Raw genomic sequence first — 46315 nt, 5'->3', positions numbered from 1 at the left:
GACGGCGAGACTGCGGGTATTTGCCCGCAGTCTCGACCTGCGGGTGCAGTCTCGCGGCCGAGGGCGCCGGCAGCGCGGCGCGCGCTTGGGGTCAGGCGGCGGCCTCGCGGGCCAGCAGGCTCTGCTTCACGGGCAGGCCCCACGCGAACCCGCCCAGCGAACCATCCGAGCGCAGCACGCGGTGGCAGGGCACGAAGAGCGCGGGCGCGTTGCGCGCGCAGATGGATGCCGCGGCGCGCACCGCACTCGGCTGCCCGAGTGCGGTCGCGAACTCCGCGTACGACAGCGGGTGGCCGGGCTCGATCCCGCGCAGTGCGGCCCAGCCGGCCGCCTGCATCGCGGTCCCCTCCTGCGCGACGGACACCTCGTCGATCGCCGTGAGGTCGCCCCGGTAATAGTCCAGAGCCGCGGCCGCGGCATCCGTCTCGGTCTCACGCACGGTCCCCGGGCGCAGTCGAGGGTGGATGCGGGCCAGCGCGGCGTCGGGGTCGGCGGTCCAGCCCGAGGCCAGCACGCGGCCGCGGTCGTCGGCGACGATCGTGAACGCGCCGTCGGGGGTGTCGATGGTCTGAATGCTCGCGCTCATCGCGAGGCCTCCTTCGTGGTGGGTCGCAGGACCGGTGATCCGGGTGTCGTCTTGGGGGATTCGCGGGGCGCTCCGGCGGCCGCCGCAACCGCGCCGGGCCAGCCCGCAGGCGGAGCGCTCGCGGCGGACGGCGCGGAGGCGCGCCACAGGTGGGCGGTCAGATAGCTGCGCCAGGGCGCGGTCCGGGCGGCCCACGCATCCAGCGGCCGGGCCTCCGCGGGCAGGCCGGCGCGAGCAGCGCCGGTGCGCACGGCGACGTCACCGGGCAGGAACACGTCGGTGTCGCCGAGCACACGCATGCGCACGTAGTCGGCCGTCCAGGGCCCGACGCCCGGCATCGCGAGCAGCGCGGCGCGCTGGTCTGCCGCCTCATCGCCGGGTCCGAGCTGCAACGAGCCGTCCGCGAGCGCCGCGGCCGCGCCGATCAGAGCGCGCGTGCGGGCTGCCGGACCGCGCAGCACCTCGGAGCCGCGCTCGGCGATGGCCGCCATCGTCGGGAACAGGCGGGCCTGGCCGTGTTCCGCACCGATCTCCACGGGCTCACCCAGCGCGTCGGCGAGCGCAGTCAGCGCCGTGCGCGCCGCCGCGACGGTGATCTGCTGCCCGACCATCGCACGAACGAGCATCTCGTGCGGGTCCGCTGCGCCCGGAACACGGATGCCGGGGACCCGCGCGACGAGAGGCGCGAGTTCGGGGTGGCGAGCGAGGGCTCCGTCCACGGCGAGAGGGTCGGCGTCCAGGTCGAACAGGCGGCGAGCGCGCGTCACGAGGGTGGACAGGTCGCCCAGGTGCGTGAGCCGAGCGCGCAGACGCACGCGCCCGACCTCGTCCAGGCGGAGCTCGAACCACGCCGGTCCACCCGACAGCCGCAGCGTGCGTGCGAACGAGGTCTCCGAAGCCGATTCGACGCCGCCGATCGCGCGTGCGCCCATCCACGCGAACAGTCCCGGGGCATCGAGGGGCCCGCGGTGAGGCAGGACGAGGTCGATCGCGCCCGGCGCGTGCACGGCGTCGCCGCTCAGACCGCCGCGCCGGCGGGCACGGAGTTCCAGCGGAGGCATCCCGAACACCTCGCGCACGGTCTCGTTGAACTGACGGATGCTGGAGAATCCCGCCGAGAATGCGACATCCGCTGCGGGGAGGTCCGTGCCCACGAGCAGCATCCGCGCGGTGTGGGCGCGGTGGGCGCGGCTGAGCGCGAGCGGGCCGGCTCCCAGCTCGGCGGTCAGCAGTCGCGTGAGATGCCGAGGCGAGTAGCCGAGGCGGCGGGCGAGGCCCGGAACGCCCTCGCGTTCGACGACGCCGTCGGCGATCAGCCGCATCGCGCGCGCGGTCGTGTCGCCGCGCAGGTCCCACTCCGGAGATCCTGGCGCGGCCTCGGGAAGGCAGCGCTTGCAGGCCCGGTACCCGGCTTCGTGCGCGGCGGCGCTCGTGGCGTAGAACGAGACGTTCGCGGGTTTCGGAGTGCGGGCGGGGCAGCTCGGCCGGCAGTAGATGCCGGTGGAGCGCACCGCCGTCACGAACTGCCCGTCGAAGCGCGGATCGCGCGACTGGATCACGCCGTACCGCTCGTCGAAGGTCATGCTCGGGATGCTCACGTATCCCAGCCTGCCACGGTCGGCGACATCCGACTGGCGGAAATCGGACACGGCCGTCGGACTCGCCGTCCGCACCGTCAGCAGGGCGGGCGGTCAGCCGATCACCCGATCAGGATCGCGAAACCTCCGCTCGGCACCGGAACCGAACGCGCACCGCGCAGCTCGTACGTGCGGACTTCGGCACCCGATGCGTCGTACACGACGACGGCTGCGCTCTCACCGTCGCGGCCGATGCGGATCGGCTGGGGCGCGGCGCTGCTGGAGTGCACGAGCTCGGTGACCCCGCCATCGCCGGTGAGCACCAGGCGCGAGGCCACCGGCCGAACGAGCAGGGCGTCCAGCTGCAGCGAGCCGCTCAGGACATCGACACGGACCTGCTGACGATTGGCGAAGACCGGCAGCTGGAGCGAGTGCGGCAGAAGAACGCCGGGCGTCGGCGAGATCCCCTGGGCCGGAGCGGACTCCGAGAGGACTCCGAGCGGTACGCGCTCGGACGACCACCAGGAGCGACTGCCGTCCTGGCTCGGACTCGACCAGACCACCGGCTCGACCCACCGACGGACGTCTGCCGCACCGATGTCGAAGACCGCGTGCTGCCCGGGAGCGAGGGTGAGGGCGTTCTCGGACCAGCTCGATTCGCCCGTCCACGACTCCGGCGTGCTGATCGCACCGTCGGTCTCCACCGCGGACTCCGCCTCGACCAGTTCCAGTCCTGCCCGCTCCGCGATCGTCGTCACCGAGGATGCGCGCGCGGCGAGTCCGGGTCGAGCGTCGAGCGCGATCATCGACAGCAGACCGTGGATCGTGCTCTCAGCGCCGCTGTTGCGGTTGATCCCGCCGTCCTCCTCGAGGCCGTCGAAGGTGATTCCGGTGGCAGGGTCGTACATCGGCTCGCCGGCGCGATTCGCGCCGAAGAACCATGCGGCCTGCATCCCTGCGAGCGCCTCGAATCCGCCGGAGCCCGTCGCGTCGGCGACGGCCAGCAGCGATTGCAGCCGCGAGTCGGCGCCGTAGGCGATCTGCACGCGATCGGTCGGACTCGGGAACCAGCCGTTGTCGGGGCCGCCGGCAGTCAGCAGGGTGGGCGTGAAGCTCGCGGCATCGGCGATCGCCGGCTGCGCAAGCCCGTCGTCGCCGAGGACGACGGATGCCTCCGCCAGCGCGGCGGGCATCAGCGACCCCCAGGCGTGCCACATGCTGCGGGACTGGGCCCACGGCAGGATCGCGCCGTACGGCCACGAGCGCACCGAGCCCGCCGACATCGCGGCGATCCCTTCGGCGAGCTTGCGCATGGCGTCGGCGGCGGCGGTGTCGGCCGGCTGCGCTTCGACCCGGGCGGCCAGCCCGAGCACCGCTTCGGCGGACGCATCCGCACCGTCCACGATGAGCCAGGCCGGCACGCGCATTCCGTCCGATTCCGCCCACTCTCCGTACCTCGTCAGCACCTGGCGATCCAGCGCCGCGACCGACAGCGCCAGTCGCTCCTCGAGGAACGCCGCGAACTCCGGATCGGCATCCTGGAAGGCGGCATAGCCCTCTCCCAGTGCCCAGATCGTGCGGGCGAGCCAGTAGCTCGGCCCCGAATCGGACGGGTCGGGCAGCTCGACGGGGTCGGCAGAGGGGTTGAGCGTGCCGTCGGGCTGCATCCACAGCACCACGTTGCCCGCGTTCGGACCGTCGTCGGTCTGCAGATAGGTGATGGAGCGGAGCATCTCGTAGGCGCTGTCGCGGCTGGTCTCGGCTCCCGTCAGTGCCCAGTGCCGCAGGTAGACGACGGCCGCGCGCGCGACGTCGTCGGCGTTGTAGGCTCCCTGCCCCCACAGGCCGGTCGCCTCGTCGAGCTTGCCGCCGCCCACCCGCTGGAAGGTACCGCCCGGGCGCGAATCCGCGTACGTCCACGGCAGGATGAGCGTCGGTTCCTCGGCGAGCCGGTAGGTCGTGTGACCGGGCACCTCCGTCGGCGGCGTCGCCTCGTCGAGCAGGAAGTCCAGGTGAGCGAGATTGGTGAGCGGCGCGGCTGCTGCCGTGACGGATGCCGCCGCCGGCGCGCTCCGCGTCGCCACCGTCGCCGAGGCCGGTGCGGCGAACACGCCGACCGATACCGCGAACGCCAGCACCAGTGCCATCGCCGCCCGAAGGACGGACGCCGCCTTCGGGGCTTCGGGCTGTGGCACGCGATAGGGGGTTCTCCCCCGGTGCGCGATGCGGGCGATGCTCGGGCGGCGGACGTGTGCCATCGGAACTCCTCCTGGCCTGACCCCTGTGTCAGGATCCGAACCGGTTCAGGTTCCAGTGAGCCTTAGCGCCGGCTGGACCGCCAGTCCCTTGTCGGACAACCCGATGCGGTGTACAGCCTGCGCGTACGCACCGGCACTCACCCTGTCGGTGCCGCAGCGGATACCGTGAACAGATGAGCGAACGCGAATACGACGTCATCGTGGTCGGGGGCGGCGCCGTGGGCGAGAACATCGCCGACCGCACCGTGCAGGGCGGGATGACCACCGTCCTCGTCGAGGCCGAGCTGGTCGGCGGCGAGTGCTCGTACTGGGCGTGCATGCCGTCCAAGGGCCTTCTGCGCAGCGCCGCTGCGCTGCGCGCGGCGCGCGGCGTGGACGGCGCGAAGCAGGCGGTCACCGGCGACGTCGACGTCGCCGGTGTGCTCCGACGGCGCGACCGCATCACCCACGACTGGGACGACGGCTCGCAGGTGAAGTGGCTCGACGAGACCGGCATCGACCTGGCGCGCGGGCACGCCGAGTTCACGGGCGTCAAGCGCGTGCGGGTGCGGGGCGAGGACGGAACCGTGACCGATCTCGTCGCCCGCCACGCCGTGGCGGTCGCGACGGGCTCGGCGTCGCTGATGCCCGACATCCCGGGCCTGCGCGAGATCGAGCCGTGGAACAGCCGCGACGCCACCAGTGCGAAGGAGATCCCCTCCTCGCTCGCCGTCATCGGCGGCGGCGTCGTGGCGGCGGAGCTCGCCACCGCGTACGCCGGCTTCGGCACGAAGGTGACCCTGCTCGTGCGTTCCACCCTCCTGCAGAAGATGGAGCCGTTCGCCCGCGAGATGGTCGAGGAATCGCTCAGGAAGCTCGGCGTGACCATCCGCACCGGAGTCGAAGTGACCGAGGCGCACCGCACCGAGCGCAACGCCGTGCTCGCCCTCTCGGATGGCAGTCGCGTCGTCGCCGAGCAGGTGCTCGTCGCGATCGGTCGCACCGCCCGCACGACCGACCTGGGCCTCGAGACCATCGGCTTCCAGCCCGGGTCATGGCTCGGAGTCGACGACACGCTCCTGGTGCGAGGCACCGACTGGCTCTACGCGGTCGGCGACGTCAACCATCGCGTGCTGCTGACGCACCAGGGCAAGTACCAGGCGCGGGCCGCCGGAGACGTGATCGCCGCTCGGGCGAAAGGCCTGCCCGTGGACGACGCGCCCTGGGGCGCTCACGTCGCCACCGCCGATCACGAGCACGTGCCGGAGGTGACCTTCACCGACCCCGAGGTCGCCTCGGTCGGCCTCACCGAGGCCGAGGCCCGGGCCGACGGGCGCAACATCCGGGTGCTCGACTACGACCTGTCGTGGCTCGGCGGAGCGAGCACGTACGCCGACGCCTACGAAGGACGAGCGCGCGCGATCGTCGACGAGAACCGCGGCGTGCTGATCGGCGCCACGTTCGTCGGGCCCGAAGTGGCGGAGCTGCTGCACTCCGCGACCGTCGCGATCGTCGGAGAGGTGCCGCTCGAGCGCCTGTGGCACGCGGTGCCGTCCTATCCGACGGTCAGCGAGGTCTGGCTCCGCTGGCTCGAGGAGTACGGCCGCCCCACTCCCTGAGCCCGCCCCCGGGCCCCTGGCCTTGGCCGCGAGACTGCAACCCCACGGCGAGACTGCGGGGTTCACCCGCTGTCTCGACGTCCCGGTGCAGTCTCGCGGCCAAGTCGAGCCGGGCGCGATGCGGCGTCAGTGGAAGAAGTGCCGCTCGCCCGTGAAGAACATGGTCACGCCGGCAGCCTGTGCCGCGGCGATGACCTCCTCGTCCCGCACCGAGCCGCCCGGCTGCACGATCGCCGCGATGCCCGCGTCCAGGAGCAGCTGAGGTCCGTCGGCGAACGGGAAGAACGCATCGGATGCCGCGACCGACCCCGCGGCCCGGTCTCCGGCCCTCTCCACCGCCAGACGGCACGAATCGACCCGGTTGACCTGGCCCATGCCGATGCCGACCGTCGCGGAGTTGCGGGCGAGGACGATCGCGTTGGACTTGACGGCGCGGCACGCCTTCCACGCGAAGATCAGGTTCGTCATCTCGGCGTCGTCCGGACGCCCGCCCGAGACGAGCTGCCAGTCCTTCGCGACCGAGTCGATGTCATCCGGGAAGCGGTCGGCGTCCTGCAGGAGGAGGCCGCCGGACACCAGGCGCACGTCCATGCGCTCCTGCTGCCAGTCGACCGGCAGCTGCAGCACGCGCAGGTTCTTCTTGAGCGCGAACACCTCGAGGGCGGCGGGCTCGAAGTCGGGCGCCACGATGACCTCGGTGAAGATGTCGCGCAGGTTCTCCGCCAGCTTGAGGGTGACCGTGCGGTTCGCCGCGATGACCCCGCCGAACGCCGAGACCGGGTCGCACTCGTGCGCGCGCAGGTGGGCGCTGGCGATCGGGTCGAGCGCATTCGGCGCCGCCACGGCGATGCCGCACGGGTTGGCGTGCTTGATGATCGCCACCGCCGGCTTGACCATGTCGAACGCGGCGCGCAGCGCGGCATCCGCGTCGACGTAGTTGTTGTACGACATCTCCTTGCCCTGCAGCTGGGTCGCCTGGGCGATCCCGTGGCCCCCCACCCGCGAGTAGATCGCCGCGCGCTGGTGCGAGTTCTCGCCGTAGCGCAGCGTGGTGAGCCGCTCCGCCTTGATCGTCAGGTGCAGGGGCAGGTCGACGTCGCCGGAGAGCGTCTCCTCCGCGAACCACTGCGCGACGGCGCGGTCGTAGGCGGCCGTGTGCGCGAACGCCCGGGCGGCCAGCGCGCGGCGCTGGGCGAGACGGGTGCCGCCGGCGCGGATCGCGTCGATGACGGCCGGATACGATTCGGGCGAGACGACGATCGCGACGTTGGCGTGGTTCTTGGCCGATGCGCGCACCATCGCGGGTCCGCCGATGTCGATCTGCTCGACGACGGCGTCGCCCTGCGCGCCGGACGCGACGGTCTCGACGAACGGGTAGAGGTTCACCACGACGAGCTCGAACGGTGCGATGCCCAGCTCGTCGAGCTGGCGCTCATGGTCGTCGAGGCGGAGGTCGGCCAGCAGCCCCGCGTGCACGCCCGGATGGAGCGTCTTCACACGTCCGTCGAGGGACTCGGGAAAGCCGGTGACGGCGGCGACGTCGGTGACGGCGAAGCCCGCTTCCCTGATGGTGGCGGCGGTCGAGCCCGTCGAGACGATCTCGACGTCGGCTTGGGCGAGCGCCTCGGCCAGCTTCAGCAGGTCGGTCTTGTCGCTGACCGAGACGAGCGCCCGTCGGATGGGCACGACGTCGCGTTCGCGGTAGAGGGTCGGGTCGTGGCTGGGGCCGGCCATGGGGGCTCCTCGGTGGGGATCGGGGGATGGACGCGTCGTGCGTGCTCAGCGCAGCTGCGCGGCGAGGTCGAGCTCTCCGGTGGCGATGCGCCGGACGACGTCGATCAGGAGGCGGCGCTCGACGGGCTTGATGCGCTCATGCAGCGCATGCTCGTCGTCGCCCGGAATCACGGGGACGCGCTCCTGGGCGAGGATCGGACCGCTGTCGATGCCGTTGTCGACGATGATGACGCTCGCTCCGGTCTGGGCGACACCGGCCTCCAGAGCGTCCCGGACGCCGTGCGCGCCCGGAAACTCGGGGAGGTAGGCGGGATGCGTGTTGATGATCCGCGGCGACCACGCGTCGACGAGCGCGGGGGGCAGGAGGCGCATGAGGCCGCTCAGGACGACGAGGTCGGGCTTCCACACATCCAGCTGCGCACCCAGCTCGTCGCCCCACTCATCGCGCGTGTCGAACTCCCGCCACGGCACGAGGATGGTGGGGATGCCGTACTCCTCGGCATGCGTGAAGCCCGGGGCCTCGCGGTCGGCGCCGACGACCACGACGCGCGCGGGGTAGTCGGGATCGGCCGCCGCATCGAGCAGGGCCCGAAGATTGGACCCCGCGCCCGAGATGAGGACGGCGACCGTGAGCACCGACCTAGTCTACCGGGGGCAGCGGCTTGGGCCTGCGGGGCCCCAGGTCGACGGTGGGCATGCTGTCCGGATCGGGACTGCGCGGCCACGGTGCCGGCGCAGGCGCCTCGACGGGCACCGAGGGGGCGGGAGCGTCGGCGGGCACCGACGGCGCCCGCCGTTCTGCCGCGTCCGAAGCGGGCAGCGCGATGGGGGCGGTATCGGTCGCGTCTGCGTCGATCGGAGGAGCCGCGGCATCCGGTTGGCGGTCTGCGGCCGGACGGACCTTCGCTCGGCGACGCGGCGACAGCAGCAGGATGACGGCTCCCACCAGCACCTCGAGCCCGACGGCGAGGGCGACCGGTCCGGGCTGCGGACCGACCTCGGCGAGTCGTCCCGGCCCGATCGACCCGGACGCGAGAACCGAGAGCAGGGCGGCACCCGCGGCGGAGAGCACGGCGATGCCTCCGGCGAGGACGAGCCGGGCGCCGAAAGGATCGTCGCGATCCGACACGTTCCGCCGCTCCGCCTCGAGTCGAGCGTCTTCGGCCTCGTCGGTTGAGCCCGCGGGCGGCGCGGCGTCGACGGCGGCAAGCAGTGCGGTCAGCGCGGAGCTGCGGGCGGCCTCCGGCGCGGCATCCCACTCCGTCGGCACGGATGAGGGCTGCGGCGCAATCGGGGCGGACCCCGGGCCGGCGAGGTGGGACCGGGCGATCCAGCCCGCGAGCGCGCCGAGACCGATCGGCAGCAGCACGAGCAGCAGCAGCCACGGCGTGGTCGACTCGGGCAGCGCGCCCAGCACCGGGATGCCGGGGATCACGCCGAGCTGGGTTCCGGCGGGCGACACGGCGGTGCCGGTTCCGACGGCGAACCCGGGCCCGGCGACGAAGGCCAGTCCCCACACGGCGAGCGTCGGCAGGTAGGCAAGCTGCGCGAGGGTCACGACCGTCGCGCCGAGGGCGTCGACGGACGCCGCCTCGAACAGCGCGATCACCTGACCGCCGCGCAGCACGAGCGCGACCGCGAGGACCAGCGCTCCGAGCCCGACAAGGCCGGCCAGCACCACCGCCCCGCCGCGGACGATGAGCCCGGGCGTCTCGCCCCACCCCCGCGGGGCGGCCTCGATCCGGTCCCGCGCGCGGGCGATGCGACCCGAGCCCGCTTCGCGCCACTCGGTCACCACCGCGCCGGCGAGCAGCGGAACGGCGAACACGAGGGCGGGGAGGAGGAACGCCTGCCACAGCTCGACTTCGGCGAGCGAGTTGGCAGATGTCAGCGCGACCGCCGCCGCCAGGGCGGCGAAGACCACAGCGCCGGTGGCCACGCCCGTCAACCACGCGTCGGCCCTCGACGCCCGCACACCGGATCGCACGGCGAAGATCGCGGTGAACGCCGTGAACGCGAGCGGGGCGAGGGAGAGTACGAAGGATGCCGCTGCCGGATCGATGCCGGCGACCGCGAGGTAGTCCCCCGGGAGCGTGACGTGCAGTGGCACCAGATTGCCCAGCTGCCACACCGCCGTGGCTGCGGGCCAGAGGGTGCTCCAGTCGGCCGTGCCACCCATGCCGAGCACCCACAGCACGGTCAGCGGGGCAAGGGTCGCCGCGATGCCGACGGCCGCCGCGATGGCGGCGTCGACGGCGGCGAGGATGACGACGATGAGGCGATGCATGCCTCATCGACCCTACCTACGCGAAGGCTGCGTCCCGCTTCCCGGCACGCTTCGCCGCGGCATCCGCAGGTCTCGCGTCCGGGCTGTCAGTCCTCGACGGGCTCGACCACGAAGACCGCGATCAGGCGGTCGGTCTTCTTCTGGTAGGCGTCGTAGTCGGGCCACACGTCGGTGGCGCGCTGCCACCACTCGGCGCGCTCATCGCCCGAGAGCTCCCGGGCGACGTAGTCGCGCTTGTCGGCGCCGTCCTGCAGCTGGACCTGCGGGTGCCGGCGCATGTTGTGGGCCCACTTGGGTTCGTCGTGGGCTCCGCCTTTCGACGCGACCACCGCGTAGCTTCCGCCGTGCTCCACGCGCATGAGCGCGGTCTTGCGCAGCCCACCCGACTTCGCGCCGACCGTGGTCAGCACGATGATCGGCACGCCGCGCAGAAGGTTCGCCTCGGTGCCGTTCGACGCCTCATATCGCTCCGCCTGCTTGCGCGCCCAGTCGGACGTCGACGGCAAGTACTCTCTCGTAGGTCCCATCTATCCACCGTAAGGCCGGCTCGCTATGGTGTGGGCAGGCGCCGGTGCGGCGACACAGACGTCGAACGGGGGACGTCATGACCAACCTTCCCGCTCCGCAGGGTCCGATCGAGACCGACGACGAGACCGCCGACAAGCCGGTCCCGGCGCCCGCGGCTGCGCCGGCGCCCGTGCCTGACCAAGCGCCGCGAACGCTGGAGCTGCGCGTGCACGGGGTGAACAACACCACCCCCGCCGCCCTGCTCGACCTCGCGCCCGAAGGCGTATCGCTCGTCGCGGGCGACTCGCTGGGGTCTTTCTGGGTGCCGACCGAGCAGGCGCGCCGGGCCGCGGTGCCCGGCCGCCGCGGGCACGTGCCGCCCGGCATCCGCCGCGAGGCGTACTCGTGGGGCGGCATGGTGCGCACCATCCCGATCGCGTCGGGTGGGAGCCTGGGCGGAGCGGTCGCGGGCGTCGCGACTCGAGTCGTCTATGCGCTGATCCTGCCGTTCTCGCTGGGCAACGCCGCCCAGTGGACGCGCCGGCTGACCCAGGCGGTCGACAGCCCCGGCCGTCAGGTGTGGACCGCGATCACGTCCGGCCTCACCCGTCTGTTCGGGTTCGTGCTGACGCTGCTGTTCACCACGACCGCGGCGACTCTCGCGCTGGACATCGGCGCCGCGCAGTGCGCCGCGCAGCCGACGCTGTGCGGCCCCCTGGCGTGGCTGTTCGAGCCGATGCAGCAGTGGAGCCCCGGTCAGCGTCTCGCGCTCTGGGCCCTGCTGCCGGCCGCCGCCGCGCTGGCTCTGTGGGTGCTCTCGTCGATGTCGCGGCTGCGCTACGACCAGCTGCCCGGGATGCTGCGCGACGACTCCGACACGACCGGCGACGCCCCCGCACCCCCTCCCCGAGAGCGCCGCCGGCAGCCGACCGAGCTGCGCCGCGACCCGGCCGTGCTCTCCCGGACCGGCTTCTGGTCGAACCGGATCACACGTCACCTCGCGCGGGCGCACCTCGCCGGCGCTCTCCTGCTGACCGCGGCGTTCGTCGCGACTCAGGCCTCGATGGCCTGGCGCACCGACTGCAGCGGGCTGCTCATCGACGCGGAGTGCCTGGGAACCGCGACCGGCGACGGGTGGTTCGTGTTCTTCGCCGCGGCGGCCGTCCTCGCGCTGGTCGGGCTCCTCGGCGCGGCGATACTCACATCGATTCTGCCCACCATGCGCGTGGACCCCGAGGAGGAGCACGCCAGCAGCTGGCCGGACTCCGCCACCCGCATCCTCCTCTGGTTCGCGGTCGTCGTGTTCGGCGGTGTGTGCGGGTTCGTGGTCTTCGCCCCCGCCCCCGCCGTGGTCGTGGACCGGCTGTACGGCGGGGGGATGACGCCCGTCGTCGTCGTCGCGTCGGGCGCCGTCATCGCCCTGGCGGGCGTGTTCTTCCGCCCGTGGGCCCAGCGCCGTCGCACCGCCTGGTTCGGCTGCGGACCAGCGGTGTTCATGACGATCTCACTGGGTGTCGCGGTGGGGACGAGCTCGATCGTCCTGGTCGCGATCGGCGACTTCCTCAACGACGCGCAGGGTCCGGCGGCGCTCATCGGCTGGAACGCCTCGGCCGGCGGCGGGTCGGGGCTGCGGATCTCCTCCAGTTATGTCGCGCTCGGTTCGCTCATCGTGGCGTGCGTCCTCGTCGCGCTCGCCCTCGTGCTGGTGCTGGCCCTGCTGCGCCCGCGCACGATGACGCCGCGAGCGGAAGCGTGGCGCACCGGCCCGGAGACGGTCCCCGTGACGCCCCCCGACATCCCGATCCCCGAGGGAGGTGTGCTGCCCCCGTCCCCCACGGTCCTGCTGTCACGCATAGAGGCCAAGCGGCGTGTGGCATCGCGCTTGCATCTGGTCGAACCCGCGGTCGCGTGGCTCTCAGGGGCGCTGGCGCTGGCGATCGTCCTCGGCATCGTCTGGACGGTGTGGGCGTACAGCGCGGACGCGACGCTGTGGGGCATCGCGCCGCCGGACGGACAGCAGCTCGTCGTGGATGCCATCAGCGTGGGGATGCTGCTGCTGGCGGCCCTGGCGACGGCGGTCGTCGCGCTCCTGGCCGTCGGAGCCACTGCCGGCACCGGCACCCGTCCCCTCGGCATCGTGTGGGACATCGCGTGCTTCCTGCCGCAGACCGGGCACCCGTTCGGGCCGCCCTGCTACGCGGAGCGGGCCGTGCCCGAGATCGCCGGTCGGATCAACCACTGGCTGCGCACGGAGGACCGGCGGGTGGTGCTCGCCGCGCACAGCATGGGCGCGGTTCTGGCCATGTCGACGATCGGGCTGCTGGCAAGCTCCGACGCCACCCGTCGACTGCTGCCGAGGGTCGCCGTGCTGACGTTCGGCGTGCAGCTTCGCCCCTTCTTCGGCCGGATGCTGCCAGAGCTGCTCGGCCCCGAGGTGCTGGGCACCGACCCGCTCGAATCGCCGCCCGGGCTGCTGTCCTCGGATCCATGGAGGGCCGACTTCACCGCCGCATCGCGCGGTTCGACCAGACCGCCGGAAGCGGCGCCCGAAAAGCTCGGGGTCGGTCGCATCAGCGGTTCGCTCGCGCCCGCGTGGGAGGCCGGCAGGGCCGACCCCGTGCGATGGGTCAGCCTCTGGCGCCTCACCGACTACTTGGGCTACCCGGCGCTGAGCACCGTGAAGTACGACAGCGACGGCGGGATCACCAACCGCGTGGATCGTTACGCGGCCGAACTCGACAAGACCGGGTACATGGTGACCGTGGGCACACACGGCGAGTACTACCGCACGCAGGACTACGAGTCGGCGCTGATCGAGCTGCGGGACGAACTCGAGGCCGCGACGGGCGCACTCGAGCCGGCGACGGACAACTGACTGACGAAGAGCGGATGCCGCGGCATCCGCTCTTCGTCAGTTCACGTTCAGAGTCCCGCGATGATCTCCCGCATGAGGTCGGCGGTCTCGGACGGCGTCTTGCCGACCTTCACGCCGGCCGCCTCGAGGGCTTCCTTCTTGGCCTGTGCGGTGCCGGCGGAGCCGGACACGATCGCGCCGGCGTGGCCCATGGTCTTGCCCTCGGGGGCGGTGAACCCCGCGACGTAGCCGACGACGGGCTTGGTCACGTTCGCCTGGATGAAGTCCGCGGCGCGCTCCTCGGCGTCGCCGCCGATCTCGCCGATCATGACGATCGCCTTGGTCTCGGGGTCGGCTTCGAACGCGGCGAGCGCATCGATGTGCGTGGTGCCGATCACCGGGTCGCCGCCGATGCCGATCGCCGTGGAGAACCCGATCTCGCGCAGCTCGTACATCATCTGGTACGTCAGGGTGCCCGATTTCGACACCAGGCCGATCGGGCCCTTGCCGGTGATGTTGGCGGGAGTGATGCCCACCAGGGACTCGTCCGGCGTGATGATGCCCGGGCAGTTCGGCCCGATGATGCGGGTGCGGTTGCCTTTGGACTGCGCGTACGCCCACGCCTCGGCGGTGTCGCCCACGGGCACGCCCTCGGTGATCACGACCAGCAGCGGGATCCCGGCATCGATGGCCTCTTCCATCGCGTCCTTCGTGAAGGCCGGGGGGACGAACGCGATCGACACGTCGGCTCCGGTCTTCTCGATGGCCTCGGCGACCGAAGCGAAGACCGGCAGTTCGACGGGGCTGCCGTCGGCGTCCCGGTGCAGGACGGTGGTTCCCGCCTTGCGTGCGTTCACTCCGCCGACGACCTGCGTGCCCGCTTTCAGCATGAGCGCAGTGTGCTTGGTGCCTTCGCCGCCCGTGATGCCCTGGACGATGACCTTGGAGTCCTTGTTGAGGAAGATCGACATTTTCTGTTCCTTGATTCCGTCGCTGAGCCGGTGCGGGTCAGGCGTTCGCGAGCTCGGCGGCCTTGTCGGCGCCCTCGTCCATGGTTTCGGCCAGCGTCACGAGCGGGTGGTTCGCGTCACGCAGGATCGCGCGGCCCTCCTCCACCTTGTTGCCGTCGAGACGCACGACCAGCGGCTTCGTGGCGGTCGCACCCAGTTCGGCGAGCGCGCCCACGATGCCCTTGGCGACCGCATCGCAGGCGGTGATGCCGCCGAAGACGTTGACGAAGACGCTCTTCACCTGAGGGTCGCCGAGGATGACGTCCAGGCCCGCGGCCATGACCTCGGCCGATGCACCGCCGCCGATGTCGAGGAAGTTCGCGGGCTTGACTCCGCCGTGGTTCTCACCGGCATAGGCGACGACGTCGAGCGTGGACATCACCAGGCCGGCACCGTTACCGATCACGCCGACCTGACCGTCGAGCTTGACGTAGTTGAGGTCGTTCTCCTTCGCCTTCGCCTCGAGCGGGTCGGCGGCGTCCTTGTCCTCGAGGAGCGCGTGCCCCGCGTGCCGGAAGTCGGCGTTCTCGTCGAGCGTCACCTTGCCGTCGAGCGCGATGATCTCGCCGTCCTCGGTCAGCACCAGAGGGTTCACCTCGACGAGCGTCGCGTCCTCCTTCTTGTACACGGTGTAGAGCTTGACGAACACGTCGCTGACCTTGTCGACCAGTTCGGGGGCGAAGCCGGCCGCCTGCGCGATCTCGACGGCCTTCTGCTTGTCGATTCCGGTCAGGGGATCGACCGCGACGCGCGCGAGCGCCTCGGGGCGCTCGACGGCGAGCTCCTCGATCTCCATGCCGCCCTCGACGCTGCACAGCGACAGGTACGCGCGATTGGCGCGGTCCAGCAGGACCGAGAAGTAGTACTCCTTGTCGATGCGGGCGCCCGCGGCGACCATCACGCGCTTGACGACGTGCCCCTTGATGTCGAGGCCGAGGATGGCCTTGGCCGCGTCGAACGCCTCGTCGGGGGTCTTCGCGACCTTGACGCCGCCGGCCTTGCCGCGCCCGCCGGTCTTCACCTGCGCCTTGACGACGACGAGGCCGCCGATCTTCTCGGCTGCGGCTTTCGCCTGCTCGGGGGTGTCCGCGACGATTCCGGCGAGCACCGGAACGTCGTACTTTTCGAAGAGGTCGCGTGCCTGGTATTCGTACAGATCCACAGTGCATTCCTTCGCTGGGGCGACGGGGGACGACGCAGAAAGCGTCTTGACGTCGAGAGATCGACCAATCCCCGAGCCTACTACCGGTCGGTCGGCGGTCCGGACCGGGGCAGGCGTGCGAGATCCCGCAGCGCCGGGCCTTCGATCCGAGTGCCGTCCGGGGCGAACCGCGACGCGTGCAGCGGGCAGTCCCACGTGCATTCCGCGTCGTTCCACGTCGGAACCCCGCCCAGGTGCGTGCACACCAGGCTCACCGCGCGGGTCGTCCCGCCGACCGTCGAGATGCCGACCGGGTGCCCGCCTCGAGTGGCGACGACGCCCTGCCCCTCCTCGGGCTGCACGACCGGGACCGGCGTGAACTGAGCGCCGACCCAGCCGGCCGTCGCCTCCCAGCCGACGTGGATGTTCTCCACTCCGCCGCGGCCCAGGTCGGCGGGAACCGTCAGCCGGTGCGAGATGGTCGACATCCACTCCGGTCGATCCGAGGACGGCACCTTCGTGATCTCGGCAGTCAGGCGCAGGGCTGCGGCCGGACCGTTGGACAGCCCCCACTTGCCGAAGCCGGTGGCGAAGCGGATCTTGCCGAGGCTGCGGGGCATCGCGCCGACGAACGGGATCAGATCGTGCGACTCGTAGTCCTGCGCCGACCACGAAAGCTGCGGCTCGGCGCCCGGGAAGTTGCGACGCGTCCAGTCGATGAGGTCCTCGACGAGAGCGCTTTCGGACTCCGCGCGGCCGACCGGGTGCCCGTTGCCGCCCACGACCAGCCGGGCGAGCTCCGCGGGTCCGTCGGCCGACCTCACCGAGCGGAGCGATCGGGTGGGCCCGTCGACCGACAGGTAGAGGCCGTCCGGCACCTCCCCCGGCACATCGAACGCGACGCAGTACGAACGCAGCCCTCGGGTCTTGACGAAGTAGAACCCGCGATAGGTGATCGGAGCCGCCGTCGCCAGGACGACCTGACGGGCGGAGGCGAAGCCCGCGGTCGTCTCGATCACCGTGCGCGGGAGGACGGACACGTGCAGAACGCGCGTTCCGGTGTGCAGCGTCCCACCGGCGGCGAGGAACGCACGCGCAAGGGCGAGGGTGACCTCCTGCGGGTCGATCGCAACCTGGTCGTCGAGGGCGACCGCGTCGATGATCGGGAACCGGCCGGCCTCATCGGGCACTTCGCGGCGCACGGCGAGTCCCGCCTCGCGTGCGGCGGCGAACTCGGCATCGACGTCGCGGATCCCGGCATCCGACTGCGCGTAGGTGAACGCGGTCCGCCGGCTGTACGCGACGCCGGCCTCGTCGGCGAAGTCCGTGAGCCATCGCGCTCCGTCGCGGTTGGCGTCGACGTACGCGCGGACGAGCGCGGCGGAGTGGTGACGCCGCAGCGTCGAGAGCACCTTGCCCTGCAGCAGCGAGAGCTTCCCGGTGTTGCCGCCGGTGGCGAGGTTGCCGACCTCCCCCGCTTCGACGACGGTCACATCCAGTCCCTGGCGCACGAGCATGAGGGCGGTCGACAGGCCGGTGATGCCCGCTCCCACGACGAGGACGTCGCGATGCTGACCGGGTTGGAACGGCGATCCCGCGACCACGGCGCCGTCGGCCCTCCACAGAGACGTCATCGCACCAGTGAACTCCGCCGACGAGGCGCCGTCCACCGGTTGACGAGCGGGCCGGCGGGAAACCCCGATCGGACGAGCGGATGCCGGGGCGCCGCGCCACGCCGGGTCTAGGCTTCTGTCGAACATGAGTGAGACACCGTCACCGTCCGTCGCGCGCACCGCCGTCGTCGCCGCGGCTCTCGAACTCTTCGCGGAACAGGGTTTCGAGGCGACCTCCGTCGAGCAGATCGCCCGCGCCGCCGGGGTGTCGCGCAGCACGTTCTTCCGCCAGTTCGGCGGCAAGGAGGACGTCGTGTTCGCCGACCACGAGGTGCTGCTGGACGAACTGCGGGAGTGGCTCGGGCGCGGACACCCGAATCCGTGGGTCGCGGTCTGCCAGGCGTCCGAGCGGGTCTTCCTGCACTTCGCCCACGATCCGGAGGTCGCGCGGCTGCGCTATCAGATCGTGCGGCAGGTCCCCGCGCTGCGCGAGCGCGAGATCGTCACCGTGTTCCGCTACGAGCGGCAGTTCGACGAGTACCTCCGCCGATCGCTGCCCGAGATCGACCCGCTTGACGCCGTCGGGTTCTCCGCACTGGTCACGGCTCTGCACAATCACGTGCTCCGGCGTCTGCTGCGCGGCACCAAACGGGTGCCGCTGACCGCGCTGCGACGGGCGCTGGATGACGCCCTGCGGCGCTACGGCGTGCATCCTGACGGAGCCGCTGCGGCGGGCGACGATGTCGTGGTCGCCGTGTTCCCCCGAGCGATGCCGGCTGCGGAGATGGCACGGAGGGTGCGCACGCAGCTCGAAGGCTGACATGCTGGGATTGGGTTCCAGTGTTCAAGGAACTGAGTACCAGGTATTCTGAGCGGATGAGCCACACTCCTGTGCCCGGCGAGCGCGTCGCGGGCTATGACGTCTCGGACCGTCTCGACACCGACTACTACGCGGTGTTCGCCGACGTCCCGGCTGCCGACCGTGCCGTCTGGGATCGCGCCAAGGCCTTCGTGGACGAAGTGCTCCCCCGCATGGACGGGCTGTGGGACCGGGGAGACTACGACCTCGACCTCGCCCGGCGGCTGGGCGAGCTCGACCTGTACAACGACGGCCTCGTCCACGACGGTCTCGGATACTCCTCACCCCTGGCGGCCGGGCTGGTGAACATGGAGATCTCGCGCGGCGACGGCTCGCTCGGAACGATCGTCGCCGTGCAAGGCGGACTGGCGCTGCGCTCGCTGGCGCTCTTCGGCAGCGACGCTCAGAAGTCCCGCCACCTCCGGCCCATCGCACGCGGCGAGGTGCTGGCGGCCTTCGCGCTGACCGAACCCGATCACGGCTCCGATTCCGTCTCGCTGGAGACCGAGGCCCGCCGTGATGGCGACGACTGGGTACTCAACGGGGCGAAGAAGTGGATCGGCAACGGCTCCTCGGGAGGCGTCACCGTCGTGTGGGCCCGCGTCGTCGACCCGTCCGATCCGGAGCACGACGGCAAGGTGCGGGCCTTCCTCGTCCCGCAGGAGACGCCGGGCTACACCGGCCGCGCGATCCTCGGGAAGGCGTCGCTGCGCGCCATCCATCAGGCCCACATCACGATGACGGACGTGCGGGTGCCCCGCGACGCCGTGCTTCCCGGCACGCACTCGTTCAAGGATGCCTCCACCGTTCTGTACTCCACGCGGTCGGGCGTGGCATGGTCCGCTCTCGGGCACGCGACGGCGTGCTACGAGGCCGCGCTGTCCTACTCCCAGCAGCGCGTGCAGTTCGGCAAGCGGCTGGCGGCATTCCAGATGGTGCAGGAGCGTCTCACCCAGATGCTCGACGAACTCACGGCGATGCAGCTGTACTGCCGCCACATGGCCGACCTGGAGACGGCAGGGCGGCTGCGCCCGACGCAGGCCTCGCTCGCGAAGTACCACAACACGCGCGCCGCGCGCCGCATCGCGGCCGTCGCCCGCGATCTGCTCGGCGGCAACGGCATCCTTCTGGAGAATCGCGTCATGCAGCACATGGCCGACATCGAGGCGATCCACACGTATGAAGGGACCGAGTCGGTGCAGGCGCTGCTGATCGGACGCGACATCACCGGAGTCGGCGCCTTCGCCTGAAGCGACGGCTGGCACACCGCGTCCGCCCGCGCAAGGGCGCCGACTGGGCGTCGCCCGCGATTAGCCTCGCATCATGGGACTGTTCCGGAACGAACCGCAGGCGATCCGACTCGAGTCGCAGGACGTCGAGCTGAAGGCGACCAAGGCGCCGTGGAGCCTGTGGGCCGACGGGTTCGGCCGGCTGGGCATCCGCGCCATCCAGATCATCGTGGTCGTCACGGTGGTCGCGGCGATCATCTTCACGATCCGGCAGCTCACGCTGGTGACGATTCCGCTGGTCATCGCACTCATCCTCGCGTGCGCCTTCGCCCCCGTGATGCGGTGGATGCGGCGGCGCGGCGTGCCCTCGGTGCTGGCGACGGTGATCACCCTGCTGGCGATCGTGCTGCTGCTGTCGGGCATCGGCTGGCTGATCGTCTGGGCGGTCCGCAACCAGTGGGACGACCTGTACGCACAGGCGCAGGACGGTTTCCAGGCTCTCATCGCCTGGGTGCAGACGCTGCCGTTCGCCCCGAGCCAGGATCAGCTCGACGAGTGGATGACCACGGTCACGGACTTCGTCACGAGCGCGCAGTTCGGCTCGGGGGCCCTCGCCGGGGTCGGGGCCGTCGCGAACTTCGTGACCGGATTCGTGCTGCTGGTGACGATCCTGTTCTTCTTCCTCAAGGACGGCCCGCAGATGTGGGAGTTCCTGCTGCGGCCGTTCCATGGGGAGCACTATCTCCGGTCACGGCGCATCGGCGACAAGACCGTGACCGTGCTCGGCTCGTACGTGCGGGGCACGGCGACCGTCGCGTTCGTCGACGCCGTCGGCATCCTGATCGGTCTTCTCATTCTCCAGGTGCCGCTGGCGATCCCGCTCTCGGTGCTCGTGTTCCTGCTCGCGTTCATCCCCATCGTCGGCGCGACGGTGGCCGGCATCATCGCCGCCCTGGTCGCGCTGGTGGCGAACGGTCCGGTCAACGCGCTGCTCGTCGTCGGCGTCGTCGTGCTCGTCAACCAGCTGGAAGGCAACTTCCTCCAGCCCGTGCTGATGGGTCGCTCGATGAAGCTCCACGCTTTCGTGATCCTGGTCGCCCTGACGGTGGGCACCGTCCTCGGCGGGATCGTGGGTGCGGTCCTCGCCGTGCCGATCACGGCCGCGGTGTGGGGTGCGATCCAGGTGTGGGACGGGCCGGCGCTCGCGGCCCGGTGGGCGCGGCCGAAGGATCCGATCGAGGCGTAGCTCGGCCGGCGCGGCGGCGAGTCACTTCCCGCGAGACTGCATCCGCACGTCCAGACTGCGGTGCTCACCCGCTGTCTCGCCGTCTGGTTGCAGTCTCGCGGTCGGGCGAAGCCGCGGCAGGCGGATGCCGGTGCGCTCGGTGATCCGGAAGCAGACGCCTGAGATCACGTAGAACAGCACGTCGGCGACGATCTTCCCGGCGAGCAGGCCCCACACCGGATCCCGCAGCACCACGACGCCGATCATCATGAGGGCCGGCCGGAGGAAGAAGGTGTCGATGACCTCCGCCACGCCGAACTCGGCGCCCAGCAGGCCGACCGACCGGACCAACCCACGACGCAGTCGACGGGGACCAGGAGGCAGCAGTGCCAGCTGCTCGCGCATCACGGCGGTGAGGAGCACGCCGTAGAACCCGACCGTGGCGCCGAGGATGGCCGCCGCGGCGAGGAGAGGCGGCGAGTCGGTGAGCCGGGCCGCCACGACGCTCGCCGCGAGCATCGTGATCAGGCAGGCGAGCTCGGCCGGTCCGTAGCGGAGCACCCAGAACCTCGCGCGCAGAACGAGCCGGGACCGTCCGACGGGCGGTGCAGCGGATGCCGGGGGTGCGGCGGTTGCGGCGGACTCCGCGTCGCGTGGTGGGGCGATCGTCGTCGGTGTCATAGAGCGAAGAGCCTGCGCGGGCCGGGCAGATACAGCCGGCTCGATCCGTCCGCGCCCATCGCTCGCGACCGCGTCTCGCCCGTGTCGCGGACGGAGGGCAGGATGGACCCATGCCGTACGACATCCCCGCGCCCATGCTCGCCAAGTCGGTCCCCGACGTGCCCGACCAGGACAAGGTGCCGGGGGGGCTGAGCTACGAGCCGAAGTGGGACGGCTTCCGCGGCCTGGTGTCGTGGGACGGCGAGAACGTCGAGATCGGCAGCCGTGGCGCCAAGCCGCTCACCCGCTACTTCCCCGAGCTCGTCGAGGCGTTCTCCCGGCTCCTGCCCGAGCCCTGCCTGCTCGACGGCGAGGTCGTGGTGCCCAAGGGCGAACCCGGCGCGCAGCGCCTCGACTGGGACTCGCTCACCCAGCGCATCCACCCCGCGGCATCCCGTGTCAACATGCTCGCCGAGACGACGCCCGCCATGTTCATCGCGTTCGACCTGCTCGCCCGCGGCGACCGCGACCTGCAGAACGAGTCATTCGAGACGCGGCGTGCCGAGCTCGTCGACCTGCTCGCCGGTCTGCCGCATCCGATCCACGTGACCAGGACCACCACGGATGCCGACACCGCCCGCGGCTGGCTCAGCGAGTTCGAGGGAGCCGGGCTGGACGGCGTCGTCGCCAAGCCGCTGGCCCAGCCGTATGCGCCGAACAAGCGGACCATGTTCAAGATCAAGCACGCCCGGACGGCCGACGTCGTGGCGATGGGCTACCGCATCCACAAGTCGGGCGAGGGCGTGGGATCACTGCTCGTGGGGCTGTACTCCGAGGACGGGACGCTGTACCCGGTCGGCGCCGTCTCGGCCTGGACGAACGCCCGGCGGGTCGAGCTCATCGACGAGCTCGCACCGCTCGTCGAACGCGACGAGGCCGGCGGCGCGGTCAAGAGCGAGGGCGAGAAGTCGCGCTTCTCCGCGCCCGATCGCGACTCGTCCTTCGTGCACCTCCGGCCGGAGCGCGTGCTGGAAGTGCGTTACGACCAGCTCGAGGGTTGGCGCTTCCGGCACACGGTGCAGTTCGCGCGCTGGCGGCCCGACCGCGACCCGGCGTCGTGCACGTACGAGCAGCTCGAGTCCGTGTCGGCCTACGACGTGGGTGCCGTACTGGACTGAGCGCCGCCCGCTCCTTCCTGACGCCGAACCCACACCTTCCGCGCGAGTCCATGCGTTCAGCTCGCCGAGAGCGCCTGGGCTCGCGGGCAGAGCATGGGTTCGGCGACCCCGGCGCCCGCGCGGCCGCGCGAGCGCGAGTCAGCGTGCCTGGCCGTCCTCCGTCCAGTTCTCGGGGTTCTTCTTGCTCGGCTGTACGCGCGGCGGCTCACCGGGCATCTTCGGGAAGTCGGGCGGGAACGGCAGCTCGCCCAGCCCGTTCGAAAGGTCGCGCTCCCACCACTCGAGCAGGGTGTCGATGCGACCGGGACGGTCGAGGAATGCGTCCCACGGGTCGCCGGTCGAGGCGAGCCGCTCCGGCACCGAACGGATGGTGAAGGCAGCCGGGTCCACCCCATCGAGCTCGTCCCACGTCACCGGAGTGGCGACGGTCGCGGTGGGCAGCGCCCGCGGGCTGTACGCGCCCGCCATGGTGCGGTCGCGGTTGGCCTGGTTGAAGTCCACGAAGATGCGCTCGCCGCGCTCCTCCTTCCACCAGCTGGTGGTGACCTTGTCGGGCATGCGTCGCTCGAGCTCGCGCGCGGCGGCGATCACCGCGTGCCGCACTTCGAGGAACTCGTGGCTCGGCTCAATGGGGCAGAACACATGGATGCCGCGGTTGCCGCTCGTCTTGACCCACGCCTCCAGGCCCGCCTCGCGCAGAACCTCGCGCAACGCGTGCGCGGCCGGGACGGCATCCGAGAAGTCCGTGCCCGGCTGAGGGTCGAGGTCGATGCGCAGCTCGACCGGGTTGTCGGTGTCGCCGGCCAGCGATGCCCACGGGTGGAACACGATCGTGTTCATCTGCACCGCCCACACGATCGCGGCCGGCTCGGTCAGCACGAGCTGCGGATGCCGCCGGCCGCTGTTGTAGGTGACGGTGACCGCTTCGACGTAGCCGGGCGTGCCCTTCGGCGGGTTCTTGGAGAAGAACGACTCGCCGTCGATCGATTCGGGGTAGCGCTCCAGCGACACCGGCCGGTCGCCGTTGGCGGCCAGGAACGGGCCCGAGACCGCGAGCACGTACTCCGCGAGCTCGTGCTTGGTGATGCCGAGCTCGGGCCACAGCACGCGGTTCGGGCTAGAGAGCCCGACCTCCCGGTCGCCGTCCGGTCCGGGCACGGTCAGGGTGATGCGCTCGCTCGCCATGGCTCGACCCTATTGGCCCCTCCCGGCACGCGCGAGGACGCACCGCCCTCTGGCGATGGACCGAGGGGCGGTGCGTCCGCGCGACGCGGGGCAGGAGCAGTCAGCGCAGCACCGGGAACCGCATGTGCGTCACGCGCCGTGCCGGGATGATCAGCGTCGGATCGCCGAGCTTCACGTCGGCGGGGTCGACGTCCTCGAAGTACCGATGCCCCGAGCCCATCACGATCGGCACCAGGTCGATCGCGACTTCGTCGAGAAGGCCCGCGGCCAGCGCCTGACCTGCGATCGTCCCCGCCGCGACGCCGACGGTGCCGTCGCCGGCGATCTCCTTCGCCTTCGCGACGGCGGCCTCGATGCCCTCCGTCACGAAGTGCGCGTTGCCGGTGTGGGCGTGGGCCCAGTCGGTCGGCGCCTCGTGGGTCAGCACGACGAACGGCACGCCCATCGGATGCTCGCCGGTCCAGCCGTCGGTGATGTCGAACAGCGTGCGGCCGACCACGAGGCATCCGACCTTCGTCGTCCACTCGGTCCAGTAGTCCGCGCTCTCACGGGTGAGGTGGAACGGCGGAAGGGTGCCTGCGTTGACCACCTCGACATCGCCGGCCTCGTACCAGTCGAACAGCGCACCGGGGTCGTTGTTCTGGTAGGCGACGAAGCCGTCCAGCGACATCGTGGCGGACGCGACGACACTGCCGGTCATGACTTCGCGAGCAGCTCGTCCAGCTGCTCGTAGCCCTCGCGCAGGCCCACTTCCATGCCCTGCTCGATCATGGACTCGAGCGCTTCGACGCTGCCGAACACGCTGTGATCGACGATGCGCGACCGCCCCCCCGGCAGCTCCTCGAAGCGGAGCACGTCGATGCTGACCTCGTCGGGCGCGCCCTCGTACTCGAACGTCTGGATGATCAGCTCGTTCTCACGGACCGTGTGGAAGACACCGCGGAATCCGAACGTGCCCTCTTCGCCGCTCTGCTCGAAGCGGTAACCGCCGCCGGTGCGGAAGTCCCATTCCGTGATCTGGGTCTCATAGTTCCGGGGCCCGACCCAGCTCTTGTAGAGGTCCGGGTCGGCGTGGGCACGGAAGACGGCCTCGACCGGTGCCTCGAATTCGCGGGTGATGTCGGCGTACGACTGGCCGGGGGTCGCATCGATGACGACGGGATTGCTCATGATTCCTTCTCCTTCGTTGCTGAGCTGGTTGCCGTGCCGGTGGTTTCGATTCGGGATGCCGCGATCACGGCATCCAGGCGACGGTAGGCGGCTTCGGCTTCGAGCCGGTACCGGTCGATCCACGACGTGAGCCGGGCGAGGGCGGCGGCATCGAGGTGGACCGGACGACGCTGCGCCTCGCGCGTCCGCCACACGAGCCCGGCGTCCTCCAGCACGCTGATGTGCTTCGAGACGGCCTGGAGCGTGATGGCGAACGGCGCGGCCAGCTCGCCGAGCGTCGCAGGGCCTCGGCTCAGACGCGCCACGATCGCGCGGCGCACCGGGTCCGAGAGAGCTGCGAACGCTTTGTCGAGCGGGGCCGGGCCCACGCCCCCGCGTCCGGTCGCCGCGTCAGCGGGGACTGGTGAGGGCTTGGGCACGGGCATCCTTATCAACCGTTCTTTTGATAAACCACTTGATTGATAACGATACCGCGAAACAGCGTCGACGTCAACCGGTGCTGGCAGCGCGTCAGTCGGTGAGGGCGAGGACGGGCGCCAGGTCGTTGCGAGACAAGCGGATCCACGGACCGCCCGGATCGACCAGCACGCCCTGGATCCCCTCGTCGTTGCGCAGAGCGCCGGCGAGCTGCGCTGCGGTCATCGGGGCCGCCCGATCCCCGCGCAGCGACGACGCCACCTCCAGCGGGTGGGAGAAGATCTCCAGAAGCCGGGCGCCGTCGTCCGTCCGCGCTTCGGCGACTCCCAGCTGCCCGTCGGCAGCCTTGTTGACCGCGACCCAGAACTTCGCACGAGTGAGCGCCTCGGCGACTGACGACGCGGTCGCATCGCTTCGCGCGTCCGACAGGAGCGTTTTCAGCTCGAAGGTCGGATCGGCCTGGTCGCTCAGCTTCTGCAGCAGCTCCCGCGGGATCACCGCGCGAGCGGGCGCCGATGCGTGATCGAGGATCAGCCCGGCGTAGCTGCCCGACAGGACGTACCGGATGACCGCGCGCACCGGCTGAGCCATCGCGGAGGTGCCGATGTCGGTGTCGGCCTTGATGCTCGTGCGCAGCGCTGTCGCGCCGCTGTACGCGAGAACGTATTGGTTGCCGTTCAGAGTCACGACCCCGATCGGAAGGTCCTCCCCCGCCGCCAGCAGCGTGCGCGCGTCACCCTTGACCCTCAGGTAGAGATGCCCCTGCAGCAGCTGCCGCGCCACCCCGAGGATGTCGCTCGGCGTCGCGGGCGACGGCAGGGCGGCCAGCGCTTCGCGCAGCACGACGTTGTCGCGCAGCCCCGGAACCGCCTCGGCCTCGGGCGGTCTCCCGGCCGGCGGCAGCGTCCGTGTCCGGGAGGCCTCACCCGACTCGGCGGGCGCCGCGCCCGGAGGCGTCGCCTCGGCGCCCAGTCCCCGGTACGACGTCACCGAGATCCCGACGGATGCCGCGGCCTCCGCGCTTCCGTCGGCCTCGCCCCCGGCATCCGACGATCCGACCGACGCGGACGCGGACCCGGGATCAGCCGCGTCGCCGGCCGTGGAGCCGGCCGGTTCGGGGGCGTCCCCTTCGGCATCGGTGCCGTCCGAGTTCTTCCGCTTGGAGAAGAGAGCCATGTGTGGAGCGTAGCCCGAGGGATGCTGCGCCCGCAGGACCGGCTACGGCTCGATCTTCTCGATCGGTGCGATCTTGATGAGCAGCTTCTTCGGCCCCGCGGTTTCGAATCGCACATGCGCGACACGCTTCGCACCCTCGCCCGTGACGGCGTCCACGCGTCCTTCGCCGAAGTCGTCGTGACGGATGCGGTCTCCGGTCGCCAGCTGCATGTCGCCGTTGTCGCGCACCTTGGCCGGGATGCGGTTCGCGAAGCGCTCGATCGACGTCGACTTCGGCACCAGGTCTTCGCCGTACCGCCGCCCCGCGGGCGCCCCGCCGGGGCGGCGCGCGTTGAGCGCGCGGGACTGCATGCCGCCGCGCGAGTTCACGTCTCCGGGCGACTGCCGCCAGTGGATCAGGTCGGTCGGGATCTCCTGCAGGAACCGACTCGGCATGGCGACCGAGATCTCGCCGAACTGGGCGCGCGTCATCGCCAGCGACAGGTACAGGCGCTTGCGGGCGCGCGTGATGCCGACGTAGAAGAGGCGGCGCTCCTCCTGCGGTCCGCCGGGTTCGCCCGCCGAGATCCGGTGGGGGATGAGGTCCTCTTCGACGCCGGTGACGAACACCGCGTCGTACTCGAGGCCCTTCGCGGTGTGCATCGTCATGAGCGAGACCGAGCCTGAGGCGTCCTCGAGGTCGTCGGCATCCGAGACGAGCGCAACCTCCGCGAGGAAGTCCACGACCGTTCCCTCGGGGTTGTTGCGGGCGAACTCGCGGGCGACGGCGACGAGCTCGTCGAGGTTCTCGACGCGGGCCTCGTCCTGTGCGTCGCGGCTGGCGCGCAGCGCGTCGGTGTACCCGGTCTTGCCCAGCAGCAGCTGGAGCCCCTCCGCGACCGCCGTGGGCGGGGCCAGTTCGCCCGTAGCGGGCAGCATGAGCTCGGAGGCCTCGGCGAGCACGGCGTCGAGGTGTGCGATCGCCGCCTGGATCTTCGGTCCGACCCCGAGTGCCGACGAGTTGGCGAGCGCGTCGCGGAACGTGATCTGCTCGTTCGCGGCGTACCGCGAGATCGTCTCGATCGTCACGTCGCCGATCCCGCGCCGGGGGCGGTTGATGATGCGACGCAGCGCCATCTCGTCGGCGGGGTTGGACACCGCGACGAGGTAGGCGAGGGCGTCCTTGATCTCGGCCCGCTCGTAGAACTTCGTGCCGCCCATGATCTTGTATGGCACGGCCGACCGGATGAAGATCTCCTCCAGCGCACGGCTCTGCGAGTTGGTGCGATAGAAGACGGCCATCTGCGAGTAGTCGATGCCGCCGCGCCGGAGCGTCTCGACCTCGTCCGCGACGAACTGCGCCTCGTCGTGCTGCGAGTAGCCGGTGAAGCCGACGATCTTCTCACCCGCGCCGACGTCGGTCCACAGCTTCTTGTCCTTACGGTCGAAGTTGTGCCCGATGACGGAGTTGGCCGCGCTCAGGATGTTCTGCGTCGAGCGGTAATTCTGCTCGAGCAGCACCACCCTCGCGCCCGGGTAGTCTCGCTCGAACTCGGTGATGTTGCGGATGTCGGCGCCGCGGAAGGCGTAGATCGACTGGTCGGAGTCGCCGACGACGGTGAGGGATGCCGGTGCCCGGTCGGGATCCTCAGCCGGGTCGGCCTCGAAGATCATCATCCCGCCCGACGACGCGATGGGCGGTGCATCCGACCCGATCGGCCGGGTCAGCTCGCGGATCAGCGCGTACTGCGCGTGGTTGGTGTCCTGGTACTCGTCGACGAGGATGTGGCGGAACCTGCGACGGTAGATGTCGGCGACATGCGGGAATGCCCGGAACAGGTAGACCGTCTGCCCGATGAGGTCGTCGAAGTCGAAGGCGTTGGCGCGCTGCAGGGCCCGCTGGTAATCGCTGAACACATCCACGAACTTGCGCTCGGCGGGGTCGCTCATGTTCGCCGACCGCGCGTACGACTCGGCGTCGGCCAGTTCGTTCTTGAGCTTCGAGATGCGGCTCATCGTTCCGGCAGGAGTGAGCCCGAAGGCATCGGCCTCGTGTTCCTTGACCAGGCGCTTGATCAGCGCGCGGGAATCGCCGGAGTCGTAGATGGTGAAGGACTTCGTGAAGCCGAACTGCTCGGCCTCACGCCGCAGGATCCGCACGCACGCCGAGTGGAACGTCGAGATCCACATGCCCTGCGCCCGATCGCCGATCAGCTGGCCGACGCGGTCGCGCATCTCGCCGGCCGCCTTGTTGGTGAACGTGATGGCCAGGATCTGACTGGGCCACGCCTCCTTGGTGCGCAGGAGGGAGGCCACCCGGCGGGTGAGCACGCTGGTCTTGCCTGAGCCCGCACCGGCGACGATGAGCAGGGCGGGGCCGCGATAGGTGACCGCATCGCGCTGCGGCGGGTTCAGCCCCTCGAGCAGGTCCTCGTCGGCGCGCGCCGACGGGCCGGCGCCCGATCGCGGACCGCGGTCGCCGTCGACGATGATCAGAGGTGCGGATGCCGCGCGCTCGGCGGCCGCGGAGGCATCAGTCATAGCACTACAAGTCTAGGCGCGCCCGCCGACAGGCACCCGCGTGCGGGTACTCCCCGACGCCCTGCGACACGCGGCTAGCTCATCAGGTCGGCGGCCGCGGCCGCCTCGGGTTCGGCGTGGCGATCGTCGCGCCCGTACGGCAGCGCGAGCAGCAGCCCGGCGACGGCGATCAGCAGCCCGAAGCCGGCGGCGAACCATGCCGTTGCGGCGGGGATGTCGAGATAGACCGTGATCCCGAGAATGCGCGCGAGACCCCACGGAAGCAGTCCGAGCTCGTCGTTCCACAGGGTGAGGGCCTGCTCGAGACCGACGATCCCGACGACCAGAGCGGGTGCCGCCAGCGCTGCGCCCATGCCGGCGAGAACCGTGCCGATGGCTCTCCGACGGCCGACGTGCGCAGCGAGCGCCCAGCCTGCGGCCACGAACAGCCAGAGGAACAGGGCGAACGCGAACGCGATGTACACAGTGCGGCGCGTCGGCTCGGTCCAGAACGCGAACCAGTAGCCGCCGGGACCGGTGACCGACAGCGCGAGCAGCGTCACGATGCACCGGAGCACCACGACTCCGCCGACCGCCGCGATGACCGGCCAGGGCGAGCGTCGCCCGACCAGCAGCCGCACCACCAGCACGAACACGATCCAGGCGCCGATCACGGCGGCCAGGTGCGTCCAAGACAGAAACGAGGTCTGCACCGCGCGGGTGGCGATCAGCAGCGCTGCGGGCACGCCGAGAAGGAGCCAGCGGTCCAGAGGCAGCAGTCCGAGTGTGGACTCCCGCGCCCGCCACGGCCGGGTCGCGCCGAGCCAGGAGGCACGGGCGGCTGCGGCACCGGGGCGGCGGACGAGGCTGGTCCGCGACGCGAAGACTCCGATCACCACCCACAGGCCGGCGAGCACCAGCAGCCCGCGCGCCATCCAGGCCATCGCCAGGTCGCGGTCGGCGCGCTGCACGCCCAGTTCGGCGGCGGTCAGGTTGTACGCGGGGTAGTCGATGTCGCCGGTGTACCGCGCCAGGTGCGCGGCGGCGAGCGCTTCGAATTCGTCCCGGTCGGCCTGCCAGGCCGCGTGCGCGTCGCTCGAGGCCGTGTCGTGCCACTGCGCCTGGTGGAGGATCATGGCCCGGTACGACGCGAGCAGCCGGAGCACATCGACCTCGTAGTCCATCGTGCCGACGAACGCATCGCGCAGCTTCGGATCGCGCCAGGTGGCGGCATCCGTCGAGGCGATCGATTCGCGCATGGCCTCGACGTCCGCGACGGCCTGCGTGCCGCCCGCGATCGCCGCGTCGATGTCACCTCCGGTCGCGCCCCGCGAGATCGCGTAGATCACGTCGAGCACGGCGGAGTCGCCGGTGAGGATGTCCCACTCGAAGATCCACATCATCGGCGGCGGCTCGAGCCCGATCGCGAAGGCCCGCTGCTCGGCGAACGGCTCGATGTACATGCCCTGCTCGATGGCGGGCCGGGACGACGACATCGCCTCCACGATCGCCGAAACGGTGGCGGGGTCGTCCGAGAACCACTCCCGCGCCCAGTCCTCCGTGATGCGGGCGACATCGGCATCGGGGTCGCGCGCGAGGTCGGCTGCGAGCATCGTGTTCAGCTCGTAGAGCTGCCAGAAGCCGGCCTTCAGGTACAGCGTCATCGGCCCCGCCCGCCACGGCCCGCCGTCCTGCGTCCAGGTCCAGATACCCTCGATGCGGCCGTCGGCGGCGACCAGCGTCCGGATCGCGTACTGATACTCGGGCCCGAGGTCGTTCGGGAAGGCACCGAAGTTCTCGAACTCGCGCCTGCTCTGGAACTCGACGATCCGGCGCTGCCCGCCCTGCTCGAGCGTCACGTTCAGCGGCAGCCAGCTGTAGAAGTCGCCGAGTGTGTACTTGGTCGACACGATCAGTGCCGGCGAATCGACCCCGCCGAGCACCGCCTCGTACGAGGCCGGGTCGGTGTGCATGTCGCCGACCGCGCCGACCCCGACGCTCCACGTGCGGAAGATCACCTCCCGATCGGATGCCTCGGCCTGGGTGGTGAACGCGTCGAGCATCGCCCGGACCGAGTCGACCGACGTCACGGCGAGCGCGGAGTACACGTCCCAGCCCTCGACGTCATAGACGCGACCCGCCTCGCCGATGCGGATGAGCACGCCGTCCAACGCCGGCTCCGCCGCGTAGAGCTCGTCGAGGCCGGCCGCATAGACGTCCCAGAGCTCGGGGTTGGCGGTGTCGAGGGAGCCGAGCCGATCGGTCAGGTATTGCTCGAGCGGGGTCGTCAGGGTCAGCATGTCAGTGCGCAGGAACACCTTCATCCCGAGTTCGTCGGCTCGATCCCAGAACGGCCCGAACGCCTCCCGCAGCGCCAGCGCCTTGGCGCGGTGGTCGTCTCCTTCGGCGTACACGGGGCCGTCCGCGGCGTCGTCGAACGTGACGTATTCGACGAGCCCGGGGAATGCGACGGCGTTGTACCCGTTCGCGAGCGAGTGGCGGAGGAAGAGGTCGAAGTCGTCGAAGGCCTCGCCGAGCGATTCGGGGTCGATGTACGGCGGATCCGGCAGGATCACCTCGGCGAAGGCGTTCGACGCGTGCGAGTAGTCGTCCCCCTCCGCCCATTCGGCCGGATCGGGGGTGACCGCGACCGCGCCCATGTCGACCATGCGGAACGACAGGCGTGAGCCCACCTCCTCGCCGAGGTGCGCGGCGACGGGGCGCCCGGCGCGCACCTGGGCGGCGAGGTCGTAGATCCCGCGCACCGCGCCCGCCTCGCTGACCGCTTCGATGCGCAGCGCGTCGGGGGCACCGGCGAGCCGGTAGGTCTCGTCGGCCGGGTCGCCGCCTCCGGCGACGACGGTGAGGGATGCCTCGCCGAGCGTTTCCGACGCGTCGGCCGCGGCATCCGCCAGTTCGTCGAGCGCGACGTCGACCCGGATCGTCGACGGGGCGTCAATCGCGGTGAACCGTGGCGGGGGCACCGCGGCGGTGACCGTCGGGACCACCGGGGGCGCAGGCTCCATCTGGGTCGCCGGCTCGGTGCGGATGCCGAGGGCGTCTCCCACGACGATGCCGACGCCCGCTCCGAGTGCGATCAGCACGACGGCGGTGACGATGGCGAGCAGCCCCCGCCGCTTCGCCGTTGTCATGCGTTCACGCTAGCCGGTCAGCCGAACCGGACCAGACCCGCCCCGAGGCTGCGAGTTGCCACTCGACGTCGCTGTTCCAGGCGGAAAGACGACGGCGAGTGGCAACTCGCGACAGGCTCAGCTGCTCTTGCGGATCGCGCGGACGCCCGCCCACAGGCCGAGCACCGCGAGCACGAGCGCGGCGATCCAGCCCCACAGCACGGTGATCGCGCCGAGGTCGCCGGCCAGCAGCGCCCGCTCCGCCTGAACCACCCAGTTCACCGGGTTGACGGTGGCAACCGCGCTCATCCACGGGGGCGCTTCGTCGAGGGGCAGGAGCATGCCGGACAGGATCAGCAGCGGGAAGATCAGCGTCTGCTGCACACCCCAGAACAGCCACTCGCGGTCCTTGGTCTTCAGCGCCAGGGTGTACGACAGCGACCCGAGGCCGACGCCGAACACGGCGAGCAGAGCCAGCCCGAGGATCAGCCCGGGCACGTGGATCGTGAAGCCGAACGGCCACGCGATCAGCACGATGATGAGCGCCTGCACCACGATCGGCGCGATCTCCTTCAGGGCCCGGCCGACCAGCAGAGACGACCGCGACAGCGGCGCCACCAGCGTGCGCTCGTGCGACCCGGTCATCATCTCGTACTGCAGGTTCGAGCCGGTCGCGCCGGTGCCGAACAAGACGATCATCACGAGCACGCCGGGGACGAACCACTGCAGGGTCTCGCCGACGGGCTGTCCGGACGAGCCGATCAGCAGCGGCGCGAACAGCCCCAAGAAGATCAGGGGCTGCACGAGGCTGAAGATCAGCGTGAACGGGTCGCGCAGGACCGGCTTCAGTTCGCGGGTCAGGACGTTCCACGTGTCGCGTGCGGGGTTCGCGCGCACCGCGGCGGTGTCGGGGCGGGTCTGAGTGCTCATCGCTCTGCTCCTGTCTTGACGGATGCATCCCTCTTCGAGGCGGCGGCTCCGGCATCCTGTTCTGCGTTCTCCGGTGCCGTCTGTTCCTCCTCGTTCGGCTCGCCCTCGCCCGCCTCGCGCAGAGTGCGCCCGGTCAGAGCGAGGAAGACGTCGTCGAGGGTCGGCGGCACGCCCGTCGCCCGCACGACCCGGATGCCGGCGGCATCGAGCGCGCGGACCGCGGCGGGCAGCAGCTCGTCGCCTTCCGGTGCGGTGAGGGCGACGGATGCTGCACCGTCGCGCCTGACCTCACGATCGGTCAGCCCCTGCACGACCGCGACGGCGCGGTCGGCGTCATCCGGTGACGCCAAGCCGAAGGTCAGCAGATCGCCGGCGAGGTTCGCCTTCAGCGCGGCGGCGGTGTCATCCGCGATCACGCGTCCTTTGTCCATGACCATGACCCGCTCGGCGTAGCGGTCGGCTTCTTCGAGGTAGTGCGTGGTGAGGAACACGGTCGTGCCGTGCTGTGCGCGCAGGTCGAGGATGTGCTGCCACAGGTTCGCGCGGCTCTGCGGGTCGAGGCCCGTGGACGGCTCGTCGAGGAACAGCAGCGGCGGGGCGTGCATCAGCCCGAGGGCCACGTCCAGGCGTCGCTTCTGCCCGCCGCTGAGCTGCTGCACCGACCGACTCGCGAAGCCGGCGAGATCGAGCGACTCGATGAGCTCCTCAGCGCGCTTGGCCGCCGCGGAGCGAGACATCCCGTAGAACGCTCCCTGGCTGAGCAGCTCGTCGCGCGCGCGCTGGGCGAAGCTGCCGCTCGTCAGCTGACCCACGTACCCGATGCGCGCGCGCACGTCGGCGGGTCTCTTCAGGATGTCGAAGCCGACGACGTGCGCCGTGCCGGCCGTCGGCGGGATGAGGGTGGTGAGCATGCGGAGGCTGGTCGACTTGCCCGCGCCGTTCGGCCCGAGGAATGCGACAAGGTCACCGCGATCAACCTCGAAGGTCAGGTCGGTCACGGCTTCGACGGTCTTCTTCTTCACGACGAATCTCTTGGTGAGACCCTCGGCTTGGATGATCGGTTCGTTCGCCATGCCGCAAAGATAGGACCGATTGCGGACAGGTTCGGTCCTCGTTCTAGGGCAATCTTGTCTCATGTCCGATACGACGACCCGCGCACTGTCGCTCCTGAATCTGCTCCAGACGCACCGCCATTGGCCAGGCGCCGAGCTGGCGGAGCGCCTCGGCGTCACGGAGCGCACCGTCCGGCGCGATGTGGAGCGCCTGCGTGACCTCGGGTACCGCATCGAGTCGACACCCGGCGTCGCGGGCGGATATCGCCTCGAGGCAGGGAGCGCCGTGCCGCCGCTGCTCCTGACCGACGAGGAGGCCGTGGCCATGGCGATCGGGTTGCGCGTCGCGGCGGCCCAGCGGCTGGTCGGCGGGTCGGAGACGGCGCTCACCGCCCTCGCCAAGCTCGAGCAGGTGCTGCCCGCTCCCCTGCGCCGGCGGGTCACCGCCCTGGCGGATGCCGTCCAGCCGACCGGCATCCGCACCGGAGAAGCGGTCTCGACCGAGGTGCTGGGCGAACTGGCGCTCGCGTGCCGCGACCACGAACGCGTGCGTTTCACCTACACCGCGGCATCCGGTGAGATCTCACGCCGCCGGGTCGAGCCGTACACGCTCGCGCCGGCCGATCGGCACTGGTATCTGCTGTGCTGGGACGTCGAGCGCGACGACTGGCGCACGTTCCGCGTCGACCGGGTGAGCGGGATCGAGCACACGCGCGTTCTGTTCCAACCGCGCACGCTCACCCCCGAGGAGATCGAGGAGTTCATCCTCGTCGCACGCTCGTGGGTGCGCACCGCCGTCGAGACCGACATCGTCATGGACCTCTCGATCGACGCGATGCGCGACGCGTTCGGTCAGTGGGGCCAGGGCGCGACGCCGGAGGGCGCGGGTCGGACGCGATGGCCCGTGGGCGGTCAGGACTTCCGCGAGACGATGTACGGCATGTCCTGGGTGCCGGCCGGGGTCGAATACACCACCGATCTGGCCGAGCCCTCGCGCTCGGAGCTGCGCGAGACGCTCGAGCGGATGCTGCGGGCGCTGGATGCTGCGCCGCCGGCGGCGGTCGGGCTCGCCCGCGCCGGCTGACGCCGGCCGAAGCGAAACGCGAAGACTCACAGCGAAACCCAGGTTCACGCTCCTGGCTTCTGTCGTGCGTCGGCGCTAGCTTTGGCACATCGCGGCGATCCGGGCGGACCCGGGCCCCGGCTCATATCCGGTGGCGTTGCGGGTTCGACTCCCGCCGTCGCGTCCATTCAGAAGGGGCACGATCCCCGTGTTCACAAGGGATCGTGGCCCTTTGCGTGTAAAGCGGTAGCGGTTTTGCCCACATTGCCCTCACTACGCGCAGGCGCTCGCCGGGTGTCCGGATGCCAACGGAGGCAACCGTGTGCATGAGTCACAGTCTGGTGGCACGCTCACGAGGGTGTCCAGCGCCCCGGCCACCGCAGTCGTAGCTCGTCGGAGTCGGAGGGAGTGACGTGCGCGGTGGCGCGGACGTCAGTCGTCGGTCGGGGGAGTCCAGTCCTCGGCATCCCATCGATAGAACACGTTGGCCGCCGAGTCTCTCGGCGTCTGCCATCGCTCCGGTCGGTACGGCGAGAGATACGGGCTCAGGTCATTCATGATCTGGGCGAAAGCCGGCCGGTGGGACTCGTGATTCTGCCGGACGGCGGCCGCCTTCACCTTGTCCTGCTCCAGCAGGTGCACGAAGACGTCATCGATGGAATACAGCCAACGCCCGGTCACGCCCGTCTCCATCGGCAGCGGACCTGCGTCCGAGTCGGCGAACACCTGAGCGATGTCGGACTCTGTATCGGGCTTCATCCGCTGGATGATGACGGTCACCGCCCGCTCGGCGGGGACATCCCCGTCCGGAACCCAGCTGTAGAACTCCTTGGCGACCGAGTGCGACGGGTTCTCCCAGTAACTCGGGTACGGCGTGACATACGGACCGATCTCCTCCGCGATCTGCTGAAACGCCGGCAGCCCCCGGCGTTGGCCGGACACCTCCGGGTCCTGCTTGCGATCGAGGACGTGGATGTACAGATCGTCGTGGGAAAGCAGGCTGCGGCCGATGACGCCGAGGTCCTGCGGTCGGGTGATCTGGTCGTAGTGGCCGAAGACGGCACCGACCTTTTCCTCGCTGCCTGGCACCATGTGACAGACGATCACGTTGCGGAAGGGGCGGAAGGTCATGGCTCTCTTCTTTCGCTCGATTGTTGGTGGGGTTTCGCCTAAATCCGCGATTGAACGACTGTCGGCGGGGCGTCGATGAAGATGCGCTGCAGGTGGTCGCTGATTCCGGCGAGCGTCGCCGGGGCGCTGCGATACCCGACGTGCCCGTCGGGGCGGATCAGGTACGCGGTGAGTCCCTGCCCGTCATAGATTCTCCGGAAGTTTCCGGCGCTGTCCCGCAGAACGGGAACGTCGAGATGCGCGGGTACCTGGGCATCCCTGCTCGTGATGAGATAGGCCTCGACCTCGCCCGAGGAACGTTGCCACACCGCGGTGGCGAGCTTGTCCAACTCCACCATGTCGCCCTCGTTCACGGTTTCGTCGGCGTAGAGCAGCAGCGTGGATCTCGTTCCACGCGTGAGATCGAACAGGCGAAGGTTGTGACCGACTCCGAACCTGGTCAGGCCCTGCACGTCCGGTGCCCGCTCGCCGGGCGCTGGCCCGCCCAGAACCGCGGCAGGGCCGATCTCCTCGCCGACCAGGGCGCTTCCGGCGTAGTTCATGGTCATCTGCATCTCGAGCAGGAACTGCGCCTTTTCGTCCTCCATGTCCATCTCGTCAGTGAATGCGAGCGCGACGGCGCGGTCGACGATCGCCTTGCCCGCCGGGCGCCGCTCGGCGTCGTAGCTGTCGAGCAAGGCTGGCGCCGCGATGCCGCGGACGGCGAGCGCGAGCTTCCAGCCCAGATTCCACGCGTCCTGGATGCCGGTGTTCAGGCCCTGCCCGCCGGCCGGCGGATGCAGATGTGCGGCGTCGCCCGCGACGAAGACGCGGTCGGCTCGATACCTGTCGACGATGCCGTGCTTGATGCGGAAGATCGATGACCATCGCAGGTTGCTGGCGGTGGTCGGCTCGGGTGCCAGATCGTCGAGCACGGCCTGGATGTCCGCGAGGGTGGGGGGCGTGTACTCCTGCCAGAATCCGGCCGGGACGACCCCCGACCCGATGGTCTTCTGCAGCGGCTGCGGCGCCAAGGTCGCAACCCGGTAGCGCCCGCGGCCCCGCAATGGGACGCAGACCAGCATCCCGGTGAAGTCGCCATCGTCCTCGATCCGCACGAAGCGGAGGAGATGGCCCGGCGGCATCGTCCAATCGAGTTGGACGTCACCCAGCATGAACAGCTGCGGGAACATCGACAGCCCGCCCTCGAACTGCAACCCGAGGCCCGCACGCACCGCGCTGTGTCCACCGTCACAACCGACCAGATACTGCGCTCGCGTGACCGTCGTGGCACCGGAGGTGCTTTTCAGCGTCGCGGCCACCCCATCGGCATCCTGCTGGAAGGAGGTCAGCTCGACGCCGCGTTCCAGCGTGACTCCGAGGGAGGCGAGCCGGTCGCTCAGAATCCGCTCCGTCTCGTATTGCGGCAGGCCGAGGTGCGCGTAGGGAAGGTCGCTCAGTCCGGCCCAGTCGACCTGATGGGTCAGCTTCCCGTTCACGAAAACCGTTTGGCCATGCAACCAGACCCCTGCGCGAATCGCTTCCGCGACAACCCCCTGGTCCTCCCAGATCTCCATCGTCCGGCAATGGATGCCGATTGCCTTGTCCGCCTGGGCGGCGGCTTCGGGCCGCTTGTCGATGACGCGGACCGCGATTCCCCTGCGGGCCAACTCGATGGCACAGGTCAGGCCGACCGGTCCGCCGCCGACCACCAGCACGTCGACGTCCCTCGCGTCGTTACGGGTCGCGGAGTTGCGGGCCCTGGAGGGCGCTGACGTCGCGGCAGGGGCGGCCGTCGGTGCCGGAGATGGAGCCGGTGCAGGTGTTGCCGCTGCCTCGACCGTCAGCGTCGGCGCGACGGCGATCGCCCGCGCCGGCGCTGTCAGCGGCGGGGCGATAGCCGGGCGCGCGGAGGACTGTTGCACGGCCGGGAATTCCGGGGTGCCCGGGGTCCGTTGGTGCTGAGCGGGGCGGTAGCGGATCTCGAAGACCCGCCGCGCGAATTCAACGGACAACCACCGGGCCAGCGGCCCACTCTGGTCGGCGTGCGACGGATCCTCCACCCAGTTGATGAAGTCCTGCTCGGATTCCCACTCGGCGAAGATGTGGTAGACGAACGATCCCGGCTCCTTGAGGAGTTCTTCGCGTATCAGCCCGGGCGTGCCCGCCAGCCGCGACGCGACGATTGCGTAGGCGTGCTCGAATGCCTCTTCCTCTCCCGGGCTGACTCTGGTGGTCAGATCGATGCGGATCGGCAGCGGCTTGGTTGCCGGGACGGTGCTGAGCAGCTCGTACGTGCTGCGGGCGGCGTCCTCGCGCAGATCCCGCAACCCCGCGGTCAGGGCCTCACGTTGATCGCTGCGGCCGAATGCATCCACAGCGGCGCGGTCGATCCATTCGCTGGTGATGACGAAGGTGCGTGAGTCGTCGACATCCCGGGAGAGCTCTTGACGCACATTGCCCGGCACGCGACTGATCTCGGCAGCCGCCCGGGCCCAGGCCATTTCGAACTCCGCCTCCAGGCCCTGCCGCGCGCGCATACGGAGCACAGTCCTGATCACTGGTTCGCTCACGAGAAGCCCTCCCCGGAAAGGCCCTCGAGATCCGCAGGGACGATCTTGCGCACGATCATCGAGCTGTTGAATCCGCCGAAGCCGCGGGCGTTGACCAATACGACGTCGAGGTCGAGCTCGCGCGGCACCCGCACCAGATCGAGTCCGTACGCCGGATGGGGCTGGTCGAGGTTTCCCACCGCCGGCGCCACACCCTCGCGAACGGCCAGCAGCGCCGTCGCCACACTGAGCGCTGAACCACCGGCGTTGAGTCGGCCGACGAAGCCCTGGGGGGCGGTGACCGGCACGGCGCTGATCCTGTCGCCGAAAACCATTCGCAGCGCGGACGCCTCCAGAGCGTCGAGTTCGGCCACTCCCGCCGCATCGGCGACGATCAGATCGACGTCATCGGGCGTCAGGCCGGCGTCCGCGATCGCCAGGCTCATCGCCCGGGCCATGTACGTCGCGTCCGGCGCCGGAGCATTGGGGTCGAACGCGTCGTGGGTCGCGGCGTACCCGGCGATCTCCCCGTAGATCTGAGGACTCCCCCGGTTGACCGCGGCGCGGAGATCCTCGACCAGAAGCACAGCCCCACCCTCACCGGGCGCATATCCGTTGGCTTGCTCGTCGAAAGGCTTGTAACCGGCACGCGGGTCAGCCGCCGTCGTCAACCGTCCGCTGGTGGCGTAGCAGGTCAGGGCGTAGGGCGACAGCGGGGCTTCCGTCCCGCCGGCGATGACTGCTGTGGTTCCGCGGCGAACCACACGGCGCGCATGGCCGAGGCTGTCCATGCCGCCGGCTCCCTCCGTCACCAGCACGCTGGCAGGGCCTTTCGTGGCGTGCCGGATCGAGGATTGCCCGGTGCTGGCCGCGTAGAACCAGGCAATGGACTGGTAGGCACCGACCGCTCGGGGGCCTTTTGTATACAGGCCGGTCATCTCCCTCTGGCCGAACTCGTTGCCGCCCGAACCCGCCGCGAGAGCCACCGACGTCGCATACGGATCGTGGTCCGCAGGGTTGTACAGTGCGTCGTCGAGGGCCATTCGTGTTGCAGCCAGGGACATCCACGTCCAGCGGTCGGTCTGCACGACCAGCCTCGGGTCCACATGGTCGGTCACCTCGAATCCCTCGACCTGCCCCGCAATCGTGGTGCTGTAGCGGGTCGGATCGAAGGCGGTGATGCGGCGCACACTCAACTCACCGGCAAGGATGCTCTTCCAGTGCTGGTCGGCGCCGATACCGCTGGGCGCGATCACACCGATGCCTGTGACCACCGCGCGGGTCATGCCGCCACCTCGGGTTTAGCAAGCACGATCGCGGACTGGAATCCGCCGAAGCCGCTGCCCACCGAGACGACGACGTCCACCGGCATGGCACGGGCGGTCTTGGGCACGTAGTCCAGATCGCACTCCGGGTCGCGGTTCTCCAGGTTCGCGGTGGGCGGAACGACGCCGTGCTCGATGGCGAGGCTGCAGGCGACCAGCTCGATGGAGCCGATCGCACCCAGCGAATGCCCGACCATGGACTTGATCGAGCTCATCGAGATCTCGTAGGCGTGCTGACCGAGGCTGCGTTTGACCGCGGCGGTCTCGTGTCTGTCGTTCTGCTTCGTGCCCGAACCATGGGCGTTGACGTAGTCGATCGTCGTCGGGTCGAGCTCGGCCTGGCAGAGCGCGGCATCGATTGCGGCGCTCATCTCCACCCCGTCAGGCCGCAGCCCCGTCATATGGAAGGCATTGCACCTGTTGGCGAAGCCGCCGATCTCGCAATAGATGTGGGCGCCTCGCGCCCGGGCGCTGGCGTACTCCTCCAGGACCAGCACCGCCCCGCCCTCGCCCATCACGAACCCGTCACGAGTCGCGTCGAACGGCCGCGATGCGCATTCGGGATCATCGTTGCGCGCGGACGTCGCGTGAATGGTGTCGAAACAGGCGACGGAGATCGGTGAGATGGGAGCATCACTCGCTCCCGCGATGACGATGTCGGCGTCGCCGTCCTGGATCAGTTGCGCGCCGTAGCCGACGGCGTCGATCCCGGATGTGCAACCGGTCGACATCACCGACGCCGGCCCGTGCGCATGGAACCGCATGGCGAGTTCGGTGGCTGCACTGCTGGGGATCAGCGAGTTGTACAGGAACTTCGACCCGTACGCGGGATCGACCAGCCAGTCCCGACCGTGGTTGCTGACGTTGACGTACCCATCCTCGAGCTGCATCGTCGCGCCGACCGCACTGCCCACGCTGATCGCGAGCCGGTCATGATCGACTCCGGCTCCAGAGCGCAGGTCCAACCCACTGTCGGCGACGGCTTCGTCCGCTGCGACCATGGCGAACTGGATGAAGCGGTCGTTGCGGTAGATCTCCTGCGGCGTCAGGCCCGAGGTCAGCGGGTCGAAGTCGACTTCTGCGGCGATCTGCGACCGAAAACGCGCGGGATCGAAGAAGCTGATCCTGCGCGTAGCGGTGCGACCCTCCGTCAGCAGGTTCCAGAACGCCTGCTTTCCGACGCCGCCGGGTGCGACGACCCCGATGCCCGTGACGACCACCCTCCGGCCGGTGCTCATCGGACTGCCCCCAGGGATCCGGGTGATGGTTCGGTGTCGACGTGGCCCAGCTCCGGGCGTGGCGCCAGCGGCCCGCAGGTGAAGACGAAGAAGGCAGGTGCCGAGCCGTCATTGACGATGCGGTGACGTACCCCGATGGGAATATGGATCGCTGATTCCCCCACCAGTCGTCGCTCATCACCGTCCACGGTGATCAAGACGTCACCGGAGACGCAGTAGAGGAATTCCTCGGAGTAGGGATGCCAGTGTTCGGTGACAATCTCCCCGGGCGCGAGGCTGAGTGTTCCCATGAAGGCCGCAGTGGACCCGACACTGGCCGGTGACAGCAGAGTGCGGATGTCCCCGCCGCGGCGGTAGTTCGGCGGGGCTTCGTCGCGATGCACGGTGGGGCCGCACCTGACTGCCGATGTGGGGTGCGCATTGATGGTCAACGGAACTCCTCAGCGGTGGTCGATACAAGAGCGGCGGATTCTGCAGGCCCCGGCGGGAGTGGTTCTGAGCCGGCGGCGACTGCCTGCACCTTCTGGGCGATGATGGCCATCTGGATCTTGCTGTTGGAGTCGATCCGAGTGGTCATGGCGGCGGTGTCGACCGGCGCCGTCGGGCGCATCCGGAAGTCCTGCACCCAACGCATCACCGTTCCGCCTGCCACGGGCCGGTACGTCCACTCGATGTCCATGAACTCGAACGGGCCAGGCTCGACGCGCCGGGCGGTCACTCGGCGAGCGATCGGGTCGAGAGTCCGCTCGGAGACCCAGCTCCAGACCGTCCCCTCAGCGTCCGGATGCATGGCCAGCCGGAACAGGAAGTAGCGGTTGTCCCGGTTCTCGAGGATGTCGACCGACGCGTATTCGGTGAACAGATTCGGCCAATTGCCGAGGTCGTTGGTCAGCTGCCACACCAACTCCAGCGGGGCGTCGATGACGATGGAGTTGTCGGTGTGCCCTGCAGTGTCCACGATTACGACGCTCGTTCGACGGAGGGCATCGCGAGCTGGCTCTGCACCACGTCGACGATCTCACCGAACGTGTAGTGCTCCGTTCGATCGTCGGGCATTTCGATCCCATAGACGGCCGCCAGTTCGGTCTGCATCTCAAGAAATGCCAGCGAGTCGAGTCCGACGTCGGAGAACCGGGCCGAGGGGTCGTCGGTCTGGGACGCGATCGGCAGACCGGCCTTTCTGGTGAGCAACGTCATCAGATCGCTGATCGTGAAGGTGTCGTTCATGCTGGGATGACCTCCTCTAGGTGGGGCGTTGGGGAAAGACCGCGAGGCCGGATCGGCTCCGCGGGGGCTGGGACGGCGAAGACGGCATCTGACGTCAGCGAGGCGACGTGGGATCCCTGCTGACGAATTTCGTCAGCACTGGCGAGCAGGCCAGGCATCTCCCGGTCGAGGAACTGGATGTCATGCCGGTCGGCGCGAATGTCGGGGTGCCGCAGCAATGCTCGATGCAGGGTCGCCGTCGTCGACAGGCCTGGCCCGTCCACCGCCATTTCGGCCAGGGCGCGATCCATCCTGGACAGTGCCTGATCCCGGGTGGGCGCCCACACGATGAGTTTGGCCAGCAATGAGTCGTAGTGCGGGCTCACCTGATCGCCCTCCCGGTACCCGGTGTCCATCCGCGTCCAGGGCCCGGCCGGCGCTCGGTAGATGTCGAGCCGACCGGGTGTCGGCGCGAACCCCCGCGCCGGGTCCTCGGCGTTGATCCGGCATTCGATGGCGGCTCCACTGCATCGCACATCCGCTTGCTCGAAGCCGAGAGGCAGACCATCGGCGATCAAGATCTGTTCGCGGATCAGGTCGATGCCGGTCAGCATCTCGGTGACCGGGTGCTCCACCTGAATTCGGGCGTTCATTTCCATGAAGTAGGGCTCTCCCCTGCCGTCGACCAGGAATTCCATGGTCCCGGCGCCCGTGTAGCCGACCGACAGCGCCCCGCGCACGGCCAGCGCCCCCAGGTGCTCGCGCTGCGAGACCGTCATGTGGGCGGCGGGCGCCTCCTCGAGGAGCTTTTGATGACGACGCTGCAGCGAGCAATCGCGCTCCCCCAGAAAGACGCCGTTGCCGTGCTCGTCGCACAGCACCTGCACCTCTACGTGGCGCGCACCGGCCAGGTAACGCTCCACGTAGACTGCCGGGTCGCTGAAGACCGCCCTGGCAACCTCGCGCGTGCTGACATACGCGTCGCTGAAATCGGCCGCGCTGTGGACGACCGTCATCCCGCGGCCGCCGCCACCGGCAGCAGCCTTGATGATGACGGGATACCCGATCTCGTCGGCGATCTCCTGCCCATCACCCACCGAGCGCACCGGTTCGACCACCCCGGGCAGCATCGGCAGCCCCGCCTCGGCCATGAGCCGACGCGCCGTGGCCTTATTGCCCATGTCCTGCATCACCGACGGAGGCGGGCCGATGAAGGTCAACCCCGCCGACTCGCAGATCTCCGCGAAATCCGGGTCCTCGGACAGGAAACCGTAGCCGGGATGGATGGCGTCGGCGCCTGTCTGCAGGGCAGCCTCGATGATGTTGGGAATGTTCAGGTAGCTCCGTCGGGGTGCCGGTGGGCCGATGTTCACGGCGATGTCGGCCAACCGGACGACCTCGGAATCCCGGTCGGCGGAGCTGTGCACGGCGACGACGTCGATGCCCAACTCCCGGCACGTCCTGGCAATTCGAACGGCGATCTCACCGCGGTTGGCGATGAGCAGTTTCCGGATCATGCCGCCTGCTCCTTCGGACGAAGGCGCAGGAGAACTTGGTCGTATTCGACAGACTCACCGTTGCTCACCAACACCTCGGCGACGATGCCCGACTCGCCCGCCACGATCGGGTTCATCATCTTCATCGCCTCGATGATCGCCACCGTGGTGTCGGCCTCCACCTCGTCGTCGACACGGACGAAGGGTTCTGCGCCGGGTGACGGCGCGGCGTAGAAACAGCCGACCAGCGGTGCCCGCACTGCCGTGAACGCGTCGTCCACGACGGATGGGGGCACCGCGGGCGCAACGCGTGCTGCCTGGCCGGGGTGAGCCGTGGTCCGCTGATCGACAACCGACTCCGCGGTTCCCGCCTGGTCGGCCCACTCGACCTCGATCTCGCGATCGCCGCCGCGGACCCGTATGCGGCGCAGGTCGCCGGGTAGCGTCCGGGCGAGTTCGGCCACTTCCTGCCGCAGCTCGAGCATCGATTCCGCGTTGCCGGGTGCCGGGAGAAGTGCTGCCGCGCCAGGAACATCGCCGTTCCTGGATGCAATCGTGTTGTTCGTCGTCATCTCGGTCCGCCTCAGCCAGCGATGTCCGTAGGCAGAGTCATCGCGGCGGCCGCGCCACCGAGCCGGGAGAACCGTTGCTCCCGACCCGACAGCAGATCGGCAGGGGAGATGCCCCCCAGCTCGTCGATCTCCCGGATGATGATCTCGCGAAGGGTTCGTCCGCAGGCAGCCGGATCCGCCTGCGCACCGCCGGCCGGTTCGGGTACCACTGAGGTGGCGATGCCGCTGCTCAACAGCTGCGGCGCGCCCAGTTGCAGCGCCCTGGCCGCAGTCGGCGCCGACGACGCGCTCCTCCAGAGGATCGCCGCACACCCTTCCGGACTGATCACCGAAAGGAACGCGTTCTCCAGCACCAGCAGCCGATCCGAGGTGCAGAGCGCCAGGGCTCCGCCGCTGCCGCCTTCGCCCGTGATGATGGCGACCACCGGAACCCGCAGCCGCGAACTGCGCATGATGGCATCGGCGATGGCGATCGACTGCCCGCGCTCCTCGGCATCCGGGCCGGGGTGAGCGCCAGGGGTGTCGACGAACGTGACCACCGGCAGCCCGAACACCTCGGCGTGCTCCATCAGGCGCATGGCCTTGCGGTAGCCCTCGGGGTGGGCCATCCCGAAATTGTGAGCGACGAGCTCTTTGACCGTGTGGCCCTTCTGATTGCCGATGACCACGACAGACCGACCGGCAAGGGATGCCACCCCGCCGATGACTGCGGGGTCATCGGCATAGGCCCGATCGCCATGCAGTTCGACGAAATCGTCGAAAACGAGCCGAAGGTAGTCCGCTGTCGTCGGCCGATCAACGCTACGCGCGGCTTGAACCACCGCCCACGAGTCCCGCACTGGCGGAGGCCCGGCCGGCCTCGCTTCTGTGGACTCGGGGGCGGGATCGGAGGCGATGCCGGTGCTTCGTCCGGCATGCAGATCTATCAGCCGGATCAGCACCGACCGTAGGTCGGCCCTGTTTTCCACTCGGTCCGCCAAGCCGTGCGAGAGCTGCGATTCAGCCGTCTGAAAGCCTGCGGGAAGCGCCGCGCGGATGGTTTCCTGCACGACCCGAGGGCCGGCGAACCCGACGTGCGCGCCCCTTTCGGCGATCACCACCGAGCCCAGACTGGCGAAGGATGCGGAGACACCTCCGTACGTAGGATCGGTGAGCACGCACACCGACAGCACGCCCGACTCTCGAAGCCGGGCAAAGGCGACCGCCGTGCGGGACATTTGCAGAAGCGAGAACACCCCCTCCTGCATCCGTGCTCCGCCGCTTGCACACACGACGATCAGTGGCTGCCGCAGCCGGAGTGCCAGGCTGGCCGCCTCGCTCACCCGGCGGCCGACCTCCAGGCCCATGCTCCCGCCCATGAAAGAGAACTCCATCGCGGCGAGAATCGCCCTCCGGCCACCGAGGAGTGCGGCGCCCACGATGACCGCCTCGGATTCCCCGGAATTCGCCATTGCGTCGGTCAATCGGTCCCGATACATACGGGAGTCGGAGAATTCGAGCGGGTCGGGCACCAAAGGGTCGAAATCCGCCTCGCGAAAACTTCCTTCATCGACCAGCAATTCGATGCGAGCCCGCGCCCCCATTCGCACGTGGTGCTCACATTCAGGACATACCTGCAGGTTTCGATCCAGTCGCTTGTGGTAGACAAGGCAACCGCACCCCGGGCACTTCGTCCACTCGGCCCGGCCAGCGGGCAACAGCACTGGCTCCAGCGTGTGTGTCATCGGATTCCCCTCTTTCGCGGGTATTCACAACCGGAAGGGCGAGGCGGTGTCTCGGGGTGCTCGGCTGACTCGTGGTCGACGTCCACGTCGGCCGACGAAGGGGTCCGCAGGGTGGATTCAGCCCTGGTGGGCTGGCGACTCCCAGTGGTAGAA

Annotated in this window: 36 protein-coding genes, 1 tRNA gene and 1 pseudogene; 8 read left to right on the top strand and 30 right to left on the bottom strand. The window is 69.9% G+C overall.

What is annotated here, in order from left to right; genetic code table 11:
* Window positions 1-91 precede the first annotated feature (91 nt).
* The 3 genes from VFX99_RS00630 to VFX99_RS00620 form a co-directional block, all read right to left on the bottom strand.
* The gene (locus tag VFX99_RS00630; RefSeq protein WP_329664385.1) at window positions 92-586 is read right to left on the bottom strand and encodes a methylated-DNA--[protein]-cysteine S-methyltransferase; all 495 of its coding nucleotides are present in this window, start codon (window positions 584-586) and stop codon (window positions 92-94) included.
* Window positions 583-2169, bottom strand: coding sequence for an AlkA N-terminal domain-containing protein (locus VFX99_RS00625; protein ID WP_329664388.1), 1587 nt, complete (start codon window positions 2167-2169; stop codon window positions 583-585). Before VFX99_RS00625 ends, VFX99_RS00630 begins: the two co-directional genes overlap by 4 nt.
* 116 nt (window positions 2170-2285) lie before the next feature.
* Window positions 2286-4421, bottom strand: a complete 2136-nt coding sequence (locus VFX99_RS00620) for a hypothetical protein (protein WP_329664384.1) — start codon at window positions 4419-4421, stop codon at window positions 2286-2288.
* Window positions 4422-4594: 173 nt separating this feature from the next.
* Here VFX99_RS00620 and VFX99_RS00615 point away from each other — a divergent pair, with 173 nt between their 5' ends.
* The gene (locus VFX99_RS00615; protein WP_329664383.1) at window positions 4595-6019 is read left to right on the top strand and encodes an NAD(P)/FAD-dependent oxidoreductase; all 1425 of its coding nucleotides are present in this window, start codon (window positions 4595-4597) and stop codon (window positions 6017-6019) included.
* Window positions 6020-6145: 126 nt separating this feature from the next.
* Here the strand turns inward: VFX99_RS00615 and purH are convergent, their stop codons facing one another.
* From purH to VFX99_RS00595, 4 genes are all read right to left on the bottom strand, one after another.
* The gene (gene purH / locus VFX99_RS00610; protein ID WP_329664382.1) at window positions 6146-7753 is read right to left on the bottom strand and encodes a bifunctional phosphoribosylaminoimidazolecarboxamide formyltransferase/IMP cyclohydrolase; all 1608 of its coding nucleotides are present in this window, start codon (window positions 7751-7753) and stop codon (window positions 6146-6148) included.
* Between the two features lie 45 nt (window positions 7754-7798).
* Window positions 7799-8389 (bottom strand): phosphoribosylglycinamide formyltransferase, encoded by a 591-nt coding sequence (gene purN / locus VFX99_RS00605; RefSeq protein WP_329664381.1) that lies wholly within the window; start codon window positions 8387-8389, stop codon window positions 7799-7801.
* Between the two features lie 4 nt (window positions 8390-8393).
* Window positions 8394-10040 carry a DUF6350 family protein gene (locus tag VFX99_RS00600; RefSeq protein ID WP_329664380.1) on the bottom strand — a complete coding sequence of 549 codons (1647 nt, stop codon included), beginning with the start codon at window positions 10038-10040 and terminating at the stop codon, window positions 8394-8396.
* 86 nt (window positions 10041-10126) lie between these two features.
* Window positions 10127-10567 carry a nitroreductase family deazaflavin-dependent oxidoreductase gene (locus VFX99_RS00595; protein ID WP_329664379.1) on the bottom strand — a complete coding sequence of 147 codons (441 nt, stop codon included), beginning with the start codon at window positions 10565-10567 and terminating at the stop codon, window positions 10127-10129.
* A gap of 77 nt (window positions 10568-10644) precedes the next feature.
* Between VFX99_RS00595 and VFX99_RS00590 the strand changes: the two genes are divergently transcribed.
* Complete coding sequence (locus tag VFX99_RS00590) at window positions 10645-13422, top strand: hypothetical protein (protein WP_329664378.1); 2778 nt, start codon at window positions 10645-10647, stop codon at window positions 13420-13422.
* 47 nt (window positions 13423-13469) lie between these two features.
* Here VFX99_RS00590 and sucD read toward each other — a convergent pair whose 3' ends face one another.
* From sucD to VFX99_RS00575, 3 genes are all read right to left on the bottom strand, one after another.
* Entirely contained in the window at window positions 13470-14372 is a 903-nt protein-coding gene (gene sucD, locus VFX99_RS00585) for a succinate--CoA ligase subunit alpha (RefSeq protein WP_329664377.1), read from the bottom strand.
* Window positions 14373-14409: 37 nt separating this feature from the next.
* The gene (sucC, locus tag VFX99_RS00580) at window positions 14410-15573 is read right to left on the bottom strand and encodes an ADP-forming succinate--CoA ligase subunit beta (protein WP_329664376.1); all 1164 of its coding nucleotides are present in this window, start codon (window positions 15571-15573) and stop codon (window positions 14410-14412) included.
* Between the two features lie 80 nt (window positions 15574-15653).
* Window positions 15654-17186, bottom strand: coding sequence for an FAD-dependent oxidoreductase (locus VFX99_RS00575; RefSeq protein WP_329664375.1), 1533 nt, complete (start codon window positions 17184-17186; stop codon window positions 15654-15656).
* A gap of 124 nt (window positions 17187-17310) precedes the next feature.
* On the opposite strand from VFX99_RS00575, the gene VFX99_RS00570 reads away from it, so the two are divergent.
* The 3 genes from VFX99_RS00570 (at window position 17311) to VFX99_RS00560 (ending at window position 20499) form a co-directional block, all read left to right on the top strand.
* On the top strand, window positions 17311-17985 hold the full coding sequence (locus VFX99_RS00570) for a helix-turn-helix domain-containing protein (protein ID WP_329664374.1): 675 nt from the start codon (window positions 17311-17313) through the stop codon (window positions 17983-17985).
* A 56-nt stretch (window positions 17986-18041) separates the two neighbouring features.
* The gene (locus VFX99_RS00565; RefSeq protein WP_329664373.1) at window positions 18042-19274 is read left to right on the top strand and encodes an acyl-CoA dehydrogenase family protein; all 1233 of its coding nucleotides are present in this window, start codon (window positions 18042-18044) and stop codon (window positions 19272-19274) included.
* A gap of 73 nt (window positions 19275-19347) precedes the next feature.
* A complete protein-coding gene (locus VFX99_RS00560; protein ID WP_329664372.1) occupies window positions 19348-20499 on the top strand; it encodes an AI-2E family transporter in 1152 nt (383 codons plus the stop codon).
* 21 nt (window positions 20500-20520) lie between these two features.
* Here VFX99_RS00560 and VFX99_RS00555 read toward each other — a convergent pair whose 3' ends face one another.
* A complete protein-coding gene (locus tag VFX99_RS00555) occupies window positions 20521-21159 on the bottom strand; it encodes a hypothetical protein (protein ID WP_329664371.1) in 639 nt (212 codons plus the stop codon).
* 110 nt (window positions 21160-21269) lie between these two features.
* On the opposite strand from VFX99_RS00555, the gene VFX99_RS00550 reads away from it, so the two are divergent.
* Window positions 21270-22316 (top strand): ATP-dependent DNA ligase, encoded by a 1047-nt coding sequence (locus tag VFX99_RS00550; protein ID WP_329664370.1) that lies wholly within the window; start codon window positions 21270-21272, stop codon window positions 22314-22316.
* Window positions 22317-22454: 138 nt separating this feature from the next.
* Here the strand turns inward: VFX99_RS00550 and ligD are convergent, their stop codons facing one another.
* The 9 genes from ligD to VFX99_RS00505 all read right to left on the bottom strand — a co-directional run bounded on the left by ligD (window position 22455) and on the right by VFX99_RS00505 (window position 33897).
* Window positions 22455-23501, bottom strand: a complete 1047-nt coding sequence (gene ligD, locus VFX99_RS00545) for a non-homologous end-joining DNA ligase (protein ID WP_329664369.1) — start codon at window positions 23499-23501, stop codon at window positions 22455-22457.
* Between the two features lie 100 nt (window positions 23502-23601).
* Window positions 23602-24201, bottom strand: a complete 600-nt coding sequence (locus VFX99_RS00540; RefSeq protein ID WP_329664368.1) for a dihydrofolate reductase family protein — start codon at window positions 24199-24201, stop codon at window positions 23602-23604.
* Window positions 24198-24671, bottom strand: a complete 474-nt coding sequence (locus VFX99_RS00535) for an SRPBCC family protein (protein WP_329664367.1) — start codon at window positions 24669-24671, stop codon at window positions 24198-24200. Before VFX99_RS00535 ends, VFX99_RS00540 begins: the two co-directional genes overlap by 4 nt.
* A complete protein-coding gene (locus VFX99_RS00530) occupies window positions 24668-25039 on the bottom strand; it encodes a metalloregulator ArsR/SmtB family transcription factor (RefSeq protein ID WP_329664387.1) in 372 nt (123 codons plus the stop codon). The genes VFX99_RS00535 and VFX99_RS00530 overlap by 4 nt, the downstream gene beginning before the upstream one ends.
* A gap of 142 nt (window positions 25040-25181) precedes the next feature.
* Entirely contained in the window at window positions 25182-26264 is a 1083-nt protein-coding gene (locus tag VFX99_RS00525) for an SseB family protein (RefSeq protein ID WP_329664366.1), read from the bottom strand.
* A 42-nt stretch (window positions 26265-26306) separates the two neighbouring features.
* A complete protein-coding gene (locus VFX99_RS00520) occupies window positions 26307-28784 on the bottom strand; it encodes an ATP-dependent helicase (protein ID WP_329664365.1) in 2478 nt (825 codons plus the stop codon).
* Window positions 28785-28858: 74 nt separating this feature from the next.
* Window positions 28859-31915 carry a hypothetical protein gene (locus VFX99_RS00515; protein WP_329664364.1) on the bottom strand — a complete coding sequence of 1019 codons (3057 nt, stop codon included), beginning with the start codon at window positions 31913-31915 and terminating at the stop codon, window positions 28859-28861.
* A gap of 117 nt (window positions 31916-32032) precedes the next feature.
* Window positions 32033-32824, bottom strand: a complete 792-nt coding sequence (locus VFX99_RS00510) for an ABC transporter permease (RefSeq protein WP_329664363.1) — start codon at window positions 32822-32824, stop codon at window positions 32033-32035.
* Window positions 32821-33897: an ATP-binding cassette domain-containing protein gene (locus VFX99_RS00505; RefSeq protein WP_329664362.1), complete on the bottom strand. Its 1077-nt coding sequence runs from the start codon at window positions 33895-33897 to the stop codon at window positions 32821-32823. The genes VFX99_RS00510 and VFX99_RS00505 overlap by 4 nt, the downstream gene beginning before the upstream one ends.
* A 61-nt stretch (window positions 33898-33958) precedes the next feature.
* Between VFX99_RS00505 and VFX99_RS00500 the strand changes: the two genes are divergently transcribed.
* Both VFX99_RS00500 and VFX99_RS00495 read left to right on the top strand, forming a co-directional pair.
* On the top strand, window positions 33959-34960 hold the full coding sequence (locus VFX99_RS00500) for a YafY family protein (protein ID WP_329664361.1): 1002 nt from the start codon (window positions 33959-33961) through the stop codon (window positions 34958-34960).
* A gap of 90 nt (window positions 34961-35050) precedes the next feature.
* Window positions 35051-35126: transfer RNA gene (locus VFX99_RS00495), tRNA-Met, on the top strand.
* Between the two features lie 245 nt (window positions 35127-35371).
* Here the strand turns inward: VFX99_RS00495 and VFX99_RS00490 are convergent.
* The 10 genes and pseudogenes from VFX99_RS00490 to accA all read right to left on the bottom strand — a co-directional run bounded on the left by VFX99_RS00490 (window position 35372) and on the right by accA (window position 46162).
* Window positions 35372-36070 (bottom strand): TcmI family type II polyketide cyclase, encoded by a 699-nt coding sequence (locus VFX99_RS00490; protein WP_329664360.1) that lies wholly within the window; start codon window positions 36068-36070, stop codon window positions 35372-35374.
* A 38-nt stretch (window positions 36071-36108) separates the two neighbouring features.
* Window positions 36109-38598, bottom strand: coding sequence for an FAD-dependent oxidoreductase (locus VFX99_RS00485; RefSeq protein ID WP_329664386.1), 2490 nt, complete (start codon window positions 38596-38598; stop codon window positions 36109-36111).
* Window positions 38599-38618: 20 nt separating this feature from the next.
* Window positions 38619-39887: a beta-ketoacyl synthase N-terminal-like domain-containing protein gene (locus VFX99_RS00480; RefSeq protein WP_329664359.1), complete on the bottom strand. Its 1269-nt coding sequence runs from the start codon at window positions 39885-39887 to the stop codon at window positions 38619-38621.
* Complete coding sequence (locus tag VFX99_RS00475; RefSeq protein ID WP_329664358.1) at window positions 39884-41164, bottom strand: beta-ketoacyl-[acyl-carrier-protein] synthase family protein; 1281 nt, start codon at window positions 41162-41164, stop codon at window positions 39884-39886. Before VFX99_RS00475 ends, VFX99_RS00480 begins: the two co-directional genes overlap by 4 nt.
* A complete protein-coding gene (locus VFX99_RS00470) occupies window positions 41161-41595 on the bottom strand; it encodes a cupin domain-containing protein (RefSeq protein ID WP_329664357.1) in 435 nt (144 codons plus the stop codon). Before VFX99_RS00470 ends, VFX99_RS00475 begins: the two co-directional genes overlap by 4 nt.
* Window positions 41592-42122 carry an SRPBCC family protein gene (locus VFX99_RS00465; RefSeq protein ID WP_329664356.1) on the bottom strand — a complete coding sequence of 177 codons (531 nt, stop codon included), beginning with the start codon at window positions 42120-42122 and terminating at the stop codon, window positions 41592-41594. The genes VFX99_RS00470 and VFX99_RS00465 overlap by 4 nt, the downstream gene beginning before the upstream one ends.
* A gap of 2 nt (window positions 42123-42124) precedes the next feature.
* The gene (locus tag VFX99_RS00460; RefSeq protein ID WP_329664355.1) at window positions 42125-42391 is read right to left on the bottom strand and encodes an acyl carrier protein; all 267 of its coding nucleotides are present in this window, start codon (window positions 42389-42391) and stop codon (window positions 42125-42127) included.
* Between the two features lie 155 nt (window positions 42392-42546).
* A pseudogene (locus VFX99_RS00455) lies at window positions 42547-43887 on the bottom strand (acetyl-CoA carboxylase biotin carboxylase subunit); the annotation flags it as partial.
* Window positions 43884-44438 (bottom strand): acetyl-CoA carboxylase biotin carboxyl carrier protein, encoded by a 555-nt coding sequence (locus tag VFX99_RS00450; RefSeq protein WP_329664353.1) that lies wholly within the window; start codon window positions 44436-44438, stop codon window positions 43884-43886. The gene VFX99_RS00450 and the pseudogene VFX99_RS00455, both read right to left, overlap by 4 nt.
* Window positions 44439-44449: 11 nt before the next feature.
* On the bottom strand, window positions 44450-46162 hold the full coding sequence (accA, locus tag VFX99_RS00445; RefSeq protein ID WP_329664352.1) for an acetyl-CoA carboxylase carboxyl transferase subunit alpha: 1713 nt from the start codon (window positions 46160-46162) through the stop codon (window positions 44450-44452).
* Window positions 46163-46315 lie beyond the last annotated feature (153 nt).

Source organism: Microbacterium sp. (genome assembly GCF_036277215.1).
GTDB lineage: Bacteria > Actinomycetota > Actinomycetes > Actinomycetales > Microbacteriaceae > Microbacterium.
This window is presented reverse-complemented; position numbering and strand designations above follow the sequence as displayed.

Excerpts from the sequence above, each read along its gene's own strand:
- VFX99_RS00630 (WP_329664385.1), bottom strand. The coding sequence starts at position 586 with ATGAGCGCGAGCATTCAGACCATCGACACCCCCGACGGCGCGTTCACG.
- VFX99_RS00625 (WP_329664388.1), bottom strand. The coding sequence starts at position 2,169 with ATGACCTTCGACGAGCGGTACGGCGTGATCCAGTCGCGCGATCCGCGC.
- VFX99_RS00620 (WP_329664384.1), bottom strand. The coding sequence starts at position 4,421 with ATGGCACACGTCCGCCGCCCGAGCATCGCCCGCATCGCGCACCGGGGG.
- VFX99_RS00615 (WP_329664383.1), top strand. The coding sequence starts at position 4,595 with ATGAGCGAACGCGAATACGACGTCATCGTGGTCGGGGGCGGCGCCGTG.
- purH (WP_329664382.1), bottom strand. The coding sequence starts at position 7,753 with ATGGCCGGCCCCAGCCACGACCCGACCCTCTACCGCGAACGCGACGTC.
- VFX99_RS00600 (WP_329664380.1), bottom strand. The coding sequence starts at position 10,040 with ATGCATCGCCTCATCGTCGTCATCCTCGCCGCCGTCGACGCCGCCATC.
- VFX99_RS00595 (WP_329664379.1), bottom strand. The coding sequence starts at position 10,567 with ATGGGACCTACGAGAGAGTACTTGCCGTCGACGTCCGACTGGGCGCGC.
- VFX99_RS00590 (WP_329664378.1), top strand. The coding sequence starts at position 10,645 with ATGACCAACCTTCCCGCTCCGCAGGGTCCGATCGAGACCGACGACGAG.
- sucD (WP_329664377.1), bottom strand. The coding sequence starts at position 14,372 with ATGTCGATCTTCCTCAACAAGGACTCCAAGGTCATCGTCCAGGGCATC.
- VFX99_RS00575 (WP_329664375.1), bottom strand. The coding sequence starts at position 17,186 with ATGACGTCTCTGTGGAGGGCCGACGGCGCCGTGGTCGCGGGATCGCCG.
- VFX99_RS00570 (WP_329664374.1), top strand. The coding sequence starts at position 17,311 with ATGAGTGAGACACCGTCACCGTCCGTCGCGCGCACCGCCGTCGTCGCC.
- VFX99_RS00565 (WP_329664373.1), top strand. The coding sequence starts at position 18,042 with ATGAGCCACACTCCTGTGCCCGGCGAGCGCGTCGCGGGCTATGACGTC.
- VFX99_RS00560 (WP_329664372.1), top strand. The coding sequence starts at position 19,348 with ATGGGACTGTTCCGGAACGAACCGCAGGCGATCCGACTCGAGTCGCAG.
- VFX99_RS00555 (WP_329664371.1), bottom strand. The coding sequence starts at position 21,159 with ATGACACCGACGACGATCGCCCCACCACGCGACGCGGAGTCCGCCGCA.
- VFX99_RS00550 (WP_329664370.1), top strand. The coding sequence starts at position 21,270 with ATGCCGTACGACATCCCCGCGCCCATGCTCGCCAAGTCGGTCCCCGAC.
- ligD (WP_329664369.1), bottom strand. The coding sequence starts at position 23,501 with ATGGCGAGCGAGCGCATCACCCTGACCGTGCCCGGACCGGACGGCGAC.
- VFX99_RS00540 (WP_329664368.1), bottom strand. The coding sequence starts at position 24,201 with ATGACCGGCAGTGTCGTCGCGTCCGCCACGATGTCGCTGGACGGCTTC.
- VFX99_RS00535 (WP_329664367.1), bottom strand. The coding sequence starts at position 24,671 with ATGAGCAATCCCGTCGTCATCGATGCGACCCCCGGCCAGTCGTACGCC.
- VFX99_RS00525 (WP_329664366.1), bottom strand. The coding sequence starts at position 26,264 with ATGGCTCTCTTCTCCAAGCGGAAGAACTCGGACGGCACCGATGCCGAA.
- VFX99_RS00520 (WP_329664365.1), bottom strand. The coding sequence starts at position 28,784 with ATGACTGATGCCTCCGCGGCCGCCGAGCGCGCGGCATCCGCACCTCTG.
- VFX99_RS00515 (WP_329664364.1), bottom strand. The coding sequence starts at position 31,915 with ATGACAACGGCGAAGCGGCGGGGGCTGCTCGCCATCGTCACCGCCGTC.
- VFX99_RS00510 (WP_329664363.1), bottom strand. The coding sequence starts at position 32,824 with ATGAGCACTCAGACCCGCCCCGACACCGCCGCGGTGCGCGCGAACCCC.
- VFX99_RS00505 (WP_329664362.1), bottom strand. The coding sequence starts at position 33,897 with ATGGCGAACGAACCGATCATCCAAGCCGAGGGTCTCACCAAGAGATTC.
- VFX99_RS00500 (WP_329664361.1), top strand. The coding sequence starts at position 33,959 with ATGTCCGATACGACGACCCGCGCACTGTCGCTCCTGAATCTGCTCCAG.
- VFX99_RS00490 (WP_329664360.1), bottom strand. The coding sequence starts at position 36,070 with ATGACCTTCCGCCCCTTCCGCAACGTGATCGTCTGTCACATGGTGCCA.
- VFX99_RS00480 (WP_329664359.1), bottom strand. The coding sequence starts at position 39,887 with ATGACCCGCGCGGTGGTCACAGGCATCGGTGTGATCGCGCCCAGCGGT.
- VFX99_RS00475 (WP_329664358.1), bottom strand. The coding sequence starts at position 41,164 with ATGAGCACCGGCCGGAGGGTGGTCGTCACGGGCATCGGGGTCGTCGCA.
- VFX99_RS00460 (WP_329664355.1), bottom strand. The coding sequence starts at position 42,391 with ATGAACGACACCTTCACGATCAGCGATCTGATGACGTTGCTCACCAGA.
- VFX99_RS00450 (WP_329664353.1), bottom strand. The coding sequence starts at position 44,438 with ATGACGACGAACAACACGATTGCATCCAGGAACGGCGATGTTCCTGGC.
- accA (WP_329664352.1), bottom strand. The coding sequence starts at position 46,162 with ATGACACACACGCTGGAGCCAGTGCTGTTGCCCGCTGGCCGGGCCGAG.